The 56,926-nt window shown below is 62.3% G+C and carries 53 protein-coding genes (1 of these 53 cut by a window edge); 34 read left to right on the forward strand and 19 right to left on the reverse strand.

The genetic code is table 11. From position 1 onward, the window contains the following. Positions 1-275 precede the first annotated feature (275 nt). A complete protein-coding gene (locus D0T11_RS08770) occupies positions 276-1,040 on the reverse strand; it encodes a hypothetical protein (RefSeq protein ID WP_147374577.1) in 765 nt (254 codons plus the stop codon). Between the two features lie 164 nt (positions 1,041-1,204). On the opposite strand from D0T11_RS08770, the gene D0T11_RS23100 reads away from it, so the two are divergent. After that, on the forward strand, positions 1,205-1,330 hold the full coding sequence (locus D0T11_RS23100) for a hypothetical protein (RefSeq protein ID WP_317127260.1): 126 nt from the start codon (positions 1,205-1,207) through the stop codon (positions 1,328-1,330). A 255-nt stretch (positions 1,331-1,585) separates the two neighbouring features. Here the strand turns inward: D0T11_RS23100 and D0T11_RS08780 are convergent, their stop codons facing one another. Next, positions 1,586-2,299, reverse strand: coding sequence for a TapB family protein (locus D0T11_RS08780; protein ID WP_119655413.1), 714 nt, complete (start codon positions 2,297-2,299; stop codon positions 1,586-1,588). Between the two features lie 293 nt (positions 2,300-2,592). On the opposite strand from D0T11_RS08780, the gene kaiC reads away from it, so the two are divergent. From kaiC to D0T11_RS08815, 7 genes are all read left to right on the forward strand, one after another. After that, positions 2,593-4,287 (forward strand): circadian clock protein KaiC, encoded by a 1,695-nt coding sequence (gene kaiC / locus D0T11_RS08785; RefSeq protein WP_245990697.1) that lies wholly within the window; start codon positions 2,593-2,595, stop codon positions 4,285-4,287. Between the two features lie 139 nt (positions 4,288-4,426). Beyond that, positions 4,427-4,717, forward strand: a complete 291-nt coding sequence (locus tag D0T11_RS08790; protein WP_119655415.1) for a circadian clock KaiB family protein — start codon at positions 4,427-4,429, stop codon at positions 4,715-4,717. Between the two features lie 11 nt (positions 4,718-4,728). Further along, on the forward strand, positions 4,729-5,061 hold the full coding sequence (locus D0T11_RS08795; protein ID WP_119655416.1) for a circadian clock KaiB family protein: 333 nt from the start codon (positions 4,729-4,731) through the stop codon (positions 5,059-5,061). Next, entirely contained in the window at positions 5,061-6,800 is a 1,740-nt protein-coding gene (locus tag D0T11_RS08800; RefSeq protein ID WP_119655417.1) for a sensor histidine kinase, read from the forward strand. Before D0T11_RS08795 ends, D0T11_RS08800 begins: the two co-directional genes overlap by 1 nt. Positions 6,801-6,917: 117 nt before the next feature. After that, a complete protein-coding gene (locus D0T11_RS08805) occupies positions 6,918-7,319 on the forward strand; it encodes a response regulator (protein WP_119655418.1) in 402 nt (133 codons plus the stop codon). Between the two features lie 265 nt (positions 7,320-7,584). After that, a complete protein-coding gene (gene argS, locus D0T11_RS08810; protein ID WP_119655419.1) occupies positions 7,585-9,378 on the forward strand; it encodes an arginine--tRNA ligase in 1,794 nt (597 codons plus the stop codon). A 124-nt stretch (positions 9,379-9,502) separates the two neighbouring features. Beyond that, positions 9,503-10,084, forward strand: coding sequence for an LOG family protein (locus D0T11_RS08815; protein WP_119655420.1), 582 nt, complete (start codon positions 9,503-9,505; stop codon positions 10,082-10,084). Between the two features lie 169 nt (positions 10,085-10,253). Here the strand turns inward: D0T11_RS08815 and D0T11_RS08820 are convergent, their stop codons facing one another. Next, the gene (locus tag D0T11_RS08820) at positions 10,254-11,345 is read right to left on the reverse strand and encodes a 3-oxoacyl-ACP synthase III family protein (RefSeq protein WP_119655421.1); all 1,092 of its coding nucleotides are present in this window, start codon (positions 11,343-11,345) and stop codon (positions 10,254-10,256) included. A 274-nt stretch (positions 11,346-11,619) separates the two neighbouring features. On the opposite strand from D0T11_RS08820, the gene D0T11_RS08825 reads away from it, so the two are divergent. From D0T11_RS08825 to D0T11_RS08840, 4 genes are all read left to right on the forward strand, one after another. After that, positions 11,620-12,114 (forward strand): glutathione peroxidase, encoded by a 495-nt coding sequence (locus D0T11_RS08825; RefSeq protein ID WP_119655422.1) that lies wholly within the window; start codon positions 11,620-11,622, stop codon positions 12,112-12,114. 61 nt (positions 12,115-12,175) lie between these two features. Further along, on the forward strand, positions 12,176-12,838 hold the full coding sequence (locus tag D0T11_RS08830) for an HAD family hydrolase (protein WP_119655423.1): 663 nt from the start codon (positions 12,176-12,178) through the stop codon (positions 12,836-12,838). A 121-nt stretch (positions 12,839-12,959) separates the two neighbouring features. Then, a complete protein-coding gene (locus tag D0T11_RS08835; RefSeq protein ID WP_119655424.1) occupies positions 12,960-13,904 on the forward strand; it encodes a 1,4-dihydroxy-2-naphthoate polyprenyltransferase in 945 nt (314 codons plus the stop codon). A gap of 281 nt (positions 13,905-14,185) precedes the next feature. Beyond that, entirely contained in the window at positions 14,186-14,740 is a 555-nt protein-coding gene (locus D0T11_RS08840) for an RNA 2'-phosphotransferase (RefSeq protein WP_119655425.1), read from the forward strand. Positions 14,741-14,842: 102 nt separating this feature from the next. On the opposite strand, the gene D0T11_RS08845 is transcribed toward D0T11_RS08840, so the two are convergent. Then, positions 14,843-15,094 (reverse strand): helix-turn-helix domain-containing protein, encoded by a 252-nt coding sequence (locus D0T11_RS08845; protein ID WP_119655426.1) that lies wholly within the window; start codon positions 15,092-15,094, stop codon positions 14,843-14,845. Between the two features lie 56 nt (positions 15,095-15,150). On the opposite strand from D0T11_RS08845, the gene D0T11_RS08850 reads away from it, so the two are divergent. Next, positions 15,151-15,513, forward strand: a complete 363-nt coding sequence (locus tag D0T11_RS08850) for a hypothetical protein (RefSeq protein WP_119655427.1) — start codon at positions 15,151-15,153, stop codon at positions 15,511-15,513. Positions 15,514-16,149: 636 nt separating this feature from the next. Here the strand turns inward: D0T11_RS08850 and fabG are convergent. Further along, positions 16,150-16,899, reverse strand: coding sequence for a 3-oxoacyl-[acyl-carrier-protein] reductase (fabG, locus tag D0T11_RS08855; protein WP_119655428.1), 750 nt, complete (start codon positions 16,897-16,899; stop codon positions 16,150-16,152). Between the two features lie 195 nt (positions 16,900-17,094). Between fabG and D0T11_RS08860 the strand changes: the two genes are divergently transcribed. Continuing rightward, the gene (locus D0T11_RS08860; protein ID WP_119655429.1) at positions 17,095-18,327 is read left to right on the forward strand and encodes an NAD(P)/FAD-dependent oxidoreductase; all 1,233 of its coding nucleotides are present in this window, start codon (positions 17,095-17,097) and stop codon (positions 18,325-18,327) included. Between the two features lie 87 nt (positions 18,328-18,414). On the opposite strand, the gene D0T11_RS08865 is transcribed toward D0T11_RS08860, so the two are convergent. Then, positions 18,415-19,140 (reverse strand): tetratricopeptide repeat protein, encoded by a 726-nt coding sequence (locus D0T11_RS08865; protein ID WP_119655430.1) that lies wholly within the window; start codon positions 19,138-19,140, stop codon positions 18,415-18,417. 244 nt (positions 19,141-19,384) lie between these two features. On the opposite strand from D0T11_RS08865, the gene lpdA reads away from it, so the two are divergent. Beyond that, positions 19,385-20,779 carry a dihydrolipoyl dehydrogenase gene (lpdA, locus tag D0T11_RS08870; protein ID WP_119655431.1) on the forward strand — a complete coding sequence of 465 codons (1,395 nt, stop codon included), beginning with the start codon at positions 19,385-19,387 and terminating at the stop codon, positions 20,777-20,779. A gap of 263 nt (positions 20,780-21,042) precedes the next feature. Here lpdA and D0T11_RS08875 read toward each other — a convergent pair whose 3' ends face one another. From D0T11_RS08875 to argB, 4 genes are all read right to left on the reverse strand, one after another. Further along, positions 21,043-21,573, reverse strand: coding sequence for a TetR/AcrR family transcriptional regulator (locus tag D0T11_RS08875; RefSeq protein WP_119655432.1), 531 nt, complete (start codon positions 21,571-21,573; stop codon positions 21,043-21,045). 530 nt (positions 21,574-22,103) lie between these two features. Further along, positions 22,104-23,411, reverse strand: a complete 1,308-nt coding sequence (gene argH, locus D0T11_RS08880; protein WP_119655433.1) for an argininosuccinate lyase — start codon at positions 23,409-23,411, stop codon at positions 22,104-22,106. A gap of 201 nt (positions 23,412-23,612) precedes the next feature. Continuing rightward, a complete protein-coding gene (locus D0T11_RS08885; RefSeq protein ID WP_119655434.1) occupies positions 23,613-24,680 on the reverse strand; it encodes a M20 family metallo-hydrolase in 1,068 nt (355 codons plus the stop codon). Beyond that, positions 24,668-25,450 (reverse strand): acetylglutamate kinase, encoded by a 783-nt coding sequence (gene argB / locus D0T11_RS08890; RefSeq protein WP_119655435.1) that lies wholly within the window; start codon positions 25,448-25,450, stop codon positions 24,668-24,670. The genes D0T11_RS08885 and argB overlap by 13 nt, the downstream gene beginning before the upstream one ends. 593 nt (positions 25,451-26,043) lie before the next feature. On the opposite strand from argB, the gene D0T11_RS08895 reads away from it, so the two are divergent. From D0T11_RS08895 to D0T11_RS08930, 11 genes are all read left to right on the forward strand, one after another. Further along, positions 26,044-26,613, forward strand: a complete 570-nt coding sequence (locus tag D0T11_RS08895; protein ID WP_119655436.1) for a GNAT family N-acetyltransferase — start codon at positions 26,044-26,046, stop codon at positions 26,611-26,613. A 173-nt stretch (positions 26,614-26,786) separates the two neighbouring features. Further along, positions 26,787-27,980: an argininosuccinate synthase gene (gene argG, locus D0T11_RS08900; protein ID WP_119655437.1), complete on the forward strand. Its 1,194-nt coding sequence runs from the start codon at positions 26,787-26,789 to the stop codon at positions 27,978-27,980. After that, entirely contained in the window at positions 27,970-28,950 is a 981-nt protein-coding gene (gene argC, locus D0T11_RS08905; RefSeq protein ID WP_119655438.1) for an N-acetyl-gamma-glutamyl-phosphate reductase, read from the forward strand. The genes argG and argC overlap by 11 nt, the downstream gene beginning before the upstream one ends. An 85-nt stretch (positions 28,951-29,035) precedes the next feature. Then, a complete protein-coding gene (locus D0T11_RS08910; protein ID WP_119655439.1) occupies positions 29,036-30,160 on the forward strand; it encodes an aspartate aminotransferase family protein in 1,125 nt (374 codons plus the stop codon). 146 nt (positions 30,161-30,306) lie between these two features. Then, entirely contained in the window at positions 30,307-30,708 is a 402-nt protein-coding gene (locus D0T11_RS08915) for an endonuclease domain-containing protein (protein WP_119655440.1), read from the forward strand. 82 nt (positions 30,709-30,790) lie between these two features. After that, positions 30,791-31,867: a glutamine-hydrolyzing carbamoyl-phosphate synthase small subunit gene (gene carA / locus D0T11_RS08920; protein WP_119655507.1), complete on the forward strand. Its 1,077-nt coding sequence runs from the start codon at positions 30,791-30,793 to the stop codon at positions 31,865-31,867. Between the two features lie 114 nt (positions 31,868-31,981). Beyond that, entirely contained in the window at positions 31,982-32,428 is a 447-nt protein-coding gene (locus D0T11_RS22060; RefSeq protein ID WP_147374578.1) for a hypothetical protein, read from the forward strand. A gap of 17 nt (positions 32,429-32,445) precedes the next feature. Then, entirely contained in the window at positions 32,446-32,943 is a 498-nt protein-coding gene (locus tag D0T11_RS22065; RefSeq protein WP_147374579.1) for a hypothetical protein, read from the forward strand. A 131-nt stretch (positions 32,944-33,074) separates the two neighbouring features. Next, positions 33,075-36,305, forward strand: coding sequence for a carbamoyl-phosphate synthase (glutamine-hydrolyzing) large subunit (gene carB, locus D0T11_RS08925; RefSeq protein WP_119655441.1), 3,231 nt, complete (start codon positions 33,075-33,077; stop codon positions 36,303-36,305). Positions 36,306-36,346: 41 nt separating this feature from the next. Then, positions 36,347-36,886, forward strand: a complete 540-nt coding sequence (locus D0T11_RS22070) for a hypothetical protein (protein WP_147374580.1) — start codon at positions 36,347-36,349, stop codon at positions 36,884-36,886. 42 nt (positions 36,887-36,928) lie between these two features. After that, on the forward strand, positions 36,929-37,873 hold the full coding sequence (locus D0T11_RS08930) for an N-acetylornithine carbamoyltransferase (RefSeq protein WP_119655442.1): 945 nt from the start codon (positions 36,929-36,931) through the stop codon (positions 37,871-37,873). A gap of 106 nt (positions 37,874-37,979) precedes the next feature. On the opposite strand, the gene dinB is transcribed toward D0T11_RS08930, so the two are convergent. Then, positions 37,980-39,059: a DNA polymerase IV gene (dinB, locus tag D0T11_RS08935; protein ID WP_119655508.1), complete on the reverse strand. Its 1,080-nt coding sequence runs from the start codon at positions 39,057-39,059 to the stop codon at positions 37,980-37,982. A gap of 135 nt (positions 39,060-39,194) precedes the next feature. Here dinB and D0T11_RS08940 point away from each other — a divergent pair, with 135 nt between their 5' ends. Next, positions 39,195-39,440, forward strand: a complete 246-nt coding sequence (locus D0T11_RS08940; protein ID WP_119655443.1) for a hypothetical protein — start codon at positions 39,195-39,197, stop codon at positions 39,438-39,440. A 63-nt stretch (positions 39,441-39,503) separates the two neighbouring features. Next, positions 39,504-41,030, forward strand: a complete 1,527-nt coding sequence (locus D0T11_RS08945; RefSeq protein ID WP_182888316.1) for an ArnT family glycosyltransferase — start codon at positions 39,504-39,506, stop codon at positions 41,028-41,030. A 157-nt stretch (positions 41,031-41,187) separates the two neighbouring features. Here the strand turns inward: D0T11_RS08945 and D0T11_RS08950 are convergent, their stop codons facing one another. The 4 genes from D0T11_RS08950 to D0T11_RS08965 form a co-directional block, all read right to left on the reverse strand. Further along, positions 41,188-41,799 (reverse strand): hypothetical protein, encoded by a 612-nt coding sequence (locus D0T11_RS08950; RefSeq protein ID WP_119655445.1) that lies wholly within the window; start codon positions 41,797-41,799, stop codon positions 41,188-41,190. Positions 41,800-41,925: 126 nt separating this feature from the next. After that, a complete protein-coding gene (locus D0T11_RS08955; protein WP_119655446.1) occupies positions 41,926-42,276 on the reverse strand; it encodes a CZB domain-containing protein in 351 nt (116 codons plus the stop codon). Positions 42,277-42,327: 51 nt separating this feature from the next. Continuing rightward, positions 42,328-43,629, reverse strand: coding sequence for a PAS domain-containing protein (locus D0T11_RS08960; RefSeq protein WP_119655447.1), 1,302 nt, complete (start codon positions 43,627-43,629; stop codon positions 42,328-42,330). 132 nt (positions 43,630-43,761) lie between these two features. Then, positions 43,762-44,211 (reverse strand): GNAT family N-acetyltransferase, encoded by a 450-nt coding sequence (locus tag D0T11_RS08965; RefSeq protein WP_119655448.1) that lies wholly within the window; start codon positions 44,209-44,211, stop codon positions 43,762-43,764. 227 nt (positions 44,212-44,438) lie between these two features. Between D0T11_RS08965 and D0T11_RS08970 the strand changes: the two genes are divergently transcribed. The 6 genes from D0T11_RS08970 (at position 44,439) to D0T11_RS08995 (ending at position 53,015) form a co-directional block, all read left to right on the forward strand. Next, entirely contained in the window at positions 44,439-46,403 is a 1,965-nt protein-coding gene (locus tag D0T11_RS08970; protein WP_147374581.1) for an ATP-binding protein, read from the forward strand. A 402-nt stretch (positions 46,404-46,805) separates the two neighbouring features. Then, the gene (locus D0T11_RS08975; RefSeq protein ID WP_119655450.1) at positions 46,806-47,543 is read left to right on the forward strand and encodes a phosphodiester glycosidase family protein; all 738 of its coding nucleotides are present in this window, start codon (positions 46,806-46,808) and stop codon (positions 47,541-47,543) included. A 243-nt stretch (positions 47,544-47,786) separates the two neighbouring features. Continuing rightward, the gene (locus D0T11_RS08980; protein ID WP_119655451.1) at positions 47,787-49,988 is read left to right on the forward strand and encodes a TonB-dependent receptor; all 2,202 of its coding nucleotides are present in this window, start codon (positions 47,787-47,789) and stop codon (positions 49,986-49,988) included. 137 nt (positions 49,989-50,125) lie between these two features. Then, positions 50,126-50,839: a hypothetical protein gene (locus tag D0T11_RS08985; protein WP_119655452.1), complete on the forward strand. Its 714-nt coding sequence runs from the start codon at positions 50,126-50,128 to the stop codon at positions 50,837-50,839. Positions 50,840-50,928: 89 nt separating this feature from the next. Next, on the forward strand, positions 50,929-52,056 hold the full coding sequence (locus D0T11_RS08990; RefSeq protein ID WP_119655453.1) for a sensor histidine kinase: 1,128 nt from the start codon (positions 50,929-50,931) through the stop codon (positions 52,054-52,056). Positions 52,057-52,220: 164 nt separating this feature from the next. Next, positions 52,221-53,015, forward strand: a complete 795-nt coding sequence (locus D0T11_RS08995; protein ID WP_119655454.1) for a LytR/AlgR family response regulator transcription factor — start codon at positions 52,221-52,223, stop codon at positions 53,013-53,015. Between the two features lie 169 nt (positions 53,016-53,184). On the opposite strand, the gene D0T11_RS09000 is transcribed toward D0T11_RS08995, so the two are convergent. The 4 genes from D0T11_RS09000 to leuB all read right to left on the reverse strand — a co-directional run. Beyond that, positions 53,185-53,982 (reverse strand): LytR/AlgR family response regulator transcription factor, encoded by a 798-nt coding sequence (locus D0T11_RS09000; protein WP_119655455.1) that lies wholly within the window; start codon positions 53,980-53,982, stop codon positions 53,185-53,187. Positions 53,983-54,183: 201 nt separating this feature from the next. Continuing rightward, entirely contained in the window at positions 54,184-55,197 is a 1,014-nt protein-coding gene (locus D0T11_RS09005) for a sensor histidine kinase (RefSeq protein ID WP_119655456.1), read from the reverse strand. A 275-nt stretch (positions 55,198-55,472) separates the two neighbouring features. Continuing rightward, positions 55,473-56,435, reverse strand: a complete 963-nt coding sequence (locus tag D0T11_RS09010; RefSeq protein WP_119655457.1) for an alpha/beta fold hydrolase — start codon at positions 56,433-56,435, stop codon at positions 55,473-55,475. Between the two features lie 377 nt (positions 56,436-56,812). Beyond that, positions 56,813-56,926: the final stretch of a 3-isopropylmalate dehydrogenase gene (gene leuB / locus D0T11_RS09015; RefSeq protein WP_119655458.1), read on the reverse strand. It continues 1,011 nt past the right edge of the window; the window shows 114 of its 1,125 coding nt (coding positions 1,012-1,125); its start codon lies off the right edge, out of view — the gene reads right to left on this strand; it ends in the stop codon at positions 56,813-56,815.

Raw genomic sequence — 56,926 nt, forward strand, 5'->3', positions numbered from 1 at the left:
AAGCCGCCACGGCCTCAATATTTTGCGCCAACTCACCCGCCCCGTCATGAGCCCGCACGAACCGATGGCCCGGATGGTGGACGCCTTGCTGCGCTGGATTAGCTGGAAAGTCGCTCACTATCAGGTAACTAAAATAGTAGGGTAGAGTAGAGATAGGGCAATACCTAGCCCGACCACCAGCGTGAGTAGTGTTGTTTTCATAAATCTTAGGAAAAAAAGGTGATTCATCCATGACCGTGAAGACGGTCATGGATGAATCACAAATGAAGGAGTTGTCAGCGTACGCGTCGACCGAGAAACACGCGGCTAACGCGCTTTAAGTCAGTGGTAGAAGTGTACTGAGTGTACTCAACCCGGATCGAATCGCGCGTCGTCAGATAGCCCCGGCCGCTTTCTTCCAAGCACCTGAAGTCAATGCGGCCATATATGAAATCAATGCCGCGCCAGGTCAGGCCGATGCTGAAGTAGGGCGACTGGCAGCCCCGGCCGATGTTGTGTAGGTAGTCATAGGGAGCCACCGCCGGGTCGTTGGGGTATACGTAGTTGGGTCCCTGGAACACGCGAATAGTAAATGTGTCTTTCGGGGCGTCGGTGTTGCTGCCCTGGAACTTGCCGTAGATGGGCCCTTTGCGGAAGGAGCGCGGCACCAAGCTCAGCACCTGGGTGAGCGTGTCCACGCCGTCGTCGTTGGGAAAGCACTTGGTGTTAGGGGGGCGACGGGCAATCAGGCGTACGCGGTAGTCGCCGGCGTCTTTTTCGTAGAAATAGAGGCTGAACTGGCGGTCGGTGAACACGCGCGCGTCGTTGCCCACGCGCCACTCGTAGCTGGTGTAGGGGGCGCCGGGGCCTTCGAAGGTGATGTCCTGCTTGGCGTAGGCCGTGTCGGGGGKGGGGGTGCCGTAGTTTTCCAGGAAACGGAAGCTGAGCGGATTGGCCTGGGCGGCGGCGCAGGGGTTGGGTTGCGGGTCTTTATCCTGGCGGCAGCCGGCTAGCAGTAGTGGGCCCAGCAGGGCCAGGGCAGGAAGGAGAGAGGAACGCACGAACAATCGAATAAGAAGTAGGAAACACTAACGGAGCAAATATATGCCCTCCCTTACATTATCTACACTTCTAGACAAAATCCCAGTAAATATTTTTCGATCAATGGGCGCTTGTGTCCGCTGAACAGCTTATATTCCGGGACAAAGTAATTTCTTGTTGCGAGATGGTAGAAATCAACCCCACCCTCGACTCGGAAAACACCATGGCCCAGAACGCCTTCGACATCCTCGAAGCCGCCACTGATGCCATTCAGAACCGCCTGCGCATGGAGGAGGTAGTGAGCCGGTAGTGGTGAGTTGGTGAATACCTGATATTACGTGGTAGCCCCAGCGGGGCGACATATCGGTAGAAAGGATACGCACAGCTTTTTTAAAGCCCCAGCGGGGCGACACTGACGATTGAACGAATGGTGTCGCCCCGCTGGGGCTTTGGTGCTTGCCGGCTTCTTCGGCTACCGACATGCCGCCCCGCTGGGGCTACTGCGTAACAGCAGTGAATAAGTCACGAATGAAAAAAAATCATTCACTCGTTCACCGATTCCTCACTACCGCGGGGCGGAGGTGAGCACGGTGTAGCCGAGGAGTTTGTCTTTGCGGTAGGTTTCGGAGCGCACGGGGCCTACGCCGGGAGAATACCACTCCACCGTGTGCATGGCAAACGGGAGGGCCAGCGCCCCGATGCCCATCTTTACTTCCATATCCTGCGATATTTTAGCGCACTTGAAGCTGCCGGCAGCGGTTGTCAGGGCCTCGTTGCTTTCTACTTTGCGGTTGGTAACGGAGATGACGGTGGTGGATGCCGGCAGGCCCGGCTGGCTGCTCATGGTGGCCGTCATGGAGCCGTTTTTGAGCGGGGTGCCCGGTTGCAGGTTGGCGGGCAATTCCAGCAGGTCGCCGGTTACCTGCACGTTGGCGCCCTTGGCCGCCCCCGGGCTGCCCTGCGGGTTGAACAGCGCCCGCATGTCGAGGCGCACCAGCCCGGCCTGGCACTCGACCGTGAAATCGGCCTGGCTCACGAGCTTATTCTGCTTGTCGAAAGTCTGCTGGTGCATCTGGGCCGTGGTTTTGCCGGTCTGGGTGGTCACCTTCCCCACTTCCTGCACAATGCGCCCCGTTACCCGGTCGCGACTGTCGTAAGTAGTCAGCTCGTAGCGGCCACCCTGCTCCAGGTTGTAGTAGTGGCCGCAGTTCTGGGCCGGGGCGGGTGAAGCCGGCAACAAGAGGCCGCCGGCCAGCAGCAGTAGAAGTAAGATTTTCATAGTAAGGCAGTTAAAGAGTGGATAAGGGAAGATACCAAAAATATGTATAGGTTTTTGCTAATATAAAATGGAATAATTAACACTCAGTTGGCGTATTCAGTTGCGTGCACCGGCAGCGGGCCTGGAGTGGCGGTAGCGCAGGAATGAAGGATGCTTCAACCAGCAGTCAGCTCCCGGTGCCCGGCCCCGGCCTGTGGGACAGAAGGACCTGGGTGGCTAGAAACTTTTATCTTGCCATCAAACTGCCTCTTATGTCCCGAAGCCCGCTTCCCCGTATCGCCGCGCTATCCCAGTTGCCCAAAGCCCTTACCGGAATTGACGGCCTCGATGAAATAACGGAAGGTGGCCTGCCCCAGGGCCGGCCCACGCTGGTATGCGGCAGCGCGGGCTGCGGTAAAACGCTGCTCGGCGTAGAGTTTCTGGTGCGCGGCATCCTGGACTACGACGAGCCGGGCGTGCTCATGACGTTCGAGGAAACGGCCGCCGAACTGACCGCCAACGTGGCCTCGCTGGGCTTCGATCTGGTCCAGCTGCAAACCGATAAAAAGCTGCGCCTCGACCACGTACACGTCGACCGCTCGGAAATTGCCGAAACCGGGGAGTACGACCTCGAAGGGCTGTTCATCCGGTTGGGCTACGCCATCGATACCATCGGGGCCAAGCGGGTGGTGCTCGATACCATCGAGTCGTTGTTTTCGGGCTTTCCGAACGAGGCCATCCTGCGCTCCGAAATCCGGCGGCTGTTCCGCTGGCTCAAAGACAAGGGCGTGACCACCGTGATAACGGCGGAGCGGGGCGATGGCACGCTCACGCGCCAGGGCCTGGAAGAGTACGTGTCGGACTGCGTAATCCTGCTCGATAACCGCGTGATTGACCAGATTACGACCCGCCGCCTGCGCATTGTGAAGTACCGCGGCAGCACCCACGGCACCAACGAGTATCCCTACATCATCACCGAGGACGGGATTTCGGTGCTGCCCGTTACGTCGCTCAAGCTGGAACACTCGGTGTCCAATGAAATCGTTTCGACCGGTGTGGCCGACCTCGATACCATGTTCATGCGTGGCGGCCTGTACCGGGGTAGCAGCGTGCTGGTAACGGGCACGGCGGGCACGGCCAAAACCACGCTCGGCGCGGCCTTCGCCCTCGAAGCCTGCCGCCGGGGCGAGCGGTGCCTGATTTTCGCCTTCGAAGAGTCGCCGGCCCAGCTGCTGCGCAACATGGCCTCGGTGGGCCTCAACCTGGCCCCGTTTGTAGAAAGCGGCCAGTTGCTGATTGAAGCCAGCCGCCCCACTATCAGCGGGCTGGAGCGCCACCTGGTCACGGTCCACAAGCTCATCGGCCGGTTTAAACCCCAGAGCGTAGTCATCGACCCCATCAGCAACCTCGTATCGGTGGGCAGCATCTCGGAGGTGAGCAGTATGCTCACCCGGCTGGTTGATTTTCTGAAGGTGGAAGGCATTACGGCCCTGTTTACCGCCTTAATTGGCAGCAGCCACGGCCAGGAAATGGGAGAAGACGGAATCTCCTCGCTCGTTGACGTCTGGATTCACGTGCGCGACCTGGAGGGGATAGGCGAGCGGAACCGGGGCGTGAGTATTCTGAAGGCCCGGGGCATGGCCCACTCCAACCAGGTGCGCGAGTTCGTGGTTACGGCCCAGGGTATCCGTCTGCTCGATGTGCTGGTGGGCCCGGCGGGCATTATCACTGGGGCCAGCCGCCTTGCCCAGGGCATGCAGGAGCAGGCTCAGGCGCTGGCCGACCAGCAGGAAACGGAGCGCCGCGACCGGGAACTGGAGCGCAAGCGTCGGGTGCTGGAAGCCACTATTGCCAACCTGCGCACCGAGTTTGAGTCGGTGGAGGAGGAGCTGCGCCGGGTAACGTCGGAGGAGGAGGAGCGCCAGCTAACCCTGCGCCAGGACCGCCGGCAGCTAGGACAAAATTTTTCGACCCGTCCGGCTGCTGGTCCCAACGGTTCGGCGGAGTAGCCCGTACGTTGAGGGGCCGGCCCCTCCCGGGGCCGGCGCAGTCCATCAATCAATCCAAATTAACACAACCCGCGAGGGGAAGTGCGGAGTGTTACCACTCCAGACTTACGCCGCCGCCGGGTATTCAAGCAGAGCAACCATGGACGAGGAAATGTGGGAATTGCGCCTGTATGTAGCTGGCCAGACGGTAAAATCGGTGACGGCCCTGGCCAACCTGAAAAAGTACTGCGAGGAGCACCTGAAGGGCCGCTACCGGCTCGAAGTGGTGGACCTGCTGCTGAACCCGCAGCTGGCCGAAGGAGACCAGATCCTGGCCATCCCGACGCTGGTGCGCAAGGTGCCCTCGCCCATCCGCAAGGTTATCGGTGACCTCTCGAACCACGAGCGCGTGCTGGTGGGCCTCGATCTGCGGGCCCTCGACGCCTGCTAAGCGCGCTGCTCATGGACGACTTGCTGCCCGCCGATACAACCCCTGCCCCCGAGTACGTGCTGGAGCTCTACATTACCGGTGCCACGCCCAACTCCACGCGGGCCGTGCGCAACCTCAAAGACATCTGCGAACGGTACCTGGCCGGACGCTATGAGCTGCTGATTATCGACATTTATCAGCAGCCCGAGCTGGCCCAGCAGGTCCAGATCATTGCCGCGCCCACGCTGGTGAAAAAGCGTCCGGGGCTTATCCGCTGGCTGGTCGGCGACCTTTCCAACCGCCGTCGGGTGCTGGCCGTGCTGGGCCTGACTCCGGATTCTGACGACGCTCAACTTCCTGCCTGATGTCACCTGATTCTTCGTTGCCCGGGACGGCCGGGGCTCTGGCCCGCGAGAATGAAGCGCTCCGCCAGCAGCTCCAGGAAGCCGAAGACCTGATTGCCGCCATCCGGACCGGCACCATCGACGCGCTGGCCGTGCAGGGGGCCGACGGGCCGCGCATTTTCACGCTCGAAGGGGCCGACCAGACCTACCGCACCCTCATTGAGCAGATGAATGAAGGGGCGTTGCTGCTGGGCCAGGATGCCACCATCCTGTATTGCAACGCCTGCCTGGCCGGGCTGCTGGCGGCCCCACTCCACACGTTAATGGGCTTTTCGTTCAACCGCTTCGTGCCAGCAGAGGCGGAGGCGTACTGGGCCGAACTGATGGCGGCCGGGTGGGCGGGCAAAAGCAGGGGGGAAATGATTCTGCGCGACGAAGATGGCCGCCTCCGTCCCTTCGCCCTCGCCCTGAACGTGCTCAGCTTCGGCGATGCCCGGATGGTGGCCGTTATTGCCACCGACGTTTCGGCCCACCGCGAAATCAGCGCCATCCGGGCCCAGGTAGCCGAGCAGAACGCCCAGCTGGAGCGCCAGCAGGAGGCGTTGCGTGCCCAAGCGCAGGCCGTTGCCGAAACCAGCCGGATTCTGGAAGGTCTCCCCCACATTGCCTGGACGGCCAGTCCCGAAGGCAAGCCGTCCTATCTTAACCTGAGCTGGTACAACTATACCGGCCAGTCGACGACGGTGCATTTCGAGAAGAATAGTACCCTGTCCTACTTACACCCCGATGATTTGCCGGAAGTGATGCGGCGCTGGCGTGAGTGCCTGGGCAGCGGCCGGGATGCGGAGGTGGAAAGCCGGATTCGGGATGCGCAAGGCAACTACCGTTGGATGCTGGGACGCATCCGCCCCTCACACAACGAGGTCGGCGAACTGGTGCAGTGGATTGGCACCTACACCGACATCCACGAGCACAAGCTGGCCCTGGACCGCATCGACCAGGCCCAGCGGGAGCTGCGCGAAAACAACCAGCAGCTCACCCGCGTCAACATCGACCTCGACAACTTCATCTACACCGCCTCCCACGACCTGAGAGCCCCCATCACCAACATCGAGGGCCTGCTCGACACGCTGCGCCAGGAACTGCCCGAGGACCATCGCCCCGCCGAAGTAACCAGTGTGCTGGAGATGATGCAGGATTCGGTGGACCGCTTCAAGCGCACCATCGGGTACCTGACCGACATATCGAAGCTGCAAAAGGAAAACACCCTGCCCAACGGCCCCGTGAACCTGCAACCCGTTATCGAGGATGTGTGCCAGGATTTGCAACCCCTGATCCGGGCTGTGGGTGGCCGCCTGAGCGTGGCCATTGAGGCCTGCCCGACGGTGTACTTCGCCGAAAAAAACCTGCGCTCGGTGGTGTACAACCTGCTCAGCAACGCCTTCAAGTACCACGCCCCCGACCGGCCCTGCCAGGTGAGCATCCGGTGCCGGCCGGCGGCGAGCGGCTATACAGCCCTGGAGGTGCAGGACAACGGGCTGGGCCTGAACATGAGCGGCGAGCAGAAGCTGTTCGGCATGTTCCAGCGCCTGCACGACCACGTGGAGGGCTCCGGTATCGGGCTCTACATGGTGAAAAAGATGGTGGAGAATGCCGGTGGCCGCATTGAGGTGAACTCGCAGCTGCATCAGGGCTCCACGTTCACCGTTTTCCTGCCCGCCCCGGCCGGCGGCGCTGCCCCGGCGGTTTTACCCGGCTGATTTTTCTGCCCCTGAACTACCCGCCGCCTGGGGCGAACTATTGGGCTCCGCGTTGGTTAGCGGCCGGCCGGTAGGTGCCGGGCCTGACACTCAAAACCGATTACTTAATCCTTCCTCATGCCGAAGCTGCCCTGCGTACTGCTGGCCGACGACGACTCCATCACCAACTATCTTAACCAGCGCCTGCTGACGCGGCTGGGGGTTGCCGGGGAGCTGTCGGTGGCCCTCAACGGCGAACAGGCCCTGGCCATGCTGCGCGACTACTTCGGCCGGCACCCCACGGGCGGGCCGGTGCTGGTGCTGCTGGACGTGAAAATGCCCGTGATGGGAGGGCTCCGGTTTCTGGATGCCCTGGAGCAACTGCCCCAGGCCGAAGCGGTGGTTACCGTTATCCTGACTACCTCCCTACATCCCCAGGATACGGCCCAGTTGCGCGAGCACCGGATTGCCGGCTTCCTGAGCAAACCCCTGACGGCGGAAAAAATGCAGGACCTGCTCTCTACGCATTTCCCGCAATAGGGAAGCCGACGCGCCGCCGGCGGCAAAAAATAGCGGCGGCATCCGGCCGGGGTTTCTACCTTTGCAGAACGGCGGCCGGGCCGGGCTACTGCGCCCCCAGGCCGCCGCCCCTGCCCATTCAGCCCTGCCAGTAACCCTGGCCTAAGCAGTTCGGCCGGCTCCCTGTCGGGGGCCGGGCCGTCGTTTGCGCGGCAGGTGCTGTTTTTGCCTTTTCTTCTTTCTGAGGGAGTCCGGTTCCCGACTTCCTGTAAGCGCCCCGCTGCTCGTGCAACAACTCGAACAAAGCCTCAAAACCGCCCTTGGGGCGGCCGTCCAGTCCGTATTCGGTACCGATGTGCCCGCCGCCCAGCTGGCCTTGCAGCCTACGCGCAAGGAGTTTGCCGGCCAGTTTACACTCGTTACGTTTCCCTTCACCAAAACCCTGGGCAAAGGCCCCGAGCAAATCGGGCAGGCCCTGGGCGAGTGGCTGGTGGCCAATGTGCCCCTGGTGAGTGGCTACAACGTGGTCAAGGGCTTCCTCAACCTGGAAATAGCCGACGCCGAGTGGGTGAAGCTGTTCACGGAGCTGCGCCAGCGCCCGGCCGGCACGCCCGTACCCACGGAAGGGCCACGCAATGTGGTGGTGGAGTATTCCTCGCCCAACACCAACAAGCCCCTGCATCTGGGCCATTTGCGCAACAACTTTCTGGGCTACTCGGTGGCCGAAATTCTGAAAGCCACCGGCGCCACCGTCACCAAGGCCAACCTGGTCAACGACCGGGGCATTCATATCTGCAAGTCGATGCTGGCCTACCAGCAGTACGGCCAGGGCGAAACCCCGGGCAGCGCCGGTATCAAGGGCGACCACCTGGCGGGCAAATACTACGTGCTGTTCGAGAAGCACTACCGCGAGCAGGTCCGCCAGCTCGAAGCCGAGGGCGTGGCCGCCGACGTAGCCAAGCGCCAGGCCCCGCTGATGCTGGAAGCCCAGGACATGCTGCGCCAGTGGGAAGCCGGCGACGAGGCCGTGGTGAGCCTCTGGCAGCAGATGAACGGCTGGGTGTACGAGGGTTTCGATGCCACCTACGCCAACATCGGCGTTGATTTCGACCAGTTCTACTACGAATCCGGCACCTACCTGCTGGGCAAGGAGCGGGTGGAGGAAGGCCTTTCAACAGGCGTGTTCTTTAAGAAGGACGACGGCTCGGTGTGGGTGGACCTGAAGGCGGAAGGCCTTGATGAGAAGCTCCTGCTCCGCGCCGACGGCACGAGCGTGTACATCACCCAGGACCTGGGCACGGCCGAGCTCAAGTACCAGGATTTCGGCTACGACCTGAGCGTGTACGTGATTGCCGACGAGCAGAACTACCACATGCAGGTGCTGCGGGCCGTGCTCCAGAAGCTGGGCAAGCCCTACGCCGATGCCATCTACCACCTCAGCTACGGCATGGTAGACCTGCCCTCGGGCAAGATGAAAAGCCGCGAAGGTACCGTGGTAGATGCCGATGAGCTGGTGCGCGAAGTGGAAGCCGCCGCCAAAGCGGCCACCCTCGAAAAGGGCAAAACCGAGGGCCTCAACGAGCAGGAGCTGGCCGACCTCTACCACATGCTGGGCCTGGGCGCGCTCAAGTACTACCTGCTCAAGGTAGACCCCAAGAAGCGCATGCTCTTCAACCCCGAGGAATCGGTGAAGCTGGAAGGCGACACGGGGCCGTTTGTGCAGTACTCCCACGCCCGCATTGCCGCCATCCTGCGCAAGGCCGCCGAAATGGGCCTTTCCACCGACTTTGATGGGGCGGCCCTGGCGGAGCTGCCGGCCTCGGCCCGGGAGCTGGTGCAGGAGCTGGGCCGCTACGCCGCCGTGGTGCAGGAGGCCGCCCGCTCGTTCTCGCCCGCCGTGGTAGCCCAGTACGCCTACGAGGTGGCCCGGGCCTATAACCGCTTCTACACCGAAGTAAAAATCTTCACCGAGCCCCACGAAGCCTACCGCGCCTTCTACGTGGCCCTCTCGGCCCAAACCGGCCAGACCATCAAGGCCAGCCTGGGCCTGCTCGGCATTCAAGTGCCGGAGCGGATGTAACCGCCGTTTGGAAGTGGGGCAGTTTAGAAGTTAGAAAGTCAGGTTGTGCCGTTTTTCAGGGTGCGCCGCTTTGCTCACTCTCCCCACTTTCTGATTTCTAAACTCCTAAACTTCTAAACTCCCCATGAAAAGCGTAGCCGTGTATTGCGGGGCCAGTTCGGGCACCGCCGAAATTTATACTCAACAAGCCCAAGCCATGGGCCAGGCCCTGGCCGAGCGCGGCTTTACGCTGGTATTTGGCGGGGGCCGGGTGGGCCTGATGGGGGCCGTAGCCGATGCCGTGCTGGCGCACGGCGGCCAAGCCATTGGCGTCATCCCCGATTTTCTGGCCGACAAGGAGCTGGCCCACACCGGCCTCACGGAGCTGCACGTGGTAAAAACCATGCACGAGCGCAAGCTGATGATGGCCGACCTGGCCGAGGGCTTCGTGGCCATGCCCGGCGGCTACGGCACGCTCGAAGAGCTGTTCGAGGTGCTCACCTGGGGCCAGCTGGGCCTGCACCGCAAACCCATCGGCGTGCTCAACGTGCAGGGCTACTACGACCACCTGCTCCGCGCCCTCGACCACATGGCCGACGAGGGCCTGCTGCGCCGCGAAAACCGCCACCAGCTCCTGAGCCACCCCAACCCCCACGGCATGCTCGACGCCATGCTGGCCTACGAACCCGTAGAACTGGAAAAGTGGCTCACCCCCAAAACAACCTAAGGCGGCACCAACCGAACTGTCATTCCGACGCCGGAGGAATCTGGAATAAGTAATTGAACAGCAACGTTCAACTATTTGATCCAGATTCCTCCGGCGTCGGAATGACAGTTCACGCATTCACCACTTCACTCACTCACTCACTCACTCACTCACTCACTCACTCACTCACTCACTCACCAAAAGGCACCCGGTACACTACGGCGTTGCAGTTCATGCCGGCCCCGACGCTGGCAAAAACCAGGACGTCACCCGGGTTGATGGTGGTGCCGGGGAGCTTGCCTTTCTCAATCAGGTCGAGCAGGGTGGGCAGGGTGGCTACGGAGGAGTTGCCGAGCCAGGAAATGGTCATCGGCATGATGCCGGCCGGGATGCTGGTTTCGCCATAGAGGGCGTAGAGGCGCTTGAGGATGCCCTCGTCCATTTTGCCGTTGGCCTGGTGAATGAGCAGTTTGCTCATGTCGGCAATGCCGAGGTCGGCCTTGTCGAGGCAGTCCTTGATGGCCTGGGGCACGGTTTTGAGCGCGTACTCGTAGAGCTTGCGGCCCTCCATTTTCAGAAACAGCTCCTCGCCCACGTACTCGGGGTTGCAGGAGGTAGCCATGCGCAGCAGGTGGGCCGCCTGGATGGTGTCGGAGCGGGAGCCGTGGCAGAGGATGCCCAGGGGCTCGTTGGTTTCCCGGGCTTCGAGCAGCACGGCCCCGGCCCCGTCGGAGTAAATCATGCTATCCCGGTCGTGGGGGTCGCAGACGCGGGACAGGGTTTCGGCCCCAATCACGAGCACCCGTTGGGCGTCGCCGGAGCGCAGGTAGTAATCGGCCTGAATGACGCCCTGGAGCCAGCCCGGACAACCGAAGGGCAGGTCGTAGGCCACGCAGTGGGGGTTCTGGATGCCGAGCTTGTGCTTGACGCGGGCCGCCAGCGTGGGCACGAAATCGGAGCGGCGGTTGGCTTGCGTGATGTCGCCGAAGTTGTGGGCCACCAGAATGTAGTCGAGCTGCTCGCGGTCGGCGGAGCAGGTAGCCAGCAGGTTTTCGGCCGCCAGAAAGGCGAGGTCGGAAGCTACCTGGTCGGCTTCGGCATAGCGCCGCTCCCGGATGTCGGTAATCTGGGCGAAACGCTCCACGATTTCCGCCCCCGGCTTGGTCAGACGGACCCCGTCGGCGTCAAAAAAAGCAGTTGGAATGAATTCCTCGTTTTTGACGATTCGGGTCGGCAGATAAGAGCCTGTGCCGGTGATGACCGAATAGAACGTCTTACGCATGAGCAGATTAGTAGAATGTTGATGATGCGCCAATTGACGAAAGTAGGGGCTTTTCGGCTAGGGTCGCGTTCTGACGTGCAAAATTCCGGCAATTTATTTCCCCGTAGTGGCCCCGGCAGGGCCTGGCGGGACTGGTTGCCGAACATTGCGCAAGCGGTTTGGTTTAGGGGCCGTATTCTTCCTGCCCCGGCCACTCAGGAAAACGTTCGTCCCGTTGGGTGTGCTGCTGGCCGGGGGCCTTGCACCGGCCCGTACTCCCTCTTCTCCCGCTACCATGTCTGAAACTACTGCTGCCTCGTCCGTTTACGATTTCACCCTCAAAAGTATTGAGGGGCGCGACGTGCCCCTGCGTCAGTACCAGGGCCACAAGCTGCTCATCGTGAACACGGCCTCCGAGTGCGGCTACACGCCCCAATACAAGGAGCTGGAAGAGCTGCACCGCCAGCACGGCGGTCAGGTGACGGTGCTGGGCTTCCCGGCCAACAACTTCGGCGGCCAGGAGCCCGGCTCCGACGCCCAAATTGCCAGTTTCTGCGAGAAGAACTTCGGCGTCACGTTCCCGCTTTTCAGCAAGGTATCGGTGGCCGGCCCCGATGCCGCGCCCCTCTTCCGCTACCTGGGCAGCAAGGCCCAGAACGGCGTGACCGACGAGAAGCCGAACTGGAATTTCTGCAAGTACCTCATTGATGAAACCGGCCACGTGCAGGCCTTTTACCCTTCCAAGGTGAACCCGCTGAGCGAGGAACTACTGACGGCCCTCCGGAAGTAGAGCGGGCAGCGGGGGCGGCGCAGTTCAGTACCTTCGTGCCCGTACCCAACCTCTCACGTGCATGATGCGAACCGTTATCTTCGACATGGACGGCGTTATCGTCGATACCGAGCCCGTGCACCGTTACGCCTACTTCCGGCACTTCGAGGAGCTGGGCATTACGGTAACCAATGCCGAGTACGCCACTTTCACCGGGCGCTCCACCAAAAACGTGTACCAGCACCTCAAAAACCAGCACGGCCTGGCAGATGAGGTGCCGGCGCTGGTGCTGGGCAAGCGGGCGTTCTTCAACCGGGCCTTCGACGAAAAGCCCGACCTGGAGCTGCTCGACGGTGTGCGGGCCCTGATTGAGGACCTGCACCAGCACGGCCTGGAGCTGCTGCTGGCGTCCTCGGCCTCGCACTCCACCATCAACCGGGTGATGCGCCGCTTCGAACTCGGCCCGTATTTCAGCCACCTGCTCAGCGGGGAAGACTTTCCGCGCTCCAAGCCCGATCCGGCCATTTTCGCCCACGCTGCCGCCCTGGCCACCGCGCCCCCATCCGAGTGCCTGGTGATTGAGGACTCGGCCAACGGCGTAACGGCCGCCAAAGGCGCCGGCCTCTACTGCATCGGCTACAACAGCCCGCACTCGCCCCTCCAGGACCTGAGCCACGCCAACCTGGTCGTGGCCCATTTCCGGGAGCTGACGGCGGCGCGCATCGCGGCTATTGAAGCGGATTAAGGTGTAAATTTGGGGCTGACGCTCCCGGCGTTTCTGTACAAGAAGAACGTCATTCCGAGCTTGCCGAGGAATGACGTTCTTTTCACCTGTTACCCGTCACCTGTCACCCCCATTGCCCGCAATGACTTCTTCTGCTCCCCTGAGTCCGGCTAAAGCCTGGATTTCGGCGTTTCGGCCGCGTACGTTGCCGCTGGCGTTGGCCAGTATTATGGCCGGGGGCTTTCTGGCGGCCAGCCACGGCCAGTTCCGGCCCGCCGTGGTGGCCCTGGCGGCCCTGACTACCATTCTGCTCCAGATCCTGAGCAACCTGGCCAACGACTACGGCGACTCCCAGAACGGGGCCGACAGCGTACACCGGGAAGGGCCTCAGCGGGCCGTGCAGAGCGGGGTTATTTCGCCGGCCCAGATGAAGCGGGGCATGGGCCTGTTCGGGGCATTGTCGCTCGGGAGTGGGCTGCTGCTGCTGTGGGTGGCGCTGGGCGCGGCCGGGGCCTGGGTATTTCTGGCGTTTCTGCTGCTGGGTTTGTCGGCCATCTGGGCGGCGGTGAACTACACGGCCGGCAGCAAGCCCTACGGCTACGCCGGCCTGGGCGACCTGTCGGTGTTCGTGTTCTTTGGGCTCGTGGGCGTGTGCGGCACGTATTTCCTGCAAGCCTACAGCCAGGTACCCGTCTGGACCCAGGCCCTGCCGCTGCCGGTGCTGCTGCCAGCCGCCGCGCTGGGCTGCTTCGCCACGGCCGTGCTCAACGTGAACAACATCCGCGACATCCGCTCCGACAAGCTGGCCGGTAAAATCACGATTCCGGTGCGGCTGGGCCCCGTGCAGGCCCGCCGCTACCACTGGCTGCTGCTGGTGCTGGGCTTTTCGGCGGCCGTGCTCTACGTGGCCTTTACCTACCACTCGCCCTGGCAGTGGCTGTTCCTGCTGAGCGCCCCGCTGCTGCTGCGCAACGCCCGCGCCGTGTGGCAGCGCCAGGATTCCCTGCAACTCGACCCGCTGCTCAAGCAAATGGCCCTCACCACGCTCGTGTTCACGTTGCTGTTCGGGCTGGGGCAGGTGTTGTAAGAAAAGGCAGCTTTCACGTGGTTACGGGGGCGGCGCGCAGTGCCCGGCCTGCGTTCAACCCCCGCGACCCGGGCCAGCAGGTTGTACATGTAATTTCAGAAAAGGCAAAGTAGATGTACAACCGCGCGCGCCAAGTTGTACATCTACTTTATCTTTTCTGAAATTATATGTACAACCTGCTGGCCCGCTGAGGCTGGACTCCGCCGGGTGCGCAAGTCCTTCATTCCGGGCGTATCTAAGCGAGTGGCCGTAGGTGAATAATAGTCGAACTCAGCGAAGTCATGCTATCCGACAAAGAAACCACCCGCCTCAGTAAGCTCCTGAGCCTAGTGCTGCGCCACGACCCGGCTCACCTGGGCCTGACCCTGGACGACCAAGGCTGGGTACCCGTTGACACGCTGCTGACCCAGGCCCGGGCCCACCAGGTGCCGCTGACCCACGAAGCCCTGTTGCACCTCGTGGCCACCAACGCCAAGCAGCGGTTCCGCCTCTCCGACGACCAGCAGCGCATCCGCGCCAGCCAGGGCCACTCGGTGGCGGTGGAGTTGGGCTATGTGCCGGCAGTACCGCCGGCCGTGCTCTACCACGGCACGGCGGAGCGCAATCTGAATGTCATTCTGGAGCAGGGGCTGCAAAAGATGAACCGCCAGCACGTGCACCTGAGCGCTGAGGCGGCCACGGCCCGGCAGGTAGGCAGCCGCCACGGCGCGCCCGTGGTACTGTTAGTCAATACGGCCCCACTGCACGCCGAAGGCCACCCGTTCTACCAGGCCGATAACGGCGTCTGGCTCACTGAAGCCGTGCCGCCGCAGTATTTGCGGCGGCTGGGGGAGTAAGGGCAGGAGCGACGTGGTCCGTGTTCATGCCTGACGACCAGATGCGCGCCACTACGTTAGCAACTTGTAGCCCACGCCACGGATATTGAGGATTTCCAGGTTTTAATCCTGACGCAGGTATTTCCGCAGGCGGGAAATGAATACGTCCATGGAACGGGCCGTAAAAAAATTGTCGTCGCCCCAGAAGCGGTGTAGGCATTCCCGGCGGTTCAGCACGCCGTTGCGGTGCTGGGCCAGTAGCAGGAGCAACTCGTCTTCGCGGGCCGAGAGGCGGGCCGTGCACACCTCGTACGGCCATAGCTCCTGGCGCAACGGCCGGAACAGGTAGCGTCTCAGGGGTAGCACGTCGGGCACGGCGGCCGTGGCGGGGCATTTCCTGGTTCGATTCGCTGGGCCGCCTCACGTTTACCGTGTACGCCCGGCAGCTGGAAACCCGCTTTCTGTTTCCCCGAGCGCTACTGCGCCGGGAGTTTCCGGCTGCCAAAGGCCGCGCCGACCAGTACAGCATCCGCCCCGACATCCGCCGCGAGTATCGCGCCGCCGACCAGACGGGCCGCCCCGCCAATAATCCGGCCACGGAGATTCATCTGCCCATCGGCCCCAGAATACCGCTGCTGGTATACACGCCGCCCTATGAAACCGACGGCATGCTGCTTTACTGCAATCTGGCACAGAGCCGTGTACCGCTGGCCGAGTGGTACCGCCGGTTTCACATTCCGCACTTCGTAGTGTACTACGCGCAGCTTGAACCAGGCAAAAGAAGTTTTGGCTGAAACAAGTATAGTAGTAATATAATAATAAATATTGTAACTTAAATTATAATATAGTATCTTATATAAGAAGATTTGATCCGTAAACCCTTAACAATCAAAAAAATGACACGCCTACTCATTCATCGTGCAAAGGCACTAGCAATTGTGCTATTAGTAGCCAGTTGCGACAAGGCATCAGACACAGTGGTGCCGAGCGGCCCCAAAGCCGATCCTCTTTTTCAACATGTAGGACAACAGTGGGAGCAGGGACCAGCAGTCACGGGATTAAGCTGTCCGGTTCTGATGACGGTTGTATCGGAGGCGCTTACTGGCAACGGAGGGCAAAATGCCCGGTGGACCGGTATAGCGGCGTGCCCGCCCAGCGTAAAACTGGTCTGGAAAGCAGAATACGTGGCGGGACCGTATACATTCCAGTACAACACCGTAACCGAAACGGATGGTAGCGTCCAGATGATAACCCATTACTTGCCTAGCAAGCAATAAAAGCGAGCCAGATGAGCGTTTCCAGGAAAGACTACCCATAAAAAAACCAGTTCTGTGAAAAGAACTGGTTTTTTTTGGTTGCCACGTGAGCTTGTTGGGCCTTTGTCAGCAGAGGCATTCCTCCTCCCGCGCAGTTCCCCCGATACTTACTCCTTACGTCAGCATGCCGCCATCGACCTGCAATACCTGGCCGGTGATGTAGCTGCTGTTGTCCGAGGCCAGGAAGGCGGTGGCTTTGGCTACGTCCTCGGGGGAGCCGCCGCGGCGCAGCGGAATGGCCTTGCGCCACTCGTCTACCTGCTTGGCGTCGAGGGCGTCGGTCATTTCAGTTTCAATGAAGCCCGGGGCAATGGCGTTGCAGCGGATATTGCGCGAGCCCAGCTCCAGGGCCACCGATTTGGTGAAGCCAATGATACCGGCCTTGGAGGCCGCGTAGTTGGCCTGGCCCGCGTTGCCCTTCACGCCCACCACCGACGACATGTTGATGATGCTGCCGGCCTTGGCCCGCATCATGGGCTTGGTGGCGGCTTTGGTCAGGTTGAACACCGACTTCAGGTTCACGGCCATTACCTGGTCCCACTGCTGCTCGCTCATGCGCATCAGCAGCCCGTCCTGCGTAATACCGGCGTTATTGACCAGAATATCGAGCTTGCCGAACTCGGCCACCACGTCTTCCACCAGTTTCTCGGCCTCGGCAAAAACGGAGGCGTCGGAGCGGAAGCCTTTTACTTTGGTGCCGAAGTCGGCCAGTTCCTGTTCCAGCTGCTGGCCTTTCTCCACGCTGGAGAGGTAAGTGAAGGCCACCTGGGCGCCTTGCTGGGCAAAATACACCGCAATGGCGCGGCCAATTCCTTTGGAAGCCCCCGTAATTAGGGCCACTTTTCCGTCGAGCAGTTTGGTCATTTTATCTGAGCTGATAGCTGATAGCTATTAGCTATCAGCTTTGATGTTATAATGGTGCAAGCTACAAGCTTTGTCGATTAAGCAACAAAATTGAAACGGCCAGTAATCTGCACGCGCTTACGGGCTGTGGCTCGTAGCTTGCAGCTTGAATCCGAAAAGCTAACAGCTAGTAGCTGATAGCTAACAGCTGAAAATATGACTATCTGCATCCTCGGGGCGGGACCGGGCGGGGCCACGGCGGCCCTGCACCTGGCCAACGCCGGCCACCGCTGCCTGCTGCTCGACCGCGCCACCTTCCCGCGCGACAAAGTGTGCGGCGACGCACTCAGCGGTAAAGTGCTCAGCGAATTGCGCCGGATCGGGGAGGAGCTGCCCGCCCGCCTGGCCGCCGAGCCCGCCCAGCTACCCAGCTGGGGCATCGATTTCTACGCCCCCAACGGCCGCCGCCTGGCCGTGCCCTTCAAGCCCCATTACAACCCGGCCCACGACCGCGCCGCCGGCCACATCAGCAAGCGCATCGACTTCGATAATTTCCTGATCGAGGAAGTTCGTCGCCGCCCCGAAATCGACTTCCGCGAAAATACCGACGTGGCCCGCCACGAGCAGCTGCCCGACGGCCGCTGGCGGTTGTTTTCCAAGGACGATGCCGAAATAGCCACCGCCGAGGTGCTGCTGGTGGCCAACGGGGCGCAGTCGCACTTTGCGCGGGTGGTAGGCGGGCACGAGTTGGAGCCGGCCCACCACTGCGCCGGCCTGCGGGCCTACTACCGGGGCGTTACGGGCCTTCACCCCGACAATTTTATTGAGCTGCACTTCATCAAGGATTTTCTGCCGGGCTACCTCTGGGTGTTTCCGCTGCCCAACGGCGAGGCCAACGTGGGCGTGGGCATGCTCACGGAAGCCGTGTCGAAAAAGAAAGTGAAGCTGCGGGAGCGACTGGATGAAATCCTGCGCACCCACCCGGCCCTCAAAGACCGGTTTGCCACGGCCGAGCGGCTGGGGCCGGTGCGCGGCTTCGGGCTGCCGCTGGGCTCCAGGCGCCGCCCGCTCTCCGGTCCGGGCTACCTGCTGCTCGGCGACGCGGGCTCCCTGATCGACCCGTTTTCGGGGGAGGGTATCAGCCACGCCATGGTTTCGGGCCGCCACGCCGCCGACTGGGCCACCCGGGCCGTGGCCGCCCACGATTTCAGCCCCGCGTTCCTGAAGGGCTACGACGGGGCCGTGTACAACCGCCTCTGGCAGGAGCTGCGTCTGAGCCGGGCCATGCAGCGCCTGCTCGGTTATCCGTGGCTCTTCAACTTCATTGCCAACCGCGCCGCCAACAACCCCACCCTGGCCGAAACCATCAGCAACATGTTCCTCGACCTGGACCTGCGCGAGCGACTCCGCCAGCCCAGCTTCTACCTGAAACTGCTGCTGGGAAAGTAAGGCGTGAGGAAAGAACCGTCATTCTGAGCGAAGGCGGAGCCGAAGTCGAAGAATGACGGTTCTTTCCTCACGCCTAAACCCTAACCCCTATTCCTTGCCGGTATACCGGCGGAGGCTTTTTTCGGCTTCGGGGTTGAGCTGGGCCGCTTTTTCGAGGTCGGCCCGGGCTTCCTTGGTCTTGTTGATGGATGAATAGCTGATGCCGCGGTACTCGTAAGCATCGGCGTAGGCGGGGTCGAGGGCAATGGCCCGGGTAAAATCGGGAATAGCCGACTTATAGTTGAAGATCTGCATTTTGGCCGCCCCCCGTCCGAAGAATGCCTCCTTGTCCTGGGGATTGTACTTGGTGGCTTTGCCGAAGTCCGAAATGGCCCCGCTGTACTCCTTCATCTTCAGGCGGTTCAGGCCCCGGTTGTAGTACACTTCGGCGCTGGTGGGCTGGAGGCGGGCCGCGGCATTGTAGTCCGTCATGGCCTCCTTGTAGTCCTTGAGGTGGCTCTTGGCCTTGGCCCGGCTCAGCAGGGCGTCGAAATTACCGGGGGTGGCTTTCAGGCGGGCATCGGCCAGCCGGATTTCCTCCCGGTAGTCGTTGTTGTTTTTGCGGGCAGCAGGCTCCACTACCGCAGGCACGATGGAGGCGACGGCTGTGCCGGCCTCACTCCCCGGATCGGGGGCGCGGGCAACGGTGGTTTCGCGGGCCGTATTGCGGGCCGCCGACGTGGGCCGCTCCCGGTCGGCGGTGGTACTACGGGCGCAGGAACCGGCCAGCAACAAGGTGGTAGCGGCCAGCAACGAGAGTAGGGATGCTTTCATGAAACGAAATGAGGGAGAAGAAATAACGGGCCGGAAGGCCACCGTCAGGCTACAACGGCTCTTTGTACGGGGCGCGTTCCGTTAGGGCTGCGCGGTGCCCCCAAATTTTGTCGGCCCCTGTTTGGGCCGCCGGGCGGCGCAGGCATGGCACACTAACCCGGCGTGCCTATCTTTGCCCGGCTTGGCTGCCGGGCCGCCCAACGCGGCGCGGAGCCCTTCTTCTTACCCTTCAACCGAACACAATATGGCATTGCAATACGACCTGGTCGTTATCGGCAGCGGCCCCGGCGGTTACGTAGCCGCCATCCGGGCTTCGCAGCTGGGCTTGAAAGTAGGCGTGGTAGAGCGCGAGTCGCTCGGCGGAATCTGCCTCAACTGGGGCTGTATCCCGACCAAAGCGCTGCTCAAAAGCGCCCAGGTATTCGAGTACCTCAACCACGCCAAAGACTACGGCCTGTCGGCGGAAGGAGTGGGCTACGATTTCGGGGCCGTGATTCAGCGCAGCCGCGGCGTGGCCGAGGGCATGAGCAAGGGCATCAACTTCCTGTTCAAAAAGAACAAGATTGACGCCATTATGGGCACCGGCAAGCTGCTGGCCCCCGGCAAAATCGAGCTCACCAAAGCCGACGGTGGCAAGGATACCATCGAGGCCAAATCCATCATTCTGGCTACCGGGGCCCGCTCCCGCGAGCTGCCCGCGCTGCCCATTGATGGCAAGAAAATCATCGGCTACCGCCAGGCCATGGTGCTGCCCGCGCTGCCCAAACGCCTCGTGGTGGTGGGCTCCGGGGCCATCGGCGTCGAGTTTGCCTACTTCTACCGCACCATGGGCTCGGAGGTAACGGTGGTGGAATACCTGCCCCGCATTGTGCCCGTGGAAGACGAGGAAGTGTCGCGGCAGATGGAGAAATCCTTCAAGAAAATCGGCGTCAACGTGCTGACGTCGGCCGAAGTGACGGCCGTGGACACCAGCGGCGACGGTTGCACCGTGACCGTTAAAACGGCCAAAGGCGACCAGCAGATTGCCTGCGACGTGGTGCTGAGCGCCGCCGGCGTGGTTACGAACATCGAAAACCTGGGCCTCGAGGAGCTGGGCATCAACGTAGAGAAAGGACGCTTGGTGGTCGACGATTTCTACCAGACCAACGTGCCCGGCATCTACGCCATCGGCGACATCGTGCCCGGCCCCGCGCTGGCCCACGTCGCGTCGGCCGAGGGCATTATCTGCGTCGAGAAGATTGCCGGCCACCACCCCGAGCCGCTCAACTACCAGAACATTCCCGGCTGCACCTACGCCTCGCCCGAAATTGCTTCGGTGGGCCTCACCGAAGCCGAAGCCAAAAACCAGGGCTACGACATTCTGGTGGGCAAATTCCCCTTCTCGGCCTCCGGCAAAGCCTCGGCGGCCGGCGTGAAGGACGGCTTCGTGAAAGTCATCTTCGACAAGAAGTACGGCGAGTGGCTGGGCGCCCACATGATTGGGGCCAACGTAACCGAACTGATTGCCGAAGTGGTAGTAGCCCGCAAGCTCGAAACCACCGGCCACGAAATCATCAAATCGGTGCACCCGCACCCCACCATGAGCGAGGCCATTATGGAAGCCGCCGCCGCTGCCTACGGTGAAGTAATTCACCTGTAATAGCACTTTCGAGGTATTCGCTGTCAGCTTTGGGCAGTTACCCTTATATTTTCCAGCGGCAGTCGACTTGGCTTATTCAGTGCAGGCAACATCGCCTGATGATGAAAGGAACGCTTTAGCGTAAACCTTAAGAGTTGGTAAAAAGCAACGCCCCCGACTGCTGATAGTAGTCGGGGGCGTTGCTTTTCTCTAGTTAAATAACCTACTCATACCCTTTTACATATCAAGCTAACAGCTAACAGCTAACAGCTAACAGCTAACAGCTACTGCGCTTGGTACTTGCCCTTGATGAAGTCGAGCATGTCGCGGCCGTGGTCCTCGGTTTTGGTGGCTTCCATTTTCCAAAGGGCTTCCACCAGCAGCAGCAGCAGGGCCGTTTCCTTGTCCGGATCGGGGTAATCGAGCTTCTCGAAGGCCTGCCGGAGCAGAGCGGGCACCGGTTTCATGAACCGCTCGTGCTGCTGACGGGCCATCTCGGAGTCGGCCAAACGGTACTGGAGCTTCCAGAAGTGGGGCTCGGCCTGCACCAGCTGGTAGGGCAGCTCAATCACGCTGTGAATGAACGTGAGCGGGTCGGGCTCGCCCAGGCCGCCCCGGTTGTCCTCGATGATGCGCTTGTAGCCGTTGCGGATGACAAACTCCAGGAGCTGATCCTTGGAGCCGAAGTGCTTGAAAATCAGGGCTTCGGATACCACGGCAGCCTTGGCAATGAGTTGCGTAGACGTGTTTTCGAAGCCTTTCTCCCCAAAGAGCCGCAGTGCTACCTCGGCAATATGCTGCTTGCGGTTCGTCATGATCCAGAGTAAGTTGAGCACCCGAATATAGGGATTCGGGTATTGGCGGCGTAGCCGGCAGTTGAGGCAGCAAGTTCGCGCCCGGAACGCTAAAAACGCGTAATCCGAAAAAATAAAGCCCCCTTCCACCGTAAGCCCGCCACTGGAGGGGGCCGCCCAAACAGAAGCCGGCCGACTCGGAAGGTCCGAGTCGGCCGGCTACGTGGGTTCCGAAAGCCAGCGGGCGGCAGGGCCGGGGGCAAAGCCGCGCGGCTTTCGAAGGGGGCCCGGATGAGGGTGGGAATACATCCGGATAATCAGGGTGTGGGAATTGGCCGTCAGAAAACTAGTGGGAGTCGTTATCTGATAGCGGGAGCAATATTACAAAAGGATTTCGAAACTAGTAAGTGTTAGCTTACTTTTACCGGGTGAGTAATTACTCACCGGTGCCTTTTTTTGTCGTAAGCAGCTGTTTTTCAGTAAATATCAGCCGTGTTCAAAATTTTGTCATTGCTGATGAGTGGCGGGCAAAGCAGTGCCCAGCGTAGCGGCTAACGGACAGGTGTCAGCTTGCTGCCGGCCCGGAACTGCGCCACTTTCGCCCGGATTTCGGGCAGCCCCAGGTTGTGCACGCTGCCCAAATGAGTGGTGGCGAACTCGCGGTGGGGCTGGTAGCTGCCGTCCTCCACGCTGCGGCCCACCTGCTGGTAGGCCTCGCGGAAGGGCACGCCGGCCTGAATGAGCTGGTTGATGTTCTCGACCGAAAACACGGCGTCGTACTTGGATTGGTTCAGCAAATCGGGCTTGATGCGCAGTTGGGGCAGGGCAAACAGCACAATGTCGAGGATGTCGAGCAGCTGGGTCAGGGGCTCGAAGAGGATTTCCTTGAGCAGCTGAAAGTCGCGGTGGTAGCCGCTGGGCAGGCCGGCAGTGGCCAGCAGCAGCGTGTTGGGCAGCGCCTGGAGCACCTGGCAGCGCCCCCGGATCAGCTCGAACACGTCGGGGTTTTTCTTGTGGGGCATGATGCTGGAGCCGGTGGTAAAGGCGGCCGGCAGCTCCACGAAGGCGAGGTCCTGGGAGTTGTAGAGCACCAGGTCGTAGGCCATTTTGGCCAGCGTAGCGGCCATGCCGGCCACGGCAAATGCGGTGGTGCGTTCGGTTTTGCCGCGCAGCAGCTGGGCGCCCACGCTGCTCACGGCCAGCTGGCCGAAGCCCAGTTCGCGGGTAGTTTGCAGCCGGTTTATGGGGAAGGAGGAGCCGAAGCCTGCGCCCGAGCCCAGCGGATTCTGGTCGGCCACGGTGTAGGCGGCCTCAAACAGCGAGAGGTCGAGCAGCAGGTGCTCGGCGTAGGCCGAAAACCAGAGTCCGAACGAGCTGGGCATGGCCGCCTGAAAGTGCGTGTAGCCGGGCATCAGGTCAGTTTGGTGAGTTTCGGCCTTGGTCAGCAGCACCTCCACCAGCTCCAGGGTGCGGGCGGCCGCGCGGCGGGCGTAGTCCTTGAGGAACAGCTGCAGCGCCGTCAGCACCTGGTCGTTGCGGGAGCGGGCGGTGTGGATTTTCTTGCCCGCGTCGCCGAAGTTCTCGGTCAGGTAGGCCTCAATTTTGGAGTGCACATCCTCGTACTCGGGCTCGATGACGAAGGTGCCGGCTTCCAGCTGCTGCGTTAGCGCCTGCAGACCCTGTTGCAGCTGCTCGTTCTCAGCGGCCGAGAGCAGGCCCGCCGCCGCCAGCATGTTGGCCTGGGCCGCGGAAGCCTGCACATCAAACGGGGCCAGGTACAGGTCCAGCTCCCGGTCGCGGCCCACGGTAAACTGTTCAATTTTCTTGTCGACGGCAATGCCTTTATCCCAGATTTTCATACGTTATCAAGCTTTTAGCTGACAGCTGTTGGCTGTTAGCTTTCGTTTTCAAAAGAGAAGGTAGAACGCCTTGAATGACCTTCTAAACTGTTTTCTCGCAGAGGTGCGCGGAGGTATTCGCGGAGGTAAAAGGAGGTCTGGCGGCTTATCGGGGATGCTTGGAAGAACGAGGCTGGCAGCTAACAGCTGTCAGCTAAAAGCTCATAAAACCAGCCCGCTCAGCAGCTCCACGTAGCCCCGGATGCCGGCCCTGATTTCGCTGAGCAGAATGTACTCGTCGGGGGTGTGGGAGCGGGCCGAGTCGCCGGGGCCGATTTTGACGGTGGTGAAGGGCATCATGCTTTGGTCGGAGAGCGTGACCGAGCCGAAAGTACGGCGGCCCTGCGCCCGCCCGCGTTGCACCAGCGGGTGATTGGGGGCGATGCGCGAGGAGTTGAGGTGGGTGGAGCGCGGTACCACGTCAGCCCCGATCAGTTCGCGCACCATGTCCACGACCTCTTGATTGGTATACAGCTCGTTGGTGCGCACATCTACTACGAAAGTGCAGCGGTCGGGCACCACGTTGTGCTGGGTGCCGGCCTGGAGTTGGGTGACGGTGAGCTTCACCGGCCCCAGCAGTTCCGAAACCCGTTCAAACCGGAACGCACGCAGGCGCTGAATATCGTCGAGGGCTTTGTAGAGAGCATTTTCGCCTTCTTCGCGGGCCGCGTGGCCGGTCCGGCCGTGGGCGGTGCAGTCGAGCACCACGAGGCCTTTCTCGGCAATGGCGAGGTCCATTTGGGTGGGTTCGCCCACGATGCCGAGGGTAATTTCGGGCAGCAGCGGCAGCAGCCGGCGGATGCCGTTAGGTCCCGAAATTTCCTCCTCGGCCGTGATGGCGCAGATCAGGTTGAAGGCCGGCGGGTGCTGCTCGAAGTACAGGAACGTGGCCAGCAAGCTCACGGCCGCCGCGCCCGCATCGTTGCTACCCAGGCCGGTGAGCTGGTCGCCGGCCAGCGCGGCCCCGAACGGGTCGGCGGTCCAGCCGGCGCCGGGCTGCACGGTGTCGTGGTGGGAGTTGAGCAGCACGGTGGGCCGGGCAGGGTTGTAGTGGCGGCTCACGGCCCACACGTTGTGGGCGTTGCGCTCGGGCCGGACCCCGTGGAAGGTCAGGAAACGCACGATGTGGTCGGCCGTCTGGTCTTCCTGCCGCGAAAACGAGGGCGTCTGAATCAGCTGCTTCAGCAGCTCGATGGCGTCGTCGGTAAGAGTGTCGATCAGCTCCGGCATAGGATGGTTTTTACGGACTCATTGATGCGTTGGGCGTGCTCAATGACCACGCGGGCCACGCCGGCTTCCAGGGCCGCAAAGGCATTATCGAGTTTGGGCACCATGCCGGCGGCAATAACCCCCGCACTCCTGAGCTGCTGATACTGGGCCGCCGTGAGTTGCGGAATCACGGAGTCGTCGTCGTTGACGTCGGCGAGCACCCCGTTTTTCTCGAAGCAGAAGTGCAGCTCCACGGCGTAATGCGGGGTCAGGGCGCGGGCCACGGCGCTGGCGATGGTGTCGGCGTTGGTGTTGAGTAGCTGGCCCTGGCCGTCGTGGGTGATGGCGCAGAGCACGGGCAGCAAGCCACTTTGCAGCAACTGGCCCAGCAGGCCAGCGTCAACCGCGTCGGCCGGCAAATCGCCCACGAACCCGTAGTCGATGTCCGTTACCGGCCGTTTCACGGCCCTGATCACGTTGCCATCGGCACCCGAGAGGCCCAGCGCGTTCACGCCCTCGGCCTGGAGCAGGGCCACTACCTGCTTGTTGGTTTTGCCGGCATAGAACATGGTCACGATGTCGAGCGTAGCCGCATCGGTGATGCGGCGGCCCTGCACCAGCCGGGGCGCAATGCCGAGTTGGGCGAGCAGCTGGCTGGCCCCTTTGCCGCCGCCGTGCACCAATAGTTTCGGGCCGGGTACCCGGGCCAGCTCGGCCAGAAAGCGGCGCAACTCAACCATATCGTCGAGAATGCCGCCGCCAATCTTGAAAATTTTCAGGTCGGTGCTCATGCGTGGGAAACGAAGTAAAATGCGGGGTAGGGGTGGCGGCAGGGCCGAAAGTGGGCGGCGTGCCAGCTGGCGGGGAATACCGGCGGGCCAGGCAAAGAAATTATTTTTGCAGCCGGCGCGACAAAGTTTCCGAAAATTTTACTCTAGTTTTGCAACGAATTAGCGGTTTAAACGATTTAAACCGCGAAACACTCCCCGCCGGTGCCCGGCCCTGTCATGATTCGTCCCTCCTCCATTGCGCTTCTGCGACGACCTACGCTGGTCGTGCGAACCAGGCCAGCTTAGTAGCTGGCCCGCAATGCCCGCCCGCGTTCTTACCCTGCTAAGAACCGGCGAAAGGCCGCCCGAAGCGGCCCACTGAAGGAAGATTTTACGAACAACGAACTGACACGAGTGTAAGCCCTGGTACGCACAATTGGGAAATTGCGGAGCAGTCTGCTCCCGTCCGACGGCTGGCTTTGGCCCCGTCCTGCGCTTTCCCGTCCGTGTTTCCGGCACTGGCTCAACGCCGCCCCGGGTCGGAAAGGCCTTTTGCCTGCCGAGTGTTTGCCTTAGTCCGTTGTCGAAAAAGCCGGCAACTAACTTTCCCCGCCATGTTTCTACGAGTCGCCGAAGCTGCCGATGCGCAGTACGCGGACACCTTGTGCCAGTGGTATGCCGAATCGGCCCGTCAGCGGGGCGTCGGCATTGCCAAGCGCGATCCTAACTATCTGATTAAAAAGATGGAAAAGGGTGATTCCATTATTGCGTTCCTGGATGGGGCGCTGGCCGGATTCTGCTACATCGAAACCTTTGAAGACGCTAAATTCGTCGTCAATTCGGGGCTGATCGTGAACACCGAGCTGCGCCAGGAGGGGCTGGGCCGCGCCATCAAGGAGCGCGTGTTCGGGCTGTCGCGCACCAAGTACCCGGCGGCCAAAATCTTCGGCATCACGACCAGCGCGGCCGTGATGAAAATCAACAGCGAGCTGGGCTACCGGCCCGTTACCTTCCCCGAACTCACCCAGAGTGAGGACTTCTGGAAGGGCTGCGCGAGCTGCAAAAACTACCCGATTCTCCAGGAGAACGAACGTAAAATGTGCCTCTGCACTGGCATGGTCTACGATAAGCTCCAAGACCGTTTCAGCCAGCAAAGCATTGAAATCCTGCGTCAGGAAGGGTAGAAACATCGCGCCATCGAAAAAAGAACGTGTCATCCTGAGCGGAGCGAAGGATCCTTTCACGTTTCAACGGTATCGTAACAACAGCTTGGCCAAACGTGAAAGGATCCTTCGCTCCGCTCAGGATGACACGTTCTTTTAGCGCCATTTCTTACAGCCTCACTTCTCCCCAACACATGTCTAAAAAGAAGGTAGTTTTAGCGTATAGCGGCGGTCTGGATACCTCGTTCTGCGCGGTGTACCTGACCCGCGAACTGGGTCTGGAGGTGCACACGGTTATCGTCAACTCCGGCGGATTTTCCAAAGCAGAGCTAGCCGCCATTGAGGCTCGGGCCTACGAGCTGGGCTCCTCGAAGCATGAGGTGATTGATGTAACCCAGCGCTTCTATACCGACTGCCTGCGCTACCTGATTTTCGGCAACATCCTCAAAAACGACACTTACCCGCTGAGCGTGAGTGCTGAGCGCATGTTCCAGAGCCTGGCGCTGGCCGAATACGCCCGTGAGCACCAGGCCGACTTCATCGCCCACGGCAGCACCGGGGCCGGCAACGACCAGGTGCGCTTCGATGTGGCCTTCTCAGTGATTGCGCCCAATACCGAAATCATCACGCCCATCCGCGACCTGAAACTGTCGCGGCAGGCCGAAATCGACTTCCTCAACCAGCACGGCTTCGAAATGAGCTGGGAGAAGGCCAAATACTCCATTAACAAGGGCATCTGGGGCACTAGTGTGGGCGGCGTCGAAACGCTGACCTCGCACCAGGCTTTGCCCGAATCGGCCTACCCGACCCAGCTCAGCGCCACGGAGCCTACCCAGGTAAAAATCACCTTCGAAAAAGGTGAGCCGGTAGCCCTGAACGGCGAAACCATGGACCCGGTGGCCCTGATTCAGGCCCTCAACGAGCTGGCCGGCACCTACGCCATCGGCCGCGACACCCACGTGGGCGACACGATTCTGGGCATCAAGGGCCGCGTGGGTTTCGAAGCCCCGGCTCCGCTGCTACTGCTTAAAGCCCATCACCTGCTGGAAAAGCATACCTCCAGCCGCTGGCAGCTGCTGCACAAGGACTACGTGGCCAACTGGTACGGCACGCTGCTGCACGAGGCCCAGTACCTCGACCCGGTGATGCGCGACTTTGAGGCCTTCCTCACCTCGTCGCAGGAGCGGGTGTCGGGCACGGTGTTCGTGGCGTTACTGCCCTACCGGTTTGAGTTGCAGGGCGTAGAGTCGAAGTTCGACATGATGCAGTCGAAAGTGGCCACCTACGGCGAAGAAAACAACGCCTGGGACGGCCGCGACGCCCAGGGCTTCATCAAGATTTTCAGCAACCAGCTGAAGATTCATGCTTCTTTCAACGATGAAAATTAAGGCTGGCATCGTAGGCGGGGCCGGCTATACGGCCGGCGAGCTGCTGCGCATTCTGCTGCACCACGAGTTCGTAGAGCTGGGCGGCATCGTGAGCTCCTCGAACGCGGGCAACCCGGTGCACCAGGTACACGATGACCTGGTGGGCGAAACCGACCTGGTTTTTTCCTCCGAGTTGGCCGGCGACGAGGACGTGGTGTTTCTGTGCCTGGGCCACGGCAATTCCAAAGCGTGGCTGCTCAAAAATACGCTACCCGAAACCACGCACGTCATCGACCTGAGCAACGATTTCCGCCTCATGGCCGATGCCGAGTTCGGAGGCCGTGAGTTCGTATACGGCCTGCCGGAGCTGAACCGCAGCCGCATCCAGCAGGCCCAGAGCATTGCCAATCCGGGCTGCTTCGCCACGGCCATTCAGCTGGCGCTGCTGCCGCTGGCCCAGGCCGGCCGCCTCACCGACGACATCCACGTGTCGGCCATCACCGGCTCGACCGGTGCGGGCCAGGGCCTGTCGGAAACGGTGCATTTCTCGTGGCGCACTAATAACGTGTCCATCTACAAGCCCTTTACGCACCAGCACCTCGGCGAAATAGGGGAGAGCCTGGCGCAGCTGCAGCCGCAGTCCGGGGCGGAAATCTACTTCATCCCCTACCGCGGCAATTTCGCACGGGGCATTTTCGCCAGCGTCTACACGCCCTCGGATTTGACGCAGGACGAGGCGCGGGAGTTGTACCGGAATTTCTACGCCGACGCGCCATTCACCATGGTTTCAAACCAGGAAATTCATTTGAAGCAGGTGGTGAATACCAACAAATGCCTGCTGCACGTGCAGAAACAGGGTAAGCAATTATTAATTACCTCAGTAATTGATAATCTGGTAAAAGGCGCATCGGGCCAAGCGGTGCAGAATATGAACCTGCTATTTGGCCTGCCGGAGACGACGGGGCTGCTTTTTAAAGCTGTTAGCTTTTAGCTGTCAGCTCTGTTCTGACATTCATTCACTTGGTCTTCCTCAAGAAGCTAACAGCCATCAGCTAAAAGCTAACAGCTCAAAAAAAATGGACCTCTTCAACGTTTATCCCCTCGTCAACATCACGCCCGTGCGCGCGCTTGGCGCGAAGCTGTGGGACGACCAGGGCCAGGAATACCTGGATTTCTACGGCGGCCACGCCGTGATTTCCATCGGCCACAGCCACCCGCACTACGTGCAGCGCCTCACGGAGCAGCTGCAAAACATCGGCTTCTACTCCAACTCGGTACAGATTCCGATTCAGCGCGAGCTGGCCGAGAAGCTGGGCCGCGTGTCGGGCTACGAGGATTACGCGCTGTTTCTGTGCAACTCGGGGGCCGAGGCCAACGAGAATGCGCTGAAGCTGGCTTCGTTTCATACCGGCAAAAAGCGGGTGGTGGCGTTCAAAGGTGCATTTCACGGTCGCACCAGCGGCACGGTAGCGGCTACCGACAACCCGAAAATTGTGGCTCCCTTCAACGCGGGCCACGCCGTGAGCTTCGTGGAGTACGACTTGGACGCGGTGCTGGCCGTGCTGCACGGCGGCGACGTGTGCGCGGTTATCGTGGAGCCGATTCAGGGCGTGGGTGGTATCATCAGGCCTTCCGATGAGTTTCTGCAGCACCTAGCGCTGCTCTGCTGGGCCAACGACGTGCTGCTGATTGCCGATGAGGTGCAGAGCGGCTACGGACGTAGCGGCAAGTTTTTCGCCCACCAGCACGCCGGCATCCGGCCCGATATTATTTCCGTGGCCAAGGGCATGGGCAACGGCTTTCCCATCGGCGGCATCCTGATTGCGCCCCATCTGCAAGCCTCCTATGGCCTGCTAGGCACCACTTTCGGCGGCAACCACTTAGCCTGCGCCGCCGCCTTGGCCGTGCTCGAAGTCATCGAAGATGAAAACCTGCTGGCCCACGCCACCGAAATGGGCGACTACCTGCGCACGGAGCTGCTGGCCCACGCCGGCGCCGTCGAGATCCGGGGCCGGGGCCTGATGGTGGGCATCAAATACAACTTCCCCATCAAGGAAATCCGCGACAAGCTGCTCACCGAGCACCACATTTTCGTGGGCAACGCCTCCGACCCCACGGTGCTCCGGCTGCTGCCGCCGTTGAACATCACGCGGGCGGAGGTTGACCGGTTTTTGGGGGCGCTGGTTGCGCTTACGGCCTGACGTTGCGCCTCACCCCTAGCCCCTCTCCGAAAAGGAGAGGGGGACTAGCTTCTAGTTTTTAGCCGTAGTTTTTCACACCTGTACCGCCGTGGCTCCCCTCTCCTTTTCGGAGAGGGGCCGGGGGTGAGGCGCAACGCCACAACGATATGGAACCCGCCGCCGAATCCTACCTGCCTCAAGACCACATCTTCACCGCCGACCAAAAGCAGTACGCCCGGCTAGACCTGAAAGAACGCGCCCGAGGCATGCGCAAAGAGCCCACCCCCGCCGAAGCAAAATTGTGGCAACTCCTACGCGGCAACCAATTCGGCGTGAAATTCCGCCGCCAGCACAGCATCGACCGTTACATCGCCGATTTCGTCTGTCTCACCCACAAACTAATCGTAGAACTAGACGGAGCCGGCCACCTCGAACCCAACCAAGCCGACTACGACAACGGCCGCACCGCCTACCTCACCGAACTAGGCTACCGCATCCTCCGCTTCTCCAACGAGCAAGCCCTCAATCTCCCCCGCCGCGTCCTAGCCACCATCAAAGCCAACCTCTAACCCCCAAACCCCACCCCAATAGAATACTCCCCCCTCTCCTTTTCGGAGAGGGGGCCGGGGGGTGAGGCGCAACGTCCGCACCATGCCACAAGTAACCCTAACCCTCTCCGACGGCACCGAAATCCAGGGCGAATCCTTCGGGGCCTTCACCTCCGCCGCCGGCGAAGTCGTGTTCAGCACGGCCATGACCGGCTACCCCGAAAACCTCACCGACCCGTCCTTCGCCGGCCAGATTCTGGTGCTTACCACCCCCATGGTGGGCAACTATGGCGTGCCCGGCGAAGAGCTGTACGAGTCGATTTCGACCATTTTCGAGTCCGACAAAATCCACATTGCCGGGCTCGTGGTGAACTACTACTCCGAGGAGCACAGCCACTGGAACGCCGCCAAAAGCCTCGGCGACTGGCTGAAGGAGTACAATATCCCCGGCATCTGCGGCGTCGATACCCGGATGCTCACCAAGAAGCTGCGCGAGAAGGGCGCCATGCTAGGCAAAATCGTGGCCGACACCGACGTGCCCTTCCACGACCCCAACCTCGACAACCTGGTGGCACAGGTGAGCCAGCCCGGCGTGGAACACTTCGGCAGTGGCCAGCACAAAATCGTGCTCGTGGACTGCGGCACCAAAACCAACATCATCCGCTGCTTCCTGGAGCGCGACGTGGAGCTGATTCGCGTGCCTTGGGACTACGATTTCACGACCCTCGACTACGACGGCCTGTTCCTGAGCAACGGACCCGGCGACCCCAAAATGTGCGAGGCCACCATCCGGCACCTGCAAAAGGCCCTGGCTCAGGACAAGCCCATTTTCGGCATCTGCCTGGGCAGCCAGCTCATGGGCCTGGCGGCGGGCGGCGACACCTTCAAGCTCAAATACGGCCACCGCAGCCACAACCAGCCCGTGAAGCTCACCGGCACCCAGCGCTGCTACATCACCAGCCAGAACCACGGTTTCGCGGTGGACACCGCCACGCTCCCCACCGAGTGGCAAATGCTGTTCGAGAACCTGAACGACGGCACCTGCGAAGGCATCAGGCACACGTCCAAGCCGTTCTTCTCCACCCAGTTTCACCCCGAAGCCGCCGGCGGGCCACAGGATACGGAGTTTCTATTTGATGACTTTTTGAAAGCGGTGGTGGCGTATAAGGCAAACCATTAATGCCAGCTACATTTGCACCTGTTCGTGAAGTCTGTCAAACAAAATTGTCATTCCGGCTAGCCCGTCTACTGTATGCTGGCTAGAACAACCATCTATTCTAATACTCACAAGCCCATGAGCGCATTCTTTTACCGTATTGGATTAGACGGGTACGTATATCCTGGAAATGAGAGAATACCTATTAAAACCTTGTACTTTATAGAAACCGCACTTATCCCAGAGAAAACTACTCCCAATGGCTGGCAGTATTACACATCTTTTGTGCAAAATAATGACAGGCAACGAGTGGCAGACAACGTTTTGGATTGGAACGGAATTCGTTGTCGCATTGAAGAGCGTGACGGTTGGGCATCAGACACGGAGAAGTCAGAGTTTGGTGTGGACGGAATTGTACTTAGAGCTTTTATTTCCGATTCAAAAGGCATAGAGAAAAAATTTCTATTTGAAAATAATTCTCATGATGGTCAAGCTTGGATGTTGCTAATGGCATACATCAGAGATTTATTCTTGGCTAAAAATCACAAAACTGTTGCATTAATGCGAAATTTGCGCTTGAAATAACTTTTTCACACATTCAGATGTCAGACATACTAGACTTGTCAAAGTCCGTTGAGCAACTCATACGAGGCAACGACTCCGATGCCCCACAATTTGTTGACATTTTCATTGATGCTATCAATGGAAATGCGAATGAGGTCAGAGCATTACCTGACCCTGGTCGGATTGGTGTTACGCTTTACATGGCCGTTTCAAAAGGCTTGGTAAAAGACCCCGATGTCAGATTCACCATACTGGTCTTGGTTTTTTGGAGCCTTTGGAAATCGAGAAGACATAATCCAGATAATTATGAGGTACGCGTTTCGTTAAACGCATTATTGTTTGCTCATTCAAGCATGATTGAAGCCTTTTACGCCAAAGGTCAAGAATCACTTGCGCTTGACGATTCGACAAAGGCAGAAAAGCGCCAGATTTTACATGCGTTACTTGAAGAAAGCGTATTGGATGAATCACCTGACTACAATTCGTATGGTGACGTAGCATTTTCTTATTTGGACCCGCGCATATTACGGGCATAATTCTGATTGAAAATTTAATTCGCCTCATACTTTATGCTTATTCTAATTAGATAAGCATAAAGTATGAGGCGAACTATTAATGTGCGTTTTTTTTAATCAATTCCTTTTGAAAGAAGGGCCAAAAGCAATCAATGAACAAACCCAACAAAGTACTCATCCTCGGTTCCGGCGCGCTGAAAATTGGCGAGGCCGGGGAGTTCGATTATTCCGGCTCGCAGGCCCTCAAGGCGCTGAAGGAGGAAGGCATCCGCACCATCCTCATCAACCCCAACATTGCCACCGTGCAGACCTCCGACGGCATGGCCGACGACGTGTATTTCCTGCCCGTGACGCCCTACTTCGTGGAGGAAGTCATCAAAAAGGAGCAGCCCGACGGCATTCTGGTGGCCTTTGGCGGCCAGACGGCCCTGAACTGCGCTGTGGCTCTGTACCGGGCCGGCGTGTTTGAAAAGTATAACGTGCAGGTGCTGGGCACGCCCGTGCAGAGCATCATCGACACCGAGGACCGGGAGATTTTCAAGGTCAAGCTCGACCAGATTGGCGTGCTCTCGGCCCGCAGCGTAGCCTGCACCAGCATGGCCGAAGCCCTGGCCGCCGGCGAAACCATCGGCTTCCCCATCATTGTCCGGGCCGCGTTTGCGCTGGGTGGGCTAGGCAGCGGCTTCGCCAATAACATGGACGAATTGCAGGCCCTGGCCCGGCAGGCCTTCACGACTTCAGACCAGATTCTGGTGGAAGAATCCTTGAAGGGCTGGAAGGAAGTGGAGTACGAAGTGGTGCGCGACCAGTTTGATAACTGCATCACGGTCTGCAACATGGAGAACTTCGACCCCATCGGCATCCACACCGGCGAGAGCATCGTGGTGGCCCCGTCGCAGACGCTCAGCAACCGCGAGTACCACAAGCTGCGCAGCATCGGCATCCAGACCATCCGGCACCTGGGCATCGTGGGCGAGTGCAACATTCAGTACGCCCTCGACCCGGTTTCGGAGGATTACCGGGTGATTGAGGTGAATGCCCGCCTCTCGCGCTCATCGGCGCTGGCCTCGAAAGCCACGGGCTACCCACTGGCCTTCGTGGCCGCCAAGCTGAGCCTGGGCTACTCGCTGGCCGAGCTGAAAAACAGCGTCACGCAAACCACCTCCGCCTTTTTCGAGCCCGCCCTCGACTACGTGGTGGTGAAGCTGCCGCGCTGGGACCTGGGCAAATTCTCGGGCGTGAACCGGAACATTGGCAGCGCCATGAAGAGCGTGGGCGAGGTGATGGCCATTGGCAAAACGTTCGAGGAAGCCATCCAAAAGGGCCTGCGCATGCTCGATACCGGCAAGCGCGGCTTCGTAGCCAACCGGCCCGAAAACGTGGACCAAGACACCATCGACCAGCTCCTGAGCGAGCCGAACGAGGAGCGCATCTTCGCCATCAACAACGCCTTTGAGGCCGGCTACTCGCTGGAGCAGGTGCACCAGCTCACGCGCATCGACCACTGGTTTTTGCAGCGCCTGTTCAATATTTTTGAGCTGGGCCAGCAGCTGGCCGCCGGCCGCGCCAACGGCCTCGATGGCTTGGAAACCAAGCTGTTGCGCGAAGTCAAGAAAGCCGGATTCTCAGACCAGCAGATTGCCGTGCAGCTGCTGGGCGAAGGCGACGTGAAGGCCGACGAGCTGCGCGTGCGCGCCCGCCGCAAGGCCCTGGGCGTGCTGCCCGTGGTGAAGCAGATTGACACGCTGGCCGCCGAGTTTCCGGCCAAAACCAACTACCTCTACACCACCTACCACGGCACCGAAAACGACCTGGACCGCGAAACCGCGAAGTCCATCGTGGTGCTGGGCTCGGGCGTGTACCGCATCGGCTCGTCGGTCGAGTTCGACTGGTGCGGCGTGCAGGCCGTGCAAACGGCCGCCGAGGAGGGCTACAAAACCATCCTCATCAACTACAACCCCGAAACCGTTTCGACCGACTACGACGTGAGCGACCGGCTCTACTTCGAGGAGCTGAGCTTCGAGCGGGTGATGGACATTCTGGATTTCGAGCAGCCCGGCGGCGTGATTCTGAGCACCGGCGGCCAGATTCCCAACAACTTAGCCATGCGCCTCGAAGAAGCCCACGCGCCCATTCTGGGCACCACGGCGGCGCACATCGACGAGGCCGAGAACCGCCACAAGTTCAGCCGCATCATGGACGAGCTGGGCATTGCCCAGCCCCGCTGGAAGGAGCTGACCTCGCTGGAAACCATGCACGGGTTCGTGCGGGAAGTGGGCTACCCGGTGCTCATCCGGCCGAGCTACGTGCTGTCGGGCGCGGCCATGAACGTGGTTTCCAACGCCTTCGAGCTGGAAGAATTCCTGAAAGCGGCCAAGGAAGTCAGCGCCGAATACCCGGTGGTGGTGTCTGAATTCATGCAGGAAGCCAAGGAAATTGAGCTGGACGCGGTGGCCGATAAGGGCGAAATTGTGAGCTACGCCATTTCCGAGCACGTCGAGTTTGCCGGCGTGCACTCCGGCGACGCCACCATGTACTACCCGCCCCAGCGGGTGTACGTGGGCACCATCCGCAAGCTCAAAATCATTGCCGAAAAGGTGGCCCGCCGCTACGAAATCAGCGGTCCGTTCAACATTCAGTTCCTGGAAAAAAACGGGGCCATCAGCGTGATTGAGTGCAACCTGCGCGCCTCGCGCAGCTACCCCTTCGTGTCGAAAATCTCGGGCAACAACCTCATCAAAAAGGCCACCCAGGTGCTGCTGGGCAAGGAAGTAACGCGCGACGAGAGCGAGCGAATCTACGACCTGCCCTTCGTGGGCGTGAAGGCCCCGCAGTTCTCCTTCACCCGCCTGCCCGGCGCCGACCCGGTGCTGCGCGTCGACATGGTGAGCACCGGCGAAGTCGGCTGCCTGGGCGACACCGCCGAGGAAGCCCTCCTAAAATCGATGCTGAGCGTGGGCTACAAAATCCCCGCGAAAACGGTGCTCATTTCCGGCGGCCCCATCCAATCGAAAGTGGCGCTGCTCTCCGCCACCGGGCTGCTGGTGAAGCGCGGCTACCAGCTGTACGCCACGCAGGGCACGCACCACTTTTTCGCCGAAAACAGCATCCCCAGCTCGTTGCTTTACTGGCCCGACGACGCGCAGGAGCCCAACGTGCTGACGTATCTGAAGGAAAAGAAAATCGACCTGGTCATCAACATCCCCAAAAACCTGTCGAAAGGCGAGCTGGACAACGACTACCGAATCCGCCGCACGGCCGTGGATTCCGGCATCGGGTTGCTGACGAATGCGCGGCTGGCCAAGGCGTTCATCCGCGCCTTCTGCACGTTGGAGATGGAGGACTTGAAGATTAAGAGCTGGAACGAGTATCGGGCGATGTAGAGACGTATAGTTGCGTCTCAATTTTTGAACTTACCGGACCGTTGGAAACTATTGCTTCGGGACTATCTACTTGTAAAAGACGTGTCATGAAAACAAGCGCCTTCAAGCTTCTACTGTTTTTGTGTGCTGGCGTTATATCATGTAGTTCTGACAATGATGCTCTGCAAGAATCCTTTGTCAACCCCCATATAACGAAGTATGTGAAAGGTTACATAAAGGCGACGCAGTTGGAGTACACACCTGGGATAAGTGATTCACTTGAGTTTATCACAGTCTCGATTGAGGATTCATTGGTTTCGATTGCCAGTGCTGAACCCGATTTTGAAAGAACAAAAATGGTAGGCGCGGAGCGCATAGACGGCATTCCAATCTACTTTATAGGGACACCAAATCCACAGTTGTACAAACCGGGCAAGCAAACACTTAAAATTCCATTGCAGCCCAAGCAAGTTCAACGAGCGGGCGCACCGCCACCACCGCCACCGCCCGGTTTCAACTTTGAACTTTGGCAATTGGTCTTTCGGGATGGTGAGTTGATAAGTTACTCTCCTAAAGACCGTATTGATAAATATACCCGATGAGCAGTCTTCCAATAGGGAGTAATGCCTCATACTACACTAGCCATGAAAAACTTCACCTCCTTCGCCGATGCGGGCGACTACAAAGCCCTGTTGCAGCAGGCCCTCGAAATCAAAGCCAACCCGTTTGGCTATCAGGAAGTCGGGCGCAACAAAACCGTCGGGCTCATCTTCTTCAACCCCAGCTTGCGCACCCGGCTTAGCTCGGTGAAGGCGGCCTACAACCTCGGGGCCCAGGTGTGGGTGCTGAATGCCGGCACCGACTCGTGGACGCTGGAAACGGCCGATGGTGCCGTGATGGACGGCTCGACCCAGGAGCACATCAAGGAGGCCATTGCCGTAATGAGCCAGTACTGCGATGTGCTGGGCGTGCGCACCTTCCCCACGCTGACGGACCGGGAGGCCGATTACGGCGAAGTCTTCTTCAACAAGATTCTCAGCTACGCCACGGTGCCCGTCATCAGCCTCGAAAGTGCCACGCTGCACCCGCTGCAAAGCTTCACCGACCTGCTGACGGTGGCCGAAACCAAGCGCACCGAGCGCGTGAAAGTGGTGCTCACCTGGGCCCCGCACGTGCGCGCGCTGCCCCAATGCGTGCCCAACTCGTTCTGCGACTGGTTCTCGGCCATCGACTGGGTGGACCTAGTCATCACCCACCCCGAAGGCTACGAGCTGGACCCACGCTTCACCCGCGGGGCCCGCATCGAATACGACCAGCACAAGGCCTTAGCCGGTGCCGACTTCGTGCAGGCCAAAAACTGGAGCAGCTATTACGACTACGGCCAGGTGCTGAGCACCGACCCCGACTGGATGCTGACGCCCGCCCACATGGCCCTCACCAACGACGCCAAATTTCTGCACTGCCTGCCCGTACGCCGCAACGTGGAGGTGTCGGATGCCGTGCTCGATTCGCCTAACTCGCTCATCATCCAGGAAGCCGGCAACCGTACGTTTGCTATGCAAACCGTGCTGCACGAGCTGCTGAAGTAATTCAGTATCCAGTTGGCATCAGGAGTCCCAGGGCTGAAGCCCTGGGCTAGTCAGCGGTTCGGTTCGTGCGCTAAATAGCCCAGGGCTTCAGCCCTGGGACTCCTGCTCACAACGCCAACCCCAGCTGCTGGCCTACCAAGTCCTCCTGGCTTTCGAGGTTCGAGAGCGTGAGGCCCAGCAGGCGCACGCCCTGGGGCACGGGCAGTTGGGCCAGGAGCAGTTCCCGGGCGAGGCGCTCGGCCTGGTCGCGGTGCTGGAGAGGGGCAAAGAGAGTGCGGCTGCGCGTGATTTGCTGGAAGTCGGTGAACTTGATTTTGAGCGTGAGCGTGCGGCCGCGCACGCCCAGGCGCTCGGCGTGGCCCCAGGTGGTGTCGAGGCAGGGGAGGAGGCGGACCCAGAGGTCGTCGTAGGCCGTCAGGTCGTGCTCAAAGGTGGTTTCGGAGCCGATGGACTTGCGGATACGGTCGGGGCGGACGGGGCGCGGGTCCTGGGCGCGGGCGATGAGGTAGTAGTGCCCGCCGGCCTTGCCGAAATGCTGGCGCAAAAAGGCTTCCGACTGCTGCCGTAAATCGAGGCCCGAGAAGATGCCGAGCTGGTTGAGCCGGGCCGCCGTGGCCGGGCCGATGCCGTGAAACTCGCCCACCCGTAGCTTTTCTACGAACGCCAGCCCCTGCTCGGGCCGGATGACGAACTGGCCGTTGGGCTTGCGGTAATCGGAGGCCAGCTTGGCCAGAAACTTATTGTAGCTGATGCCCGCCGAGGCCGTGAGCTGGGTTTGGCGCAGGATGTCGGCCCGGATTTGCCGGGCCACTTCGCTGGCCAGGGGCAGGCCCTTGAGGTTCTCCGTCACATCGAGGTAGGCCTCATCCAAAGAAAGCGGCTCGATCAGGGGCGTGTACTCGGCGAAAATGGCCCGGATCTGCCGCGACACGTCCTTGTACACCTCAAAACGCGGCTTCACGAACACCAGCTCGGGGCATTTGCGCAAAGCTGTAGCCGAGGGCATGGCCGAGCGCACCCCGAACCGGCGGGCTTCGTAGCTGGCCGCCGCCACCACGCCCCGGGCCCGGGAGCCACCCACCGCCACGGGCCGCCCGCGCAGCTCCGGGTGGTCGCGCTGCTCCACGGAGGCGTAGAACGCATCCATATCCAGGTGAATGATTTTGCGGTTGTCGGCGGATTCCACGCCCAAATTTCGGTAAGTCGGGGCGGAAAACCAGCGGTGGGTTTTGGCGAAACCAACCGGCCGCGTCAGTCGGCGGCTGGCCGGCCGGGTTGGGCTCTGCCCGGGCGGCCGTATCTTTGGGTTCTGCCCGCCGCCATGAACTACGCCGACTTCAAACAGCTGCACATGTACCGCCAGACGGAGCACCTGCGCCAGCACGGCCGGCTGCTGGCCGAGCGGCGGGAGGACAGCTTCCGCCTGCGCCTGTTCGCGGTAAGTGACTTCTACGCCGAGGAATGGTGCGCCTACGACAGTGAGCACATCCTGTTCATCCACCTGTTCCAGCACCAAAGCGGCCTGCGCGACTACCTGGACGCCATCCGCCTGCCCAAGGGTCTGTAACCTTCCGGCCGGGCCAGAGCGCGTCTCCGGGCGACGGATATGGCGTATTTTCTATATTGGGGCATGAAATCCCCGCGTGTGCTGCCGCTGCTGCTGGCCCTGGTCAAATTTGTTTCCGGCTACCTGCTCTCCAGCCCGGCCTACGAGCTGCACCGCGACGAATACCTCTACCTCAACTACGGCCGCCACTTAGCCTGGGGCTACCTGGAAGTGCCCCCGCTCACGGCCCTGCAAAGCTGGGTGACCCTGGCTTTGGGCGGCGACTGGTTCTGGGTGAAGTTCTGGCCCTTGCTCTGGGGCAGCCTTACGGTGTACGTAGTGGGGCGGGCGGTGCAGCGGCTGGGCGGCGGCCCCTGGGCGGTGGCGCTGGCGGGGCTGAGCTACCTGCTGGGGGCCTACGCCCGGCTCAACTTCCTGTTTCAGCCCAATTCCTTCGAGGTGCTGGCCTTCACGGTGGTCTGCTACTGGCTGATTTGCTACCAGCAGCAGCCCGCGCCGCGCTGGCTCTACGCCATCGGGGCCGTGCTGGGGCTGGCCCTGCTCAACAAGTATTCGGCCCTGTTTTTTATTCTGGCTTTGGTGGGGGCACTGCTGCTCACCCAGCGGCGCATACTGGCTACGCGCGCCTTCTGGGGCGGCGCGGCGCTGGCCCTGCTGCTGTGGCTGCCCAACCTGGCCTGGCAAATCAGCCACGGCCTGCCGGTGCGCCACCACATGGCCCTGCTCCACGATACCCAGCTGGTCAACGTGTCGGTGGGCGGGTTCTGGCAAAGCCAGCTGGTGATGAACCTGCCCAGCCTGTGGGTGTGGGTAGCCGGGCTGGTGGCCTTACTGCGGAGTCCCTACCGGGTGGTGGGACTGGTGTACGCCGGGGGGCTGCTGCTGCTCACCCTGCTGCACGGCAAGGACTACTACGCCCTCGGCTACTACCCGATTCTGCTGGCCGCCGGGGCCGCCTGGTGGGAGCAGTGGCTGCAAGCGCGGCCCCGCCTGGGCCGGGTTATGCGGCCGGCGCTGCTGTTGCTGCCCGTGCTGCTGAGCCTGCGCGTGCTGCCGCTGCTGTTCACCCTGGAGCCGCCCGCCCGCATGCTGGCCCTCGGGGCCCGTTTCGAGAAGCTGGGTGTGCTGCGCTGGGAAGACGGCCGCAACCACCCCCTGCCCCAGGACTACGCCGATATGCTGGGCTGGCGCGAGCTGGCCGATAAAACCTGGACCGCCTATCAGGGCCTGCCCGCCGCCGCCCGGGGCCGCACCCTCATCCTGACGGCCAACTACGGCCAGGCCGGGGCCATCAACTACTACAACCGCCACCGCGCCCTGCCCCCGGCCAACAGCTTCAACGGCAGCTACCTGTTCTGGCAGCCGGTGGCCCCGGCGCAGGGCTGGCAGTACATTCTGCTGATTGATGACGAGCCCGATGCCGACCTGGCCCATCATTTCCAGTCGTTGCGACGGGTGGGGGAGGTGCGCAACGCCTACGCCCGCGAGCGGGGCACGGTCATCCTGCTCGGCATCCACCCCGATGTGATTCTGCGCAACTACGCCCGGCAGGAACACCAGCGCCAGCTCGCCGAGTGGGGCCAGTTCTGAACGGGTAGCGGATAAGGCCGTCATTGCGAGCGGGGCCGAGGAATCTCGCGTGCTGACGTTGAGTTACTAGGGCAACGTCAGCACGCGAGATTCCTCGGCTCCGCTCGCAATGACGGCCTTTCTTTATCCAATCAAACCAGCCAGACAGCCCAAGCCACTACTCACTTCCCGGGCGCTCTACGTCCACGATTTCATCTTTTTCCAGCATGATTTCCAGGTCGTAGCGGGTGAGTTCGAGCGCGTCGGGGGCGAAATTCTCGGGCCGGTTAAGCTCGCTGACTTTGGTCTGGTTGTCGATTTCGTAGTTGTTGGCCAGCAGCTTCACGGCGTTGCCGGCCACGTCCTGCACTTTCCAGAGCGAGTAGTGGCCGTTGCTGGTCCGCACGTGGTAGAGGTCGCCCCGGTGGGGCAGGGTGATGAACGATTGGTTGGCACGCTCGTCGTTGCTGTTGGCCACCAGCGCCCAGCCCAGGCCCACCACGGCCAGCAGCAGGCCCGCGAAATGCCACCACGGGGCGCGGCTTCGCTGCTTAAGCTCCCGCAGCGACTGCCGCAGCTGCGGGGCCATTTCCTTGGCCCCCACCACTTGCCCGCACTGCCTGCACTCCGAAGCCCCCGTTTTGCCGATCGGCAGTAGCGGCACCCAATACAGGTGGGCATAGCGCCCGAACACGCTCATGCGCAGGCTGTCGGCGGCGGCGCAGGCCGGGCAAGACCCCTCTACGGGTTCCGTGAGCAGGTGAGATGTCTGATAGCCGTAGATAAGCATGCTATAGGCAGGGAAGTCGGCGGCCCGGCCACCGCGATGAATAGGAAATAGCTAGAAAGAGGTGCTAGTTAGCTTTTTCACCGCAAAAGTCGGTCAAAGCACCCGGGGCCGCTGGTGCGGCCGGCTTTATACGAATTGCTCCAGCTCCTGCAACAGCGTTTCGATGCGGCTGGCGTGGGCATCGAGGCGCTCCAGGCCGGCGCGCGACTCTTCCAGCTGGCCCCGCTGGTACTGGCGCACCAGGTCCTGGCCGGTCATGAGCATCTTTTGCAGCTCCAGCTCCAGGCGCTGGAAGTGGGGCGTGGTACCGTACTGGGGCTTGATAACGGCGTACAGCCATTCGCCCAGCGGGTTTTCCCGGATAGCGAACAGGCTGGGGTCGGGCTCGCGCACCCCGTACAGCACGGAGCGCAGCCGCGACTTAAACAGCACCTGCTTGATGCGGGCCTGCTGGAAATCGAGGTTGGTCAGCTCCATGAGGGGGGGGGCGAAAACCGGGTGCCGCGTACGGACCCTGAACAGTAGAGCCTACGCATCGGAACCGGGGTGTTCGAGGGCCCGTCGGGCGTTCACCAGCTCAGTTACATCGTAGGAAAAGTGCGAAATGCCCACGATCCGGCCCTTTTCGCGCAGGGGCTGGTAGGTCACGTTGAAGAACCGCTCCTCGCTTGCGCCGCTTACCGGATCGGTGGCGACAAAAGGCACTTCGGTGCCGTGGAATGGCTCGCCGGTCTGGTAGACGTGGTCGAGCAGGGCAATGAAGCCTTGGCTTTCGGCCTCCGGAATCACCTCCTTCACGGTGCGGCCCAGCAGCTCGCGACCCGGAAACAGCTGCTGGTAGAGCGGGTTGACGAACTCGTGGCGGTACTCGGGGCCGCGGGCAATGGAGATGATGGCCGGGGCCTCCATGAACAGGTTGTAGAGCGTTTCGCGCTGGCGCTGGGCTTCGGCCTGGGCCTGGTAGGCCTGGTCGGAGAGGGCGGCCTGCTGCTCGTTGGCTTCGAGCAGCTCCTGCACCAGTAGTTTCTGGTCGTGGATGTCGGTGCCGGCACCCACCCACATCGTGAGCTGGCCGCGCTCGTCGTGGCGGGGCAGGCCGCGCATCAGCAGCCAGCGGTAGTGGCCGTCGTGGCGGCGCAGGCGGTATTCGATCTGAAACGGCTGGCCGGCGGCAATGGCTTCTTCCCACCGCCCCACCACCCGCTCCCGGTCGTCGGGGTGAACGGCCTGCTGCCAGCCTTTGTTGAGGCTCTGCTCCACCGGGCGGCCCGTAAACTCGAGCCAGCGGGGGTTGAAGTAGTCGCGTACCCCATCGGGCCGGGCGGTCCAGACCAGAATCGGCAACGATTCGAGCAGAAAGCGCATCCGGTTCTGGGTTTCGTTGAGGGCCTGCTGGGCTTCGGCGGCCCGCAGTGCCGCCTGATGGCGCTCGGTTACGTTGCGGGTGCGTTGCAGAATGAAGGCCAACTGGCCGGCCTCATTGAGAACCGGGAAGTGCGTGGCCTCCCAGTACATTTCCTCCAGTCCGCCGCCCTGCCCGGCCGGCCGCGCCAGATCGTAGCGGATCAGGGGCATGGTGTGGGGCTCCCGGTGCCGCCGCACATGCGCGTGCGACTCCCGTACAATACGGGCCGATTCTTCGTCGGCGGCCGGGTAGGCCTCGAAGAAGGGCTTGCCCACGGCCTCCGCCCGGGGCTTCATCGATGCGGCCACGTGGCTGTCGGTATTGTCCACGATGGTGGCCTCGGCATCGGGCGCAATCAGCAGGAAGTTATCGGGCAGCGACCGGAACAGCTGGTGGTAATCGACCGGAAAAGCAGCGGAAGGCATAGGGCGGGGCGGATGAGGCAGGGCGGGAGAGCAGCGCGCCGGGCCGGCGCATACCCGGGGGCTGGCGAATATACACCCGGCCGGGCGCTTTCCTAAGCTTCGGGGGCGAATCCGGCAAAGAGTCCAACTGGTTCAGGCCCGCACCATATGCAGGTGCGCAATATCGTCTTCGAGGTAGCCTTCGCCCACTTGTTGGAAACCGAAGCTTTCGTAGAAAGTCTGCAAATACAGCTGGGCCCCGATCTGGATGGGCTGGGGGCCAAACAGCCGCCCGATGGCGGCCAGCGACTCCCGCATCAGCTCGCGGCCCAGGCCGGTGCGCCGGTGCCGGGGGCTGCTCACCACCCGCCCGATGCTGGCTTCGGGGTAGGCCCCGCCGGGGCCGAACAGGCGGGCGTAGGCGGCCAGCGCGCCGCCGGGCGCGTGGCCCAGCAGGTGCCAGGCGGCCTGGTCGAGCCCGTCGATATCCTGAAAGGGGCAGGTTTGCTCCACCACGAATACTTCGGAGCGCAGCTGAAGCAGGGCGTAGAGCTCGGCGGTGGTCAGCTCGGCAAAAGGCTTGAGGGTCCAGGTCAGGGGCATGGGGCAAAGGTAACAGGGGCGGCGCGTCTATTTACCCCCAGTGCTGGAGTACTGGAAACCAATTTTCAAGGCTAGGGCGCAACCTGGGCTTATTGACAGCGGCGAACGGGGCTGCCCGCTGCCGCCGGGTATCTATCTATTTTTTTGGATATTCGCGGCAAGCCTACCGGCAGCTGGGGGAGACATACTTCTAACCCGCTCGCTCCGCCCGGCAAATCAGGGGTTGTATGGCATTCAGGGGCCGTTTTGTAGGAGTCTGCGCGGGGTTGCTGCTGGCCGCCGCCGCCGCCGCCGTGGGCCAGGTGGCTCCCCACCGCTCTTCCGTCGACAGCCTCCAGCTGCTGCTCGCCCAGGCCCGCACCGACAGCAGCCGGGTGGAGTTGCTCTACCGCCTCAGCGACCAGTTCTGGGCCTCCGATACTGATTCGGCCGCCGTGTATGCCCGCCGCAGCCTGGCCCTGGCCCGGCGCACCGGCAACCGCCGGGGCGAGGGCGCGGCCCTCAACCGCCTGGGCGCCGCCCTGCGCGAGAGCAACCTGGCCGAAGCCCTGCGCCTGTTTCAGCACTCGTTGCGCATCGGCCAGCAGCTGCGCGATACCAGCCTGCAAGCCCAGAACCTGCGCAGCATCGGCATCATCTACGTGTACCTGCGCGACCGGCAGGTGGGCCTGGCCTACTACTTCCAGGCCCTGCGCCTCGACCGGCTGCTGCACGATGAGCGCCGGGAAGTGGTCGAGCTCAGCAACATCGGGCTGGCCTACGACCTCTACAACCAGCTCGACTCGGCCGCCTACTACCAGCAGCAGGCCTACGCGCTGGCCCAACGGCTGCCTTCGTCGACCAACTACATTTTGTACGGGCTGGGCAACGTGGCCCGCAAGCGCGGGCAGGTGCCGCTGGCCCGCACTTACTACCGGCGCAGCCTGGCCGAATCGGCGCGGCGCGGGCATCTGCGCAGCCTCAACTTCTCCTACCTGGGCCTGGCCGCCCTGCACCAGCAACTCGGCCAGCCCGATTCGGTGATTTACTACGCCCGCCTGGGCGTGCGGGCGGCGCAGGCCAACGGCTTTCTGCGGGGCGTGCTCAACGGCAGCGTGCTGCTCACCCGGGAATTCGCCCGGCGGGGCCGCCCCGACAGTGCCTTTTACTACCAAACCCTGCTGGTGGCCATGAAGGACACGCTGTTTGGGCAGGAGAAGGTGATGCGCCTGCAAAGTGTGAACTACGAGGCCCGGCAGCTGGCCCAGCTGGCGGCCGCCACCGAGCGGGAACTCACCAGCCGCTACCAGACCTACGGGCTGCTGGCCGGCGTGGGCGGGCTGCTGCTGGTGCTGGCCCTGCTCGTGCGCCACGACCGCCAGCAGCAGCGCGCCAACGCGGCCCTGCAAGCCTCGCTGGCCGAGCTCCGGGAAGCCCAGCTCATGCTGGTGCAGCGCGAAAAAATGGCCTTCCTGGGCGAGATGACGGCCGGCGTGGCCCACGAGCTCCAGAACCCGCTGGGCTTCGTGAAGCAGTTTGCGGCCGTGAGCGCCAACCTGGTCGACGAAATCAGCGGAGCCCAGCGCCTGGCCCGCGACGAGCACCTGGCGCACGACATCTATGAGGGGCTGAAGGAGAACCTGCGCGAAATCAGCCAGCACGGGCAGCGGGCCACGGCCATCATCAAGGGCATGCTCGAACACGCCCGCACCGGCCAGTTGCCCCGCACGCCCACCGACCTCAACGCGCTGGCCCGCCACAACCTGCACCTGGCCGCCGAAGGCCTGCGCCACCAGTTTCCGGAGTTCGCGGCCACCCTGCGCCCGGCCCTGGCCCCCGAGTTGCCCGAGCTGCCCGTGGTGGCCGCCGACCTGGGCCGGGTGCTGCTCAACCTCTGCGCCAACGCCCTCTACGCCGTGCACCAGCGCCAGCGCACGGCCCCCGCCGGCTACGTGCCCACCGTGGAAATCGGGAGCCGGCCGCTACCCGGCGGTGGGGCCGAACTGTGGGTGCAGGACAACGGCGCGGGCATTCCGGCGGCCGTGCAGGCCCGCGTCTTCGAGCCCTTCTTCACCACCAAACCCCCCGGCGAAGGCACCGGCCTGGGCCTCTCGCTCTCCCACGACATTGTGGTGAACGGTCACCAGGGCACGCTGCGCGTGGAATCGGAGGAAGGCGCGGGCACCCGCTTCGTGCTCACGCTGCCGGCCTGAGCAACCGGCCGAAGCCAGGTCGGCCCCAAACGCGCCCGAACAGCTGCCACAAAGCAGGGGAGGCAACCAGGTGGGACCAGGCGCGGGCCACCGCGCCCGGGTTGGAGAGAAACCGCAAAAAAAATGCGCATACCCTCCGGCGCTGGAGAGAAACCGCGAAAAAATTGTGCGTACCCTCCAGGGTTGGAGAGAAACCGCGAAAAAACTGCGCATACTCTCCACCGTCGGCCGGCGGCTGGGGGAAGTGCGCCGCGACGGGTGCCGCCGAACGTGCGCCGCCACTTCCCGGCAACCCGCCAGGAGGTGGGAAATGGTCATCGGACCGGCTTTTTCGTTTGGCCAACAACTGCCCTGGCATGGAGGGCCGACCGACCACCCGCGCCAAACCGCTAAAACCAATTTATGTCATCGAAATATTTTGCCACGTGGGGGATTGGGGTGGCGGTCGTTGGGCTGGGGCTACTGGCGTGGAAGCAGGCGGCGGAAAGTGCGTCGGCGCAATTTGTGACCTATGCGGCCGACCCGCGCCGCCAGCACCTGCGCCTGTACTACCAGGACGATACCGGGGCGCGGCTGGGCAGCCTGGGCCAGCTGCGCGATTGGCTGGCGGGGCGGGGCCGCCGGCTGGTGTTTGCCTGCAACGGCGGCATGTACCGCCCCGACCACCGGCCCGTGGGCCTGTTTGTGGCCAACGGCCGGACGCTTGCGCCCCTGGATACCGGGCGGGGCGCGGGCAACTTCTACCTGCCGCCCAACGGCGTGTTCTACCTCACGGCCGCCCGCCGCGCCGGCATCAGTACCACCGCCGCGTTTGCTGGGGTAGGGCCGGTGCAGTTCGCCACCCAATCGGGGCCGCTGCTGGTGGTAGGTGGGCGGCTGAACCCGGTGTTTCGGGCGGGTTCGGCCAACGTGCAGGTGCGCAACGGCGTGGGCCTGCTGCCCGATGGGCGGGTGCTGCTGGTGATGTCGCGCCGGAAGGTGAACTTCTACGATTTCGCCCGCTACTTCCAGCAACGTGGCTGCCGGGCGGCGCTCTACCTCGATGGGTTCGTGTCGCGCACCTACTGGCCGGCCGGCGGCAGCGCCCAAACCGACGGCGACTTTGGGGTGATGCTGGGCGTGACGGAGCGGGTGGAGTGAGCTTGGTAGTAAAAGCACTGTCATCCTGAGCGGAGCGAAGGATCTTATCACGCTGGAACGAGTCATATCAATGGGTATCGTGCTAACGTGACAAGATCCTTCGCTCCGCTCAGGATGACAGTGCCTTTACCACCAACCGACCACTCCCCAACGCTTCATCCGCCTGATCCGACGCTTCGGTAACGGCAAGTTTCAGCGGCCCCGGCGGCGGCGCACTTTTGGGCAACCTTCACTGCCACCGCCATGAAACGCCTGCTTCTCCTGCTCCCGCCGCTGCTGCTGTTGGCCCTCACCAGCCGCGCCCAAACTACTCTGCGCGGTACCGTGCGCGACGCGGCCGGCCAGCCCCTGCCGGGCGTGAACGTGTTTGTGCGCGGCACCTTCGATGGCACCAGCACCGATTCGGTGGGGCGGTTCGGGTTTGAAACCGGGGCCGCCGCCGGCCGCTACGTGGTGCAGGCGAGTCTGCTGGGCTTTATTACCAGTGAGCAGCCGCTGACGCTGCCCGCCCCGGCCGCGCCGCTCAGCTTCGTGCTCAAAGCCACGCCCCACGCCCTGGGCTCGGTCGTGATTACGGCCGGGGCCTTCGAGGCCAGCGACGAGCACCGCAGCGCCGCCCTCACCACCCGCGACATCCAGACCACCGCCGGGGCGCTGGCCGACGTGGCGGCGGCCTTTAACACGCTGCCCGGCACCACCCGCGTGGGCGAGGACGGCATGCTGTTCGTGCGGGGCGGGGCCGCCTCGGAAACCAAAACCTATCTTGATGGGCTGCCCGTGCAGAACCCGTATAATGCCACGGTGGCGGCCGTGCCGGCCCGGGGGCGGTTTTCGCCCTCGCTGTTCAAGGGCACCGTCTTCAGCACCGGCGGCTACTCGGCCCTCTACGGGCAGGCGCTGTCGGGCGTGCTGCTGCTGAACTCCACCGACCTGGCCCCCGAAACCCAGACCGGCCTTTCGGCTACTTCCGTGTTCCTGGGGGCCTCGCGCACCCGGCGCTGGGAGCGCACTTCGCTGGCCCTCACCACCGACTACACCAATCTGACGCCCTACACCGGCCTGCTGCCCCAGAACGTGCGCTGGGACCAGGCCCCGCGCGGCCTCAGCTCGTCGGTGGCCCTGCACCACCGCACCAGCCAGGCGGGCATGCTGAAAATGTACGGCACCTGGAACAGCCAGCAGCTGCAAATCGGGCAGCCCAGCCCCGAGCCGGCCGGCCGCCAGACGGTAGGGCTGCGCAGCGCCAACGCCTACCTCAACACCACCTTCCGCAGCCCGTTGCGCCGGGGCTGGAGCCTGCAAAGCGGCCTGGCCCTGAGCCGCGACGACCAGCACCTGCGGCCCGACTCCCTGCGCCTGCGCACCCTGGAGCAGGCCCTGACGGGCCGGGTGGTGCTCATCAACGATTCGGCCAATGCCCGCTTCAACGTGAAAGTCGGGGCCGAGGGGCTGGTGCAGCAGGTGGGCCAGGTGGTGCAGCCCAACGCCGCCGCGCCCACGGTGTACCGGCCGGAGTTTCGGGAAAAGCGGCTGGCGGGGTTCGTGGAGAGTGATTTTCAGCTGACGGACCGGCTGGCGGGCCGGGTGGGCGGGCGCACCGAATACTCGGCGCTGCTGGGCCGCTGGAATGCCGCGCCCCGGCTGGCGCTGGCCTACCAGACCACCGCCAACAGCTCCGTTTCGGCGGCCTACGGCCACTTCTACCAGACGCCCGACAACGCCCTGCTGCTGGTGGCCGCGCCCCGGCTGCGCTTCGAGCAGGCCACCCACGCGGTGCTCACCTACCAGTATGCCCGCGCCGGCCGGTTGCTGCAAGCCGAAGCCTACCACAAAACCTACACCCAGCTCGTGCGCTACGACGGCCGCAACCCGCGCGACCCGCGCACCTACGACAACGGCGGCACCGGCTACGCCCGCGGCTTCGACTTGCTCTGGCGCGACCGGAAAACCATCAAATACCTGGAATACTACCTCAGCTACGGCTTCCTGGACACCAAGCGCCAGTACCGCCAGGACCCGGTTTCGGCGGTGCCCACTTTCGCGGCCCGCCACAGCGTGTCGGTGGTTGCCAAGTACTGGGTGCCGGCCCTGCACACCCAGTTCGGGGCCACGGCCAGCTACGGCAGCCCCCGCCGCTACCACGACCTCAACCAGGCCGAGCCGGGCTACAACCAGGGCCGCCTGCCCACCTACCAGGACCTGAGCCTGAACGCCAGCTACCTCACCCACCTGTTCGGCCAGTTCACCATCGTGCACCTGGCCGTGAACAACGTGCTGGCCCGCCCCAACGTGTTCGGCTACCGCTACGCCCAGCAGCCCGCCGCCGCCACCGGCCTCTACAACCGCGTCGCCGTCACGCCTACCGCCCCGCGCATGGTCTTTCTGGGCGTGTTCATCTCCATCAACAAGCAGACGCCCGGCAACGTGAACGAGCGGCCGGAATGACGCTCTCTCCGACCACTGACCACTGGCAACTCAATGACGCTTCATCCGCTTTATCCGACGCTTCGGTAACGGCGAGTTTCAGCCCCGTTTTTGGTCGTGCACCTTTGAATCATCCATCACCACAAACCCCTTTTCTGATGAAAACGACCCTGCTCACCCTCGCCCTGGCCGCCGCCGCCTTCACCGCTTCGGCCCAGCAACCGGCGGCCCAACCTGCTGCTACTGCGACCACCACGGCTGCTACTGCTGCCCCCACCGATGCGTACACCGCGCTTATGGCCGGGGCCATTGCCGAGTTGATGAGCACCGGCGACCCGGCCGTGCTGCGGGCCAGCGCCGCCAAAATGGAGCGCGCCGCTTCCGTGAAACCCCAGGACTGGCTGCCGCGCTACTACCAGGCCTACGCCCTGCTCATCAACGTGTTTCAGAGCAAGGAAGACGGCGACGCCAAGGACCAGACCCTCGACCAGGCCGAGGCGGCCCTGGCCCAGGCCCGTAAGCTGGGCGGCGACGAAGCGGAGCTGCTCGTGTTGCAGGCCTACGTGTACCAGGCCCGGCTGGGCATTTCGCCCATGCTACGTTCCATGAAGTACTCGGGAATGGTGAACGAGGCCGTGGCGAAGGCCAAGGCGCTGAACCCGGCCAACCCCCGCGCCTACCTCGTGCAGGCCAACAACGTGTACTATACGCCCGTCATGTTCGGGGGCGGGGCTGAGGTGGCCAAGCCGCTCTACCAGGAAGCCAAAGCCCGCTACGCCGCCTTCAAACCGGCCTCCAGTCTGGCTCCCAACTGGGGCCAGTGGCAGCTCAACGGCCGCCTGAAAGCCTACGAAACGGCCGCCGCCAAGTAGGGCGTTACGGCCCTCCTGCGCCGTGTATCCGTTTCAGAAAAGCTACCTTTCCCTCTTCCGCATTGGCGCCCGGTTCGGGCCTATTCCCCATGGCAGATTCCGATTCGTCCGCGCTCTACCCGCCCGCGTCCGCCCGCGTTGCGTCGGCCGCKGCGGAGGCCGACGCAACCAACCTGGGGCGGCACTACCCGCACCGCAAACTTCTGGTGGGGCTGGGCCTGATGATGGTGGCCTCGTTTGGGCTGGCGCTGCTGTTCTGCGGCGGCCAGTGCCCCATCCGGAGCGAGCGGTTTCTGGTCACCTACGGCTACAATTTCTTTTATACCACCGGCCTGTGGCTGGCCAACGGCTACCCTTCGGAGTGGCTCAACCGCAAGGCCGACTGGACCGGCCACCCGCTGCGACGGTTCCTGATTACGCTCACCTTCTCGCTGGTGATGTCGCTGCTCGTGATTGTACTCGTCGATGGAAGTTTCCGGGTCTTCTACCACCACCAGCCACTGAGTACCCTCACCTGGCGGCCCTTCGTGCTGCCGCTGCTCATTACGGTGGTCGTGTCGTTGTTTCTGCACAGCCGGGCGTTTCTGATGGGCTGGCGCGAGGCGGCCATCAACACCGAGCGCCTCCAGAAGGAAAATGCCCAGGCCCAGGCCGACTCCTTGCGCCGCCAGCTCGACCCGCACTTCCTGTTCAACTCGCTCAATGCCCTCACCTCGCTGGTGGAGGAGCCCGACCCGGCCCGGGCCGTGGGCTTTATCCGCCAGCTCAGCCAGGTGTACCGCTACGTGCTCGAGAGCCGGGAGCAGGAAGTGGTGTCGCTGGCCGAGGAGCTGCGGTTCGTGGAAGCCTACGTGGCCTTGCAGCGCACCCGCCTCGGCGAAGGCGTGCAGGTGAGCCTGGATGTGCCGCCCGGTGCCGCGCTCGAAACCCTGCTGGTGCCGCCCCTGGCCGTGCAGCTGCTGGTCGAAAACGCCCTCAAGCACAATGCCACCTCCCGCCACGATGCCCTGCGCATCAGCGTGCGCCTGGATGTGGCGGCCCGCTGCCTCACGGTGCGCAACTCGCGCCGCCCGCGCCGCCTGGCCGAGGGCGAATCCACGGGCCTGGGCCTGCGCAACCTGGCCGCCCGCTACGCCTTCCTCACCACCCAGCCCCTGACCATCACCGAAACCGAAACCGAGTTCATCGTCGTCGTGCCCGTGCTGGAGCTGGCCTGAGTGCGTTCAGTTGCAAGGCTGTAGCGCGAAGCCTTTGCTTCGCGTTTCGTGGTCCGGTTTCGTTCGGCTGACGGCGACGATACGCGAAGCAAAGGCTTCGCGCTACGGCGCGACAACCACCGGTCATTTTTACTTTTTAACTCTTAATTTTTAATTGAAAAGAGATGCCGCTTCGTGCCCTGATTGTGGAAGATGAACCCCTGGCCGCCACGCGCCTGGCCGGGCTGCTGAAGAAACAGGCCCAGCCGCTGGAGGTAGTGGGCACGGCCGAATCGGTGGCGGAGGCGGAGGCGCTGCTGCGCACCATCCAACCCGCACCCGACGTGCTGTTTCTGGATATTCATCTGGCCGACGGCCTGAGTTTCGAGCTGTTTGAGCGCCTCGATATCCGCCTGCCGGTCATCTTCACCACGGCCTACGACAAGTACGCGTTGCGCGCCTTCAAGGTCAACAGCGTGGACTACCTGCTCAAGCCCATCGACCCGGCGGAGCTCACGGCGGCCCTGGAGAAGCTCCACCGCCAGCGCGCCACGGCCGCGCCCGCGCCCGCCCTGCCCGTCTTCGATGCCGAGCTGCTGGCCCGGGTGCTGCAACAGGCCCAGCCGGCCCGCGACTATAAGTCGCGGTTCGTGGTGCGGGTGGGCGAGCACCTGAAGGCCATTCCGGTGGAGCAGATTGCCTACTTCGCCAGCCTGGAGAAAGTCACGCTCCTGCACACCCGCGAGGGCCGCCGCTTCGTGGTCGATTACACGCTGGAGCAGCTCGAAGGCCTGCTTGATCCGCTGGAATTCTTCCGCCTCAACCGTGCCTACCTGGCCCACGCCGAAGCCATCCACGACATCATCCACTACACCAACTCCCGCCTGCAAACCGTCCTCAAACCCACCCCCCCCGACAACGACACCGTGCTGGTGAGCCGGGAGAAAGTAGCCGTGTTCAAGGCCTGGCTGGATCGGTGAGTCGGTGAATGAGTGAATGAGTGAAACGGCCTGTCATCCTGAGCGGAGCGAAGGATCTTGCCACGTTAGAACGAGCCATTGAAGTAGCTGTTCAAGCGTGGTAGGGTCCTTCGCTCCGCTCAGGATGACAGGCCGTTTCACGCATTCACTCATTCACTCATTCACCGACTCACCCTTCCAGCCACTGCTTCACTACCCCGGCTTTCTCCCGGCTCACCAGCACTTCCTCACTCGGGGCGGGCTGCAAATCAACCAGCAGTTTGCCGTTGAAGTGGGGGTGCAGGCGCTGCACGGCGGGGAGCTGGGCAATGAGCTGGCGGTTGAGGCGGAAGAACTGGGCCGGGTCGAGCAGGGTTTCGAGCTGCTCCAGGGTGTAGTCCACCACGAAACGGCGGCCGTCGAGGGTGGCGAGGGTGGTGGTTTCGTGGCGGCTCTGGAACCAGGCAGCCTGGGCGGCGGGCAGGGGCAGCAGCTGCTCGCCGTGGCGCACCAGAAACCGGGTTTTGTGCTGGCGGTCGGGGCGGGGCAGCGCGTCGAGCAGGCGCTCCAGGCGGCGGGCCGGGTCGTCGTCGGCCGGGGCCGGGGCAGCACTTGGCGCGTCGGCGGCGGGCGCGGGCCACCCGCGCAGCTTGGTGAGGGCGGCCGTGAACTCGGCCAGCTTCACGGGCTTGAGCAGGTAATCGACGCTGTTGGTTTTGAAGGCCCGGATGGCGTAGGCGTCGTAGGCCGTGGTGAAGATGACCGGGCTGCGCACCACCGTCTGCTCGAACACCTCCAGGCTCAGCCCGTCGGCCAACTGGATATCGGACAGAATCAGGTCGGGGGCGGGGTGGGTATCGAGCCAGTCCAGGGCTCCGGCCACGGTGTCGAGCACGGCCAGCACCCGGGCTTCGGGCGCGGCCTGGCGCAGCAGCCGTTGCAGCCGCTCGGCGGCCGGGTATTCATCTTCGAGCAGCAGAACGGTCATGTAGTGAGAGGTGATGGGGTGACAGGGTAAGAAGGAACGTCATTCTGAGCGAAGGCGTAGCCGTAGTCGAAGAATCTCGCGTGCTGACGTTGGAAGGGCAAACTAACGAAGCGGTAGAGATTCTTCGACTACGGCTACGCCTTCGCTCAGAATGACCCGCTTGGTTACCCATCACCTCCTCACTTGTCACCTCTCACCTCATCACCCAATCAACAACGGCAGCTGCACCCGGAACCAGCCGTCCTCAGCAGTGACCGTAACGGGCTGGGGGGCGCGCAGCAGCTCGTAGCGGTGGCGCACGTTGCGCAGGCCGGTGCCGGTGCCCGGGGCCAGGCCGGCGGTGCGGGGCCGGAGCGTGTTCTCGACGGTGAAATAGCCGCTGGCCGCGTGGGCGCTAAGGTGGAGCTGCAAGGGCTGGTCGCGGGAGGCGACGTTGTGCTTGAGGGCGTTTTCGACCAGCAGCTGCACGCTCAGCGGGGCCATGCGGTGCTGGTGCAGGGCGGCCGGCACGTCTATGCGCACGCGCAGGTTGTCGCGGAAGCGGGCCTTGTGCAGGGCCAGGTAGGTATCCACGAAGGCCAGCTCCTCGTGCAGGGCCACGGTGGGCTGCTCGCGGGCCAGCAGCACGTAGCGGTACACGTCGGCGAGCTGCTCCACGAACTCCTGGGCCGCCTCGTTTTCGGGTTCGATGAGGGCCGAGAGGGTGTTGAGCGAGTTGAACAGGAAGTGCGGGTCGAGCTGGCTTTGCAGGGCTTCGAGCTGACTTTTCATCCCGGCGCTTTGCAGCTGCTCGGCCCGGCGCACGTTGGCCGCCCACTGCCGGAAGAAGCTCATGCTCTCATAAATCAGCTGAATGACCACCGTGGGCACCATGTTCAGCCCGAACTCGCTCAGGTAGCCGCCCAGGGAAAACCGGCCCTGCTGCATCCAGGCCGATGCTTCGTGGATAAGCAGTGTGACCAGCGCGGTGGTAGCGGTATTGATAACGGCCAGCCACCAGAGCCGCTGCCGGGTTTGCTCAACCGCCGGAAACCGCCGAAACAGCGCAAACCACAGCGCCCGTCCCGTAAGCCAGAACGCGGCCGTAAAAAGCAGCGAAATACCCCAGTTCAGGAAAAATACCGGCACCGTGCGGATGGCCAGCAGGCCCCGGGGCAGCAGCACCAGCAGGGCCAGCACCGGAATGCCCCAACGTAAAAACCGACGGTCGTTCATGGGGTTTCAGTTGTCAGTGGTCAGTTGTCAGTTGTCAGTGGTCAGTGTTCAGTTGTCAGTGTTCAGTTGTCAGTGTTCAGTTGTCAGTGTTCAGTTGTCAGTTGTCAGTTGCCGGAGAGAACGTCATTCCGAGCTTGCCGAGGAATCTCGCGTGCTGATGTTGCATTGCTCACTCAACATCAGCACGCGAGATTCCTCGGCAAGCTTGGAATGACGTTCCTTTTACTGGCAACTGGCAACTGRCAACTGGCAACTGAACACTGGCAACCGTAAAGCTAGCGGGTACGGGGCAGGTGGCGCACGAAGCCGTGGATGGCGGTGCTCATTTCCGGCAAGTTATCCAGGAACGGGGTGTGGCGGCCGGGCAGCACCACCGTGGTTTGGTGGGGGAAGCGGAAGGCGCGGTAGTGGTCGGGGCCGGTCAGGTAGTCCTGCTGGCCGGTGAGCACCAGCACGGGCATCGTGAGGGCGGCCGTGGCGGCGGTGTAATCGAGCAGGTAAGCGCCGGGGTTCTGGAACATGGTGGCCGCGAAATCGTGGTTCTGGGGCTGGCCCCGCAGCACCCGGCTCACCCGGGCGGCCGAGGAATCGGAGGCGAACTGGAGCTGGTTGTAGCGGCGCTGCTGCTGGAGCATGCCCGTGACCATGAAGTAGCGCTGGGGCAGGGGCGCGGCGGCATCCAGGGGCGGGCGGGKGGCGGTGGGCAGCAGGGTGTAGCCGTAGGCGGTGGTGGCCTCCATGGCGGCCGGCAGGTTGAGGATGCTGTTCACTAGAATGAGCGCCTGCACGTGCCCGGGGTATTTTTGGGCGTAAGCCGTGGCCAGAATCCCGCCGAAGGAGTGACTCATCAGCGTCCATTTTTCCAGGTGCAGCTGCTGGCGCAATTCCTCCATATCCTGCACCTGGCGCTCCAGGGAGTAGTTCTTGTGCAAGTCGCTGGCCGAGCGGCCGCTGCCGCGCTGGTCCAGGTACACCATCTGCAAATCGGTTTCCAGGCGCGGGCCGGCCAGCACTTCCACGGCCTGGCTGCCCGCCCCGGGGCCGCCGTGCACCAGCAGGCAGGCGGGGCCTTTGCCGGCCACGCGCACGTACAGGCGCACACTGTCCGAGGTCTGGAACGTTACCGGGCCGTTGGTCAGGGGCCGGGCCGTGGCGGATTGCAGCAGCGTTAGGAACAGGGCCAAAACGCCCAGGCAGCGAAGCAGAGCAGGGGCGGCGGCGGGACGGAGCGTTTTCATAACGGTAGGCAGTAGTGGTGATGGGTTGGTTTCGATGCCCCAAACATCCGCCAAAGTCCCGGCCTTGCCGAGCGCAAACCGGGTGAACCGTCGGCTGGCCCGGGTGAACCGACCAACCCGCCGGGGCCGGCTGCGTGCCCGCAAAAAAGCCCGGGCCACTGGTCCGGCGACCAGCTACCCGGGCTTTAACCCCACCCCTGGGGTGTTTTTCTGCGAATGAGTGAATGAGTGAATTGAACTGTCATCCTGAGCTTGCGAAGGATCTTCTCACGCGGGAACGACAATCGTACAAACAACTCGTGCTGACGTGAGAGGATCCTTCGCAAGCTCAGGATGACAGTTCAATTTAACCGTTCAGCAATCCACTATCACCCCCTTCAAATAATGGTGCTTAAACCGAGCTGGATGTTGTTGCGGTGCATTTCGCAGTCGTGGATGTCGAGCACCGCGTAGGTGATGAAGCTGCCCACCTGCTCGGTGGTGTAACGGGT

This window comes from Hymenobacter rubripertinctus (genome assembly GCF_003583925.1).
Taxonomy (GTDB): Bacteria; Bacteroidota; Bacteroidia; order Cytophagales; family Hymenobacteraceae; genus Hymenobacter; species Hymenobacter rubripertinctus.

Coding starts and splice junctions, on each gene's coding strand:
- D0T11_RS23100 (WP_317127260.1), top strand. CDS start 1,205: ATGGTAGAAATCAACCCCACCCTCGACTCGGAAAACACCATGGCCCAG.
- D0T11_RS08780 (WP_119655413.1), bottom strand. CDS start 2,299: ATGAAAATCTTACTTCTACTGCTGCTGGCCGGCGGCCTCTTGTTGCCG.
- D0T11_RS08790 (WP_119655415.1), top strand. CDS start 4,427: ATGGACGAGGAAATGTGGGAATTGCGCCTGTATGTAGCTGGCCAGACG.
- D0T11_RS08795 (WP_119655416.1), top strand. CDS start 4,729: ATGGACGACTTGCTGCCCGCCGATACAACCCCTGCCCCCGAGTACGTG.
- D0T11_RS08800 (WP_119655417.1), top strand. CDS start 5,061: ATGTCACCTGATTCTTCGTTGCCCGGGACGGCCGGGGCTCTGGCCCGC.
- D0T11_RS08805 (WP_119655418.1), top strand. CDS start 6,918: ATGCCGAAGCTGCCCTGCGTACTGCTGGCCGACGACGACTCCATCACC.
- D0T11_RS08815 (WP_119655420.1), top strand. CDS start 9,503: ATGAAAAGCGTAGCCGTGTATTGCGGGGCCAGTTCGGGCACCGCCGAA.
- D0T11_RS08820 (WP_119655421.1), bottom strand. CDS start 11,345: ATGCGTAAGACGTTCTATTCGGTCATCACCGGCACAGGCTCTTATCTG.
- D0T11_RS08825 (WP_119655422.1), top strand. CDS start 11,620: ATGTCTGAAACTACTGCTGCCTCGTCCGTTTACGATTTCACCCTCAAA.
- D0T11_RS08830 (WP_119655423.1), top strand. CDS start 12,176: ATGATGCGAACCGTTATCTTCGACATGGACGGCGTTATCGTCGATACC.
- D0T11_RS08835 (WP_119655424.1), top strand. CDS start 12,960: ATGACTTCTTCTGCTCCCCTGAGTCCGGCTAAAGCCTGGATTTCGGCG.
- D0T11_RS08840 (WP_119655425.1), top strand. CDS start 14,186: ATGCTATCCGACAAAGAAACCACCCGCCTCAGTAAGCTCCTGAGCCTA.
- fabG (WP_119655428.1), bottom strand. CDS start 16,899: ATGACCAAACTGCTCGACGGAAAAGTGGCCCTAATTACGGGGGCTTCC.
- D0T11_RS08860 (WP_119655429.1), top strand. CDS start 17,095: ATGACTATCTGCATCCTCGGGGCGGGACCGGGCGGGGCCACGGCGGCC.
- D0T11_RS08865 (WP_119655430.1), bottom strand. CDS start 19,140: ATGAAAGCATCCCTACTCTCGTTGCTGGCCGCTACCACCTTGTTGCTG.
- lpdA (WP_119655431.1), top strand. CDS start 19,385: ATGGCATTGCAATACGACCTGGTCGTTATCGGCAGCGGCCCCGGCGGT.
- D0T11_RS08875 (WP_119655432.1), bottom strand. CDS start 21,573: ATGACGAACCGCAAGCAGCATATTGCCGAGGTAGCACTGCGGCTCTTT.
- argH (WP_119655433.1), bottom strand. CDS start 23,411: ATGAAAATCTGGGATAAAGGCATTGCCGTCGACAAGAAAATTGAACAG.
- D0T11_RS08885 (WP_119655434.1), bottom strand. CDS start 24,680: ATGCCGGAGCTGATCGACACTCTTACCGACGACGCCATCGAGCTGCTG.
- argB (WP_119655435.1), bottom strand. CDS start 25,450: ATGAGCACCGACCTGAAAATTTTCAAGATTGGCGGCGGCATTCTCGAC.
- D0T11_RS08895 (WP_119655436.1), top strand. CDS start 26,044: ATGTTTCTACGAGTCGCCGAAGCTGCCGATGCGCAGTACGCGGACACC.
- argG (WP_119655437.1), top strand. CDS start 26,787: ATGTCTAAAAAGAAGGTAGTTTTAGCGTATAGCGGCGGTCTGGATACC.
- argC (WP_119655438.1), top strand. CDS start 27,970: ATGAAAATTAAGGCTGGCATCGTAGGCGGGGCCGGCTATACGGCCGGC.
- D0T11_RS08910 (WP_119655439.1), top strand. CDS start 29,036: ATGGACCTCTTCAACGTTTATCCCCTCGTCAACATCACGCCCGTGCGC.
- D0T11_RS08915 (WP_119655440.1), top strand. CDS start 30,307: ATGGAACCCGCCGCCGAATCCTACCTGCCTCAAGACCACATCTTCACC.
- carA (WP_119655507.1), top strand. CDS start 30,791: ATGCCACAAGTAACCCTAACCCTCTCCGACGGCACCGAAATCCAGGGC.
- D0T11_RS22060 (WP_147374578.1), top strand. CDS start 31,982: ATGAGCGCATTCTTTTACCGTATTGGATTAGACGGGTACGTATATCCT.
- D0T11_RS22065 (WP_147374579.1), top strand. CDS start 32,446: ATGTCAGACATACTAGACTTGTCAAAGTCCGTTGAGCAACTCATACGA.
- carB (WP_119655441.1), top strand. CDS start 33,075: ATGAACAAACCCAACAAAGTACTCATCCTCGGTTCCGGCGCGCTGAAA.
- D0T11_RS08930 (WP_119655442.1), top strand. CDS start 36,929: ATGAAAAACTTCACCTCCTTCGCCGATGCGGGCGACTACAAAGCCCTG.
- D0T11_RS08940 (WP_119655443.1), top strand. CDS start 39,195: ATGAACTACGCCGACTTCAAACAGCTGCACATGTACCGCCAGACGGAG.
- D0T11_RS08945 (WP_182888316.1), top strand. CDS start 39,504: ATGAAATCCCCGCGTGTGCTGCCGCTGCTGCTGGCCCTGGTCAAATTT.
- D0T11_RS08950 (WP_119655445.1), bottom strand. CDS start 41,799: ATGCTTATCTACGGCTATCAGACATCTCACCTGCTCACGGAACCCGTA.
- D0T11_RS08955 (WP_119655446.1), bottom strand. CDS start 42,276: ATGGAGCTGACCAACCTCGATTTCCAGCAGGCCCGCATCAAGCAGGTG.
- D0T11_RS08960 (WP_119655447.1), bottom strand. CDS start 43,629: ATGCCTTCCGCTGCTTTTCCGGTCGATTACCACCAGCTGTTCCGGTCG.
- D0T11_RS08965 (WP_119655448.1), bottom strand. CDS start 44,211: ATGCCCCTGACCTGGACCCTCAAGCCTTTTGCCGAGCTGACCACCGCC.
- D0T11_RS08970 (WP_147374581.1), top strand. CDS start 44,439: ATGGCATTCAGGGGCCGTTTTGTAGGAGTCTGCGCGGGGTTGCTGCTG.
- D0T11_RS08975 (WP_119655450.1), top strand. CDS start 46,806: ATGTCATCGAAATATTTTGCCACGTGGGGGATTGGGGTGGCGGTCGTT.
- D0T11_RS08980 (WP_119655451.1), top strand. CDS start 47,787: ATGAAACGCCTGCTTCTCCTGCTCCCGCCGCTGCTGCTGTTGGCCCTC.
- D0T11_RS08985 (WP_119655452.1), top strand. CDS start 50,126: ATGAAAACGACCCTGCTCACCCTCGCCCTGGCCGCCGCCGCCTTCACC.
- D0T11_RS08995 (WP_119655454.1), top strand. CDS start 52,221: ATGCCGCTTCGTGCCCTGATTGTGGAAGATGAACCCCTGGCCGCCACG.
- D0T11_RS09000 (WP_119655455.1), bottom strand. CDS start 53,982: ATGACCGTTCTGCTGCTCGAAGATGAATACCCGGCCGCCGAGCGGCTG.
- D0T11_RS09005 (WP_119655456.1), bottom strand. CDS start 55,197: ATGAACGACCGTCGGTTTTTACGTTGGGGCATTCCGGTGCTGGCCCTG.